The organism is Halomonas sp. H33-56 (assembly GCF_040147035.1).
Classification (GTDB): domain Bacteria; phylum Pseudomonadota; class Gammaproteobacteria; order Pseudomonadales; family Halomonadaceae; genus Halomonas; species Halomonas litopenaei.
Window position 1 is genome coordinate 565789 of the sequence record NZ_JAMSHP010000001.1, and the last position, 55205, is coordinate 620993.

A 55205-nucleotide genomic window follows, 5' to 3' on the forward strand; every position below is an offset into this window, starting at 1 on the left:
CGCCCAGGGCACCGCCTTCATCGGACAGGGGCTGACCTTCGTTGCGCTGTCGTTTCTCTACCAGCAGCAGATGGGCTACTCGGCGCTGCATACCGCCTGGTTGTTTACCCCCTGGCCGCTGACCATCATGGTGGTCGGGCCGCTGTCCGGTCGTCTGGCCGATCGTTTCAACCCGAGCGTAGTGGCGAGCGTCGGCCTGGTCATGCTGTTGCTGGGGCTGGTCAGCCTGGCAGCGCTGCCGCAGGACGCCAGCGCGATCGACAGCCTGTGGCGTACCGCCCTGTGTGGCGCAGGCTTCGGCCTGTTCCAGCCGCCCAACAACCGTGAACTGATGACCAGCGTACCCAAGGCCCGCAGCGCCAACGCCTCGGGGGTGATGAGTACCACCCGCACGGTGGGGCAGTCGCTGGGGGTGGCCCTGGTCGGGCTGTGCCTGGCCGCCGGCGCCGGCGTTCAGCAGGCGTTGTGGGTTGGCGCTGCCACCACCTTGCTGGCGCTGGTGATCAGCCTGGTGCGTATCCCCCGGGCCCATCGTGCGTATCGTGCGGCGCGGGAGCAGAAGAAGGCCGCGCGCGCCGGCTACTCCGAACGAGTGGGCGAGGACTCCCCGAACCGGGTCGCGGATCGGGCTTAGTCAGCGGCTGGGCGAGGGCGTACAATGGCACAGTATGTACAAAATTAACCGTCACAGACGCGAGTACCCATCATGAGTATTCAGGCGACCATCGAACACAAGCTAAAGGCCCTGGAGCCCACCGAACTGGTGGTCGAGAACGAGAGCCACATGCACAGCGTGCCGCCGAACTCGGAAACCCACTTCAAGGTGACCCTGGTCTCCGAGCGCTTTTCCGGGCTGATGCCGGTCAAGCGCCACCAGCAGATCTACTCGCTGCTGGCCGATGAACTGTCCGGCCCGGTCCACGCCCTGGCGCTGCACCTTTACACCCCCGGTGAATGGGATAGCCGCAGCGCACCGCGTCCGGACTCGCCCAGCTGCATGGGCGGCTCACGCTCGTGACGCCGGAGCCGACACGGCTCGCCTATCTGGATGCCATGGGGCTGACCGCCTGGGTGGCCCGCTATCAGCTGCCCAACGCCCGCGAGACCGAAGCCTGCGACTGGCCCGAGCCGGTACCCGAGGAGCGGCCCCAGCCCGGTGCCAAGGGCTTGCATGCGCTGCTCGATGACATGCCCGCTTCGGCCGGCGGCGGCGACACTTCCCCCGGGGCGACCGAGCAGGCCGCTGTCGCTGATTCGTCCTCTGCCGTCCAGGCTCCTGCACCCCAGGCGCCGGCCGGGCCGCGCAAGGCCAGGGCGCTGCTCGGTGATATCGTGCCCGATGCAGACGACGGTGCAGCGACGGCCCCCACGGCCATGCCGGCAGAGGATGAGGCGGAGGAAGGCGCCGAGCCGCTGCGCTTCGGCTGCCAGGTGGCCTGTCTCGACGGTCGCTGGCTTTTGCTGGTCGCCCGTGACGAACCGCTGGGGCCCCTGCACCAGCGGCTTCTGCTCAATATCCTGACCGGCGCCGGGGTCAGGCCGTCGCAGCGACCGGTGTTCGACTCCCTTGCCTGGCCGCTGGAAGAAGGCTTGCCGGTCAGGCGGCCGTTGGACGAGGCGCGTCAGGGGCTGAAGGCCTTTGTGGCCGGTCGCGCACGTCGTGGCTGGGCTCCGGAGCGAGTGCTGGTATTCGGCCGCCAGGAGGCGCTGATGCAAGCACTGGACCCGTCTGACACCACCGACAACAGCGCGCAGCCTCCGCGCAGCCAGACCCTGGCGCTGCCGTTGTGGCAGGGCCCGGGGCTCGACGAACTGCTCGCCGGTGACGGCGTCGGTGCCGAGGCCAAGCGCCGGCTGTGGTCGCAGATCGGCGAGTGGCAGGCACAGTGGAGCGACGGCACTCGAGGTGATGGTGCTGGAGGCGATGGTGCCAGAGACGACAGCGATGGCGCTTGAGGCGACAGCGGGCCAGCAGAGCTGTCCGCATAGCGGCGGCTACGGTCCTGTCCGTGTCCTCGGCGCCGCCGATCTTGACGCCCTCCTGCGACTGGAAGCGATGGCGTCAGCGCCGTTGTCCAGCCATCAGGCGTTGGCCCAGGCACTGGAAGATGACCAGCGCCTGCTGCTGGGGATCGATCGGCTGGGTCCGGCGGGTGATGTCGGCGTTGAAGGCGGCCTTGATGCGGGCATGACGGGGCAGAGGGCTATTCACGCCTACGCCTTGCTGGCACGCCAGCCCTTCGAGGCCGAGCTGGAAGCGATCCTGGTGGCCCCGCAAGCTCGCCGCCAAGGGCTCGCCGCACGGCTGCTGACAAGCCTGATTGCGGTAGCGCGCCAGTGGGGCTCGGAGCGACTGCTGCTGGAGGTGCGTGCCGACAACGGCGCGGCGATCGCCTGCTACCGAGCCGCCGGCTTCGCCGAGGACGGTGTGCGTCGCGGCTACTATCCGCCGCTGGCCGATGGCGGCGAGCGCGTCGATGCCTTGCTGATGTCGCTGGCGCTTGGCTGAAACAGCCTGAAGCGCTCGGCTTCCGTGCATTCATCGTACGCGCAATGCAAAAGGGCTCCCCATGGGGAGCCCTTTTCATTCGTGTCGGTCGTTCGTATCAGCCGTTCGAGTCGACACTGCCGGCACACAAGGCAGGTCAGAGGCTATGGGCGGGCGCCTGTTCGGTATTGCCCGTTTCGCCTTCCACTTCATCGAGCTGGCCCAGGATGGCGGTCAGGCGACGTTCCCACTCTTCGCGATCCTGCTTCAGGCGAGCGTTTTCCTCGCGCAACTCCTCGGCTTCCAGTTTCAGCAATTCCAGAGCCTCAAGGGCGCTGGAGACCTTCTTTTCGAGTTGGTTGAAGAGTTCCGTGCTCATCCTCGTCTCCTGACATGACGTGGGGTGAAGGCGCGACGCGCGCCCCGATGGAACGAGCGTAACGCCGCCGCCGCCGGCGAACAAGCGTCGCCGGGCGGCGACGGGGCTGCTTTGCTGATTCGGCTCAGGAATTACGACGGTCGCGTGCTTGGGGTACTGCTGGCTCAGCTCTCAGGCGCAGCGTCCTTGAGCGAGTCGGCGTCGCTTTCGCTGCGGCGATACAGCCGCCCCATGCTGTCTCCGGCGCGGACCTCTCGGTGTAGCTGCCAGGTGGGGGGCACGGCGGGAGTCAGACCGCTTTCGACCTCCACGTAGATCCAGGCCTCATCCGCCAGCCAGCCGGCTTCCAGGGCCTGGCAGCAGGGCTCGGCAAGGCCCTGGCGAAAGGGCGGGTCGAGAAACACCAGGTCGAAGGGGCTGGCGGTATCGTCTTTCAGCAGCGCGGCGGCGTCGGCGCGGCGTACCTGGGCGCGATCGATCGCCAGCGTCGCCAGGTTATCGCTGATCGCCTGGGCCACCTGGGCATCGCGCTCGACGAACAGGGCCTCGCTGGCGCCGCGCGATAGCGCCTCCAGGCCCAGAGCTCCGGTGCCGGCAAACAGATCGAGCACGCGAACGCGGTACAGCTCGCCCCCGAGCCAGTTGAATAGGGTCTCGCGCACTCGGTCCGGGGTCGGGCGCAGGCCGGGCTTGTCGAGCACCGGTAGCTGGCGGCGGCGGTGTTCGCCACCGATGATGCGCAGCTTGCCAGGCGGCCGACCGCTCGAGGGACTCTTGCCCGAGCGGGGTTTTCCGGCGCCGCCGCGCGGACGGTTTCTTGAAGGACGTTGTCGACTCATGGGCGGCGATTCTACCCCCATGGCAGGGTGCCGTCATGCCTTCGCCATCGCTTCTGTGGCAGGCTGTGGGCAGCGTCGCGTCGCCGCCTCGGGGCTGTCCTGTGTCCACAGCGAGCGGGCAGGGTGGTAGGATGTGGCGGTTCGTTCACCGGCTGAGGCGTCAGGTCATCCATGTTCGGTATTTTCAAGCGCAAGAAGAAGCACACGGGCGAAGAACCCGCCAAGGGCCAGGAAGTCGTCGATCAGTCGTCTGCAGATGAGGCGGAAGGCGCGGCTGACAGGGAGGCTGAACAGCCCCTCGGCGACGAGCTGTCGCAAGGCTCACCGTCGGATGCCGAGCCGCCCCAGCAGGGCCGGGAATCTGGCCCCGAGCCGACCGAGACCGCCGAGGCGGTGGTGCCGGAGCCTGTCGAGCCGGCAGCGCCAGCGCCTGCCGAGCCGTCCACCCCTGCCGAGCAGGCGCCCGTTGAACCTGAGCCCGACAAGCAAGAGCCCGTCAAGCAAGAGCCTGTCGAGCAGAAGTCCGGCGAGTCGCAAGCCGACCAGGCGCCGCCTGCCGCCCCCCAGCCGGCTGGCGAGCCCGCCGAAGATGAATCGCCGGCCTCGGCGCACAAGTTGGCCGAGGCGGAGGTGCCCGAGCCTGCAAGTCCGCCAGCTCCCGACGCTGGCACCGGCCAGCGCGAGCACGCCGAGGTGATCGAGCCCAGCCGTCCCACCGGCCCGGCCCTGCAGGAAAAGCCCAGAGCGCCGGTGCAGGGTGGCAAGGGTGGCGAGAAGAAGGGCTGGTTTGCGCGCATGCGCGAGGGCCTTGGCAAGACTCGGGCCAACCTGAGCGACGGCCTGGCCGACCTGTTCATGGGTGCCAAGCAGATCGATGACGAGCTGATCGAGGACATCGAGACCCAGCTGCTGATGGCCGACGTCGGTATCGAGGCCACCAGCGAAATCATCGAGGCGCTGACCGATCGCGTCTCGCGCAAGGAGCTGAAGGACCCGGAGGCGCTGTATCGTGCGCTGCAGCAGGAGCTGGCCGCCATGCTCGGCGAGGTCAGCCAGCCCCTGAGCCTCGAGACCGCCGACGGTGGGCCCTTCGTCATCCTGGTGGTGGGCGTCAACGGCGTCGGCAAGACCACCACCATCGGCAAGCTGACCCAGCGCTTCCAGCGCGAGGGCAAGAGCGTGATGCTGGCGGCGGGGGATACCTTCCGCGCGGCTGCGGTAGAGCAGCTCAAGGTGTGGGGCGAGCGCAACAGCGTGCCGGTGGTGGCTCAGCACACCGGCGCCGACAGCGCCTCGGTGATCTATGACGCCGTGGCGGCGGCCCGTGCCCGTGGCGTCGACGTCTTGATCGCCGATACCGCTGGTCGCCTGCACAACAAGAGTCACCTGATGGAAGAGCTCAAGAAGGTCCATCGGGTGATGGGCAAGCTCGATGCGCAGGCGCCTCACGAGGTGATGCTGGTGCTCGACGCCGGTACCGGCCAGAACGCCTTGTCCCAGGCGGCCACCTTCAACGAGGCGGTTCCGGTCAGCGGGATCACCCTGACCAAGCTCGACGGTACCGCCAAGGGGGGCGTGATCTTCGCCCTGGCCAAGCAGCTGAAGACGCCGATCCGCTTTATCGGGGTGGGTGAGAGTCTGGATGACCTGCGGCCGTTCAAGGCCGAGGACTTCGTCGACGCCCTGTTCGATCGTCGCCCGAGTGACGCCGACGAATGATCGCCTTCGAGCACGTCGGCAAGCGCTATGGAGGGCGCTTCGAGGCGCTCTCCAATATCGATTTTCGCGTCTCGCGGGGCGAGATGGTGTTTCTCACCGGCCATTCCGGTGCCGGCAAGAGTTCGCTGCTTCGGCTGATCATGCGCCTGGAGCGACCCAGTCGCGGACGGGTGATGGTCGCCGGTCACGATATCGACAAGCTGCATCCCAGCCAGTTGCCGTTCTACCGGCGTCAGATCGGGGTGGTCTTCCAGGACCACCAGCTGCTGTTCGACCGCTCGATCTATCACAATGTGGCGTTGCCGCTGGAGATCCGCGGCCTGGCGCCGCGGGATATCGCGCGGCGGGTCCGCGCCGCACTCGACAAGGTCGGCCTGCTGCACCGCGAAAAGGCGCTTCCCATCGAACTTTCCGGCGGCGAGCAGCAGCGCGTGGGCATCGCCCGGGCGGTGGTCAACAAGCCCGCCCTGCTGCTGGCCGATGAGCCTACCGGTAATCTCGACCCTCAGTTGTCCGCCGATATCATGGGGCTGTTCGAGGACTTTCATCGCATCGGCACCACGGTGATGATCGCCAGTCACGATCTGGCGTTGATCGCCAGGCTGCGTCACCGCACCCTGCGCCTGAGCGAGGGGCGCCTGGTGGCCGACGAGGAGGCCGCATGAGCGCTCGCCATTCGCGCAAGGGCGCGGCGACGCCCAGGGGCGCCTCGGCCGCCGCACGTACGGGCGGCCGCCAGGAGGCCTCGACGTCACCTCGCGGTGCGCGTCAGCAGACGGTGCGCGCACAGGGGCAGTGGCAAGCCTGGCTGCGCCACCATCGCGCCATGTGTGTGGACAGCCTGCGCCGGCTGGTGCGCCAGCCGGTGGGTAGCCTCTTGACCATGCTCGCCATCGCCATCGCCCTGGTGCTGCCCAGCGCCCTGTGGCTGTCACTGGACAGCGCCAAGCTGGTGGACGCCGAGCTGGACGCCAGCGCCACCCTGACGGCCTACCTCGACAAGGGGGTGAGCGAGTCCGAGACCGGTCGCATCCTGGAAGCGCTGGAGGCTCAGTCGGAGGTCGCCGCCACCGAATTGATCACCGCCGAGCAGGGCATGGCGGAATTCCAGCAATCCCTGGGGCTCGATGATGCCCTGGCGCGGCTCGACGAGAATCCGCTGCCCGCCGCGGTGGTGATCTCGCCGACGACGCCGTCCCCGGAGGCCATGGCGGCGCTGTCCGAGCGCCTGTCGGCGATGTCCGGGGTGGCCGAGGTGCGCCTCGACCTGGCCTGGATCGAGCGTTTGCGGCAACTGGCTGAGCTGGGTCGTCGCCTGACCCTGGCACTGGGAGTGCTGTTTGGTCTGGGCGTGCTGCTGGTGGTGGGCAACACCATCCGCCTGGCGGTGGAGAACCGGCGCAAGGAGATCGAGGTGGTGACCCTGATCGGCGCCACCCATGCCTTTGTACGCCGACCCTTTCTGTACAGCGGCGCCTGGTATGGCCTGGGCGGCGGACTGCTGGCGTGGGGGCTTCTGACCCTGGGCAGCGACTGGCTGGCGGCGCCGGTGGCATCGCTGGCGGCCAGCTACGGCGCGCACTATCAGCTACCGACCTTGGGCCTCGTCGGCTCTACAACATTGCTGACTTGTAGTACACTATTGGGCTGGTTGGGAGCCTGGATCGCCGTCAGCCGCCATCTGGCGGGCATCAAGCCACGCTAGCGGCAACAGGTAATCACCCGTTTCTTGTACGGTTTCGTCGGATGTCTACGACCAAAGGGGAACTTCTTCCTATTTTTATCCTCCAAGGTGCATCCGAAATCTTGTTGGTCTTCGAGGAGACAACCTGCACATGAGCAACAGTCTTCTGCCGGTGGGTCATCTTTCACCGGGGCACGACCTAAACGGCTATATTCAGGCCGTCAATCGCATTCCGCTGCTGACGGTGGATGAAGAGCAGGACCTGGCCCATCGCCTTCAGCAGGAAGGCGATCTGGAAGCCGCCCGCCGTCTGGTCATGTCCCATCTGCGTTTTGTCGTGCACATCGCACGCAGCTATTCCGGCTATGGACTTCCCCAGGCTGACCTGATTCAGGAAGGCAACGTCGGCCTGATGAAGGCCGTCAAGCGTTTCGACCCGACCCAGGGTGTACGCCTGGTGTCTTTCGCGGTGCACTGGATCAAGGCCGAGATCCACGAGTTCGTGCTGCGCAACTGGCGCATCGTCAAGATCGCCACCACCAAGGCCCAGCGCAAGCTGTTCTTCAACCTGCGCGGCGCCAAGAAGCGCCTGGCCTGGTTGAACAGCGACGAGGTCGACGCCATCGCCAAGGACCTGGACGTCAAGCCCGAGGTGGTGCGCGAGATGGAAGGTCGTCTGGCCTCCCATGATGCCGGCTTCGATGCTTCACCGTCCGAGGACGAGGATTCGGCCTATCAGGCACCGGTTCACTATCTGGACGACGCCAGCCAGGACCCGGCGACCCAGCTCGAGGACAGCGACTGGGAGCAGGACGCCACCCGCCGCCTCCAGGGCGCGCTGGCCGAGCTCGACGAGCGCTCGCGGGATATCCTGAGCCAGCGCTGGCTCGCCGAAAACAAGGCGACCCTGCATGAACTGGCCGATGTCTATGGTGTGTCCGCCGAGCGCATTCGTCAGCTCGAGAAGAACGCCATGAAGAAGATCCGCGAACGTCTGGGTGATAGCATGGCGGCCTGACCGCCATCGATTGCGCCAGCCGCTGGCAGGACGAAAACGCCCGAACCTCACGGTTCGGGCGTTTTCAGTTGTGGCTGAGCTTGTACCAGGGCGACTGCCACAAGGGCTGTAGGGTGGTTGCCTGAGCCGCTATACCAGCCGCTATACCAGTCGCTACACGCCCTGGTACCAGCGCCTAGCCCTGGGCGCTGGCAGCACCCGTCAGGCCGCCAGCGGCGGCTGCGCGGCGGGCAATGTCGCCCAGCGCCTCGTCACCGGCGCTGAGATCGCGAAAGGCGCCCATGGCGCCGAGCAGGGCCGAGCTCTCGTAGGGCACGAACACACGCTCTCCCTGCTTGGCCATCTCCGGCAGCATCGAGATATAGGACTGGCCGAGCAGATAGCCGATGACCGCCCTGGTGCTCTTCTCGCCTTCGCCCATGGCACCCAGTACCAGCTCGATGGAGCGACTTTCGCCCTGGGCACGCAGAATGGCGGATTCCTTGTCGCCCTGGGCGTTGAGGATCGCTGACTCCTTCTGGCCCTGGGCCTTGGCGATGGCCGCGGCCTTTTCGCCCTCGGCCTCGGTGACGGTGGCTCGACGGCGACGTTCGGCGGACATCTGCAGGTGCATGGCCTCCTTGACCTCCGTCGGCATCTCGATGTCCTGCACCTCGATGCGATTGATCGCCACCCCCCACTTGGAGGCAGGTTCCTCCATCTGTTCCTTGATCTTGGCGTTGACCTCGGCGCGGGACTCGAAGATCTTGTCCAGCTCCATCTGGCCGACCACCGAGCGCAGCGTCGTCTTGGCCAGTACCTCCACCGCCTGACTCATGTTCTCGATCTTGTAGACGGCGTTGGCCGGATCGATGATCTGAAAGTAGATGGCGCCGTCGATGCGCACCGTCACGTTGTCGGTGGTGACCACCGGCTGGGACGGGAAGTCCATGACCGACTCGCGCAGGTCGATGCGGGTCTCCTGACTCAGCACCGGGGTGAACTCCTGGCCCTTGCGCAGGTAGCGCACCATCTTGATTGGTCTTGGCTTGTCGAAGAACGGAACGATGAAGTTGATGCCCTTCTGCAGCGTGCGGTGGTAGGCGCCGAGGCGCTCGATCACCATCACCTCGGACTCCTGAACGATCACCAGTCCCTTGATCACCATGATTACGGCGATGACGACCACCACCAGGGCAATCAATAGCCCCGGGTTTATGGCATACGGCAACATGCAGGTACCTCCTTGGTATCGAGAGTGTCGCCCAGGGCGACCGACGGCATCCCGCCGCCGAAAGCCAGCTTAGGCAATGGGCGGGCGAGTGGCGATAGCGTCTGGCGGCCGCTGCCCGAACGAGCGCATGACCGGGATCAAGAACCTTCGCCGGCGGGACGGACCACCGCCTGGGTGCCCTCGAAGCGGACCAGCGTTACCTCGTCACCCGGACGAAGGGCAGGACCACTCCCTGCTTCGTCCGCCAGGCTGGCACGGTAGAGATCACCGTCGAGCTTGATGCAGGGTGCGTCATCGAAGTCGCGGCTGACCAGCACGAAGCGTTGACCGCGGCCTCCACCGCTGCCAGCCACGCCGAAGCCTTTTTTCGCGCCTCGGCCGCGTCGTCTGAGCTGTCGAATCGCCAGCGGCACCAGCACGGCACAGGCGAGCGCCAGGACGATCAGTTGCAGGGTGAAAGTGGCGCCCAGCCAGGCGGCCAGGGCGGTGAGGGCGAGTGCCGCCGCCAGGGCCAGCAGCACGTAGGAACCGGTCAGCAGCTCGACCAGCAGAGCCGCGAGTCCGGCCAGCAGCCACCACAGCGCGGGAGATAGAAAATCCATGAGGGGCCTCTTGGAAGCAGCGAAATGACGTCCTGTCCTGTCCGATTCTGCGCCGCCGGCCGTGACCCGGCAAGCCGGCGAGACCCGCAGACGACAGCGCCACCGCGATTGCGGTGGCGCGTGGTCCAATATCACGAGGCCTGGAAGTCTGTCGTGTTACGGGGCTTACCAGTACCCCAGCACCTTCCACCGTAGAGAGTCTGCGACACCGACCCAGACGGTCAGATTGACCAGGCTCCTACTCTGATCAAGAGCGGACCCGCCTTCCGGGCGTCTTACCAGTACCCCAGCACCTTCCACCGTAGAGAGTCTGCGACACCGACCCAGACGGTCAGGTTGACCAGGCTCCTGCCCTGATCAAGAGCGGACCCGCCTTCCGGGCGTCTTGCCAGTACCCCAGCACCTTCCACCGTAGAGAGTCTGCGACACCGACCCAGACGGTCAGGTTGACCAGACTCCTGCCATGATCAAGAGCGGACCCGCCTTCCGGGCGTCTTACCAGTACCCCAGCACCTTCCACCACAGGCTGCCGACACCGACCCAGACGGTCAGGTTGACCAGGCTCATCACCAGTCCGGCCTTCCACCAGGTGCCGAGTTCCACATAGCCGGAGCCGAAGATGATCGGGGCGGTGCCGGTGGCGTAGTGGGTCAGCGACATCATCAGCGAGGAGGCGCCGGCCAGCAGCAGGGCGATGTACAGGGTAGGGATGCCGAGGGCGATACCGGCGGCCAGGAAGGCGGCGTACATGGCGGTGATATGGGCGGTGGTGCTGGCGAAGAAGTAGTGCGCGTAGAAGTAGACGCCGGTCAGTGCCAGGGCCATGCCGAACCAGCCCATATTGAAGCTGCTGATGCCCTCCTCGATGACCCCGGAGAACCAGCCGATCAGTCCGAGCTTGCCCAGGAAGCTTGCCATCATTACCAGAGCGGCGAACCACACGATGGTGTCCCAGGCGGACTTCTCGCCGAGAATGTCATCCCAGGTCAGCACATTGGTGACCAGCAGGATGGACAGTCCCAGCAGCGCCACCGCGGTGGAGTTTACCTTGAACTCGGGGCCGAACAGCATCGCCGGGATACCGGCCCACAGGATCAACAGCAGGCCGAACACGCCGATCATGATCTTCTCGGCGCGGTCGAGCGGGCCCATGGCGGTGAGCTGCTCGCGGGCGAAGGAGGTGGCGTCCGGGGTGCGCTTGAGCTCCGGCGGATACAGCACGTACAGCACCGCCGGCATCAAGGCGATGGCGACCAGGCCGGGCAACAGCGCGGCCAGCGCCCACTGGGTCCAGGTGATCGAGATGGCGGAGTCGGTGGCCTTGGCGATCAGGTCGACGATCAAGGGGTTGGGGGCCGTTGCGGTGATGAACATGGCCGAGGTGATGGGGTTGGCGTGATAGTTCACCAGCGCCAGGTACTCGCCGATCTTCTTGCTGGTGCCGGACTCGGGGGAGGAGCCGAAGCTGTCGGCGATGGAGCGCATGATCGGGTGCATGATGCCGCCACCCCGGGCGGTGTTGCTGGGAGTGATCGGGGCGATGGTCAGCTCCGCCAGGGACAGGGCGTAGCCGATGCCGAGGGTGCGCTTGCCGAAGGCGGCGATAAAGGCGTAGCCGATGCGGTTGCCCAGCCCCGTCTTCGACAGCCCGCGGGAGATCATGATGGCCAGGCCGATCAGCCAGATCAGCGGGTTGGAAAAGCCAGAGAGGGCGTCGGAGACCGCGCCCTTGGAACTGTCCGGGTTGGTGACGCCGGTCAGCGCGACCACGGTGATGGCAATGATCGCCAGGGCGCCGATGCGCATGGTCTTGCCGATGATGGCGGCGATGGTAGCGACGAAGATCGCCAGCAGGTGCCAGGCCTCGGGATTGACCCCGTCAGGTACGGGGACCACGAACCAGAGCGCCAGCCCCAGGGTCACCGAGACCAGGGCGGGAAGCGGTTTGAATGCGAGCATAAGCGAGCTCCTTTGGGGAAGATCGAGTGATCACCTCTCCACAGAGAGAATCCGAAGGTGTTGTGCTTATTTACGCATAGACGAAGCGACGTCCGAATGACGGATATCAAGCAGAAGTACGACTTTCGTCGAAATGGTCATGTCGAGTGCAACTTGCGCTGAGGAGGTCGCAGCGCCAAGGCAGGAGATAACGGTGCAGGAGTTGGGTGAGGGCTGCGGCCGACGCCATGCCGGGAACTGCCCGGCATGGCGCGAGAGGAGGTGAACGGTCCCTAGTCGGGCTTGATCGCGGTGCGGCCGCTGCCCAGGAACATCATCGCCAGGGCGCCGAACAGGAACATGCCCTGCAGCTCCAGCGCCCAGCCGCCGCTGCTGGTCAGGCTGAACAGCTCACCCATATGCGCCAGATAGATGGCCACCACCATGTTGCCGGCGATCAGCAGACCGGCGATGCGAGTGTTCCAGCCGAGGATCGCCATGACAGGTGCGACGACTTCGCCCAGCAGGACGCCATAGGCCAGCACAGTGGGCAGGCCATGGGAGGCCAGGGTTTCACCGATCCAGGACAGGCTGCCGGGATTGATCAGCTTGCTGACGCCGTGCAGCAGGATCATCACGCCAAGGGCCAGGCGCAGGATCAGCTTTCCCAGGTCGTCGTTGTCGAGGGCGTTGAGCATGGTGACTTCCTTTTCACTAGGGGCTTTTTTGACTCGAGAGCCTTTCACTTCTGGCGTTGGGCAGAAAACAGTCGCGCCGAGTTATCCGTGGCTTCGCAGCATGATCGCGATGACGTCGGCATGGTGCCTTCGGTCGCAACACCAGAATCACCGAAACGGTCGGACCACGCAGGCAATTCTGGCATATTAGGCTTTATCCAGATGACTCAGCTGCAAGGAAGATAGCATGGTTCCGTCACGACTTCGCCGCACCGCCGCTTTCGCTCTTTTCACCCTGGCGCTCAGTGCCTGCTCCAGCCAGCCTGGGCCCACGGTGGGTGGGGGCGACACGGCGGCCCCGGGCAGCGTCTCGAGCCCGCTGGTCGGCAAGCGCTGGAACCTGTTGCTGGTGGGCACCAGCGATCGCCTGTCGATGCCGCAGAAGCCGTACTTCGAGGTGGCTTCCGATGGCAGTGTCAGCGGTAGCGACGGCTGCAATCGCTTCACCGGCACGGTGAGCTTCGGTGACAGCCAGCGTATCGACTTCAGCGAACTGACCGCCACCCGCATGGCCTGTGCCAATCCCCAGGGGGCCCAGCAGGTCCGCGAGATGCTCGACAACGCCTATCGCTACCTGATCGACCATGACCGACTGGTGTTCTTCGGCCCTAACTCGCTGGTGCTGGGCGGTTTTCGCGACGCTAGCTGACCGGGCCAGTGTTCATCGGGGCGATCAGCGACTCCGGTTGTCCCTCCTGAGCGCGGTACTCGAGATGTCGGCTGCAGCGCGGCTTGCATGATGCAGGCAGGATCGCAGGCTGTGCTTTCGCTGTTGGAAGCGATCGAGCCACCGGGGATGGATCGCCACCACGCGCACCGGAACGGAAGCTAGTCCCAGCAATTGCACGATGGCCAGGCGGTGTGAACCGCCGTAGCCGAGCACGACCTCGCCATCCCGGGTAATCAATACCTGCATTTCGTCATCGGGGTGGCGACTGTCGTCGGGGTGTTGGCGAGCCAGTTCTTGCTGGGTCTTGTAGCCGTGTCGGCGAATGCCGTGGTAGGCACGAGACAGCGTCTCGAAGTAGCGAGCGATATCCTCCTCGCTGCGACACCAGTAGGCGCCTTGCTGTGCCGGGTCGGTGCACTCGCCGGAACGATAGCGAGCCACCGCTTGATGCATCTGGGCGTACTGGGCGGTCTCGCGGAAGTGCCTGTCGTGGGCGAAGATGTCCTCGACTGCAGCGGTCTCGTTCAGGCGTGCCTGGCAAAGTGGTGCAACATGGCTGATGTCCCAGTCGCCTTCACTGATCAACTCACGGCTCAAGCCAGAGCGCGTGACGCAGCGCGCGATGCGCCTTGGGTCGATGTCGACCAGCGGCAGGTCGTTGGCATTCAGCCAGCGACGTTGAAGGTCGACACGGCCACACAGCTCGGCCAGGTACAGCAGGGCACGCCGTGTTCGGCGGCGAAGGCGTGGCAGGGTGGCGAGCCCGGCAGTGCCAGGGAACGCCAGGGGGGAAAGGCCCGAGTGCGTCATGTTGTAAATGTCTATTGTTGTTGTACGCGTTGGTATGGCCGTTGTTCGGTCTGCTGTCGTATCTGCGGCCGAATCGGCGATTGGCCTGAAGGAGCGGCTGTGCTGACAGCTTCACTGTGCCGCAAAAAGCTTTAATAGAAGAAACTGAATTTTGTAGTCATACCGTCATCTCTGTGTCGTATCCGATCAGGCTGAGGCGACGCAGACGGTTGCCTTAGGCGAGGGGCAGGCACGAATCAAGAGCGATGTTATGACAGGGGGGGCTGGATGGCCTTCAGCAACGAAGAGAGAGCGGCATTGCTGGCGCTTCACGGGGTAGGGCCGACCGTCATCAGTCGCTTCGAGCAGCTTGGTATCGACTCCTTCGAGCATCTGGCGACGTTCGAGGCCCGGGAGATCGCCGAGCAGGTGGCATCAATGCTCAACACCAGCTGCTGGAAGAATTCGCCACGCGCTCTGGCGGCGGTGGAGGCGGCCATCGTGCGTGCCAGGCAAGGTCTACAGGAATAGGGGGCCGTCTTATGGCATTCAATGATCTGGAGAGAAAGCGAGTGGAGAAGGCGGCAGTGGCTTTTGTCGAGAAGCATCGTCCACCGCCTCAATTGAGATCAAAGCTTGATCTCGCCTTTCGTATCGATGGGCAGAGCCTGGAGATCTTCGAAGTCAGTCCTCGCTATGACAAACCTGACGAGAAACTGGAGATACCCGTCGCCAAGGCGAAGTACGTGCGTAGTCAGGATGTCTGGAAGGTCTACTGGCAGCGAGCGGACCTGAAGTGGCACGGTTATACGCCCTGTCCCCAGGTGGGGACGGTGGAAGCCTTTCTCGAACTGGTGGGTCGCGACGAGATGGCCTGTTTCTTCGGTTAGCCGAGCGTGCTGGGAGCCGATAGATTCTCTGTTGCTATCACGTCTGAATAAAGTCGACCCCGCCAGTGGCGGGGTCGACTCGGCTGGTGCTCAGGCCGGTTGAGCCGGTTTAGGCCCAGACTATAGGGCCGCGATCTTGTCGCGCTGTTCGACCAGCACCCGGCGGGCGGCCTGGTACTCCTCGAGCTTGCCGCGCTCCTTGTCGATGACGGCGGCCGGGGCCTTGGCCACGAAGCCTTCGTTGGCGAGCTTCTTCTCGACGCCGCCGATCAACTTGTCCTGCTTGTCGATCTCCTTGCTCAGGCGGGCGAGCTCGGCGTCCTTGTCGATCAGGTCTGCCATCGGCACCAGCACTTCCATGTCGCCGACCAGCTGGGTGGCGGACAGCGGCGCCGTGCTGGCGTCATCGAGCCACTCGATGGACGACAGCTTGGCCAGCTTGGACAGGAACAGGCGGTTGGCGCTCAGGCGCGCCTGGTCGGCCTCGCTGCCCTTGGTCAGCAGGGCGTCGAGCGGCTTGCCCGGGGCGATGTTCATCTCGGCGCGGATATTGCGCACCGCCACGATCACCCCCTTGAGCCATTCGATGTCACGGATGGCGTCCTGGTCGATCAACGCCTCGTCCGCCAGCGGCCAGGCCTTGGCCATCAGCGAGTCGTTGTCCCCCTCCAGGGTGCCGGCGAGCGGCGCCACGCGCTGCCAGATCTCCTCGGAGATGTACGGCATCATCGGATGGGCCAGGCGCAGGTTGGCTTCCAGCACCCGCACCAGGGTGCGCCGGGTGCCGCGTTTGGCGGCCTCGCTGGCGCCTTCGTCCCACAGTACCGGCTTGGACAGCTCCAGATACCAGTCGCAGTACTCGTTCCAGACGAAGTCGTAAAGCGCCTGGGAGGCGTGGTCGAAGCGGAACTCCTCCATCGCCCGGGTGACCTGATCCACCGTCTGCTGCAGGCGGGCCTCGATCCAGCGGTCGGCCAGCGACAGCTCGACCTCGCCGCCTTCGCGGCCGCAGTCCTCGTTCTCGGCGTTCATCAAGACGTAGCGAGAGGCGTTCCACAGCTTGTTGCAGAAGTTGCGGTAGCCGTCCAGCCGGCCCATGTCGAACTTGATGTCGCGACCGGTGGTGGCCTGGGACAGGAAGGTATAGCGCAGGGCGTCGGTGCCGTGGGCCTCGATGCCGTCGGGGAACTCCGAACGGGTCGCCTTGGCGATGGCCTTGGCCTTCTGCGGCTGCATCATGTTGCCGGTGCGCTTGTCGACCAGCGCCTCCAGATCGATGCCGTCGATCAGGTCGATGGGGTCGAGTACGTTGCCCTTGGACTTGGACATCTTCTGGCCCTGGCCGTCACGCACCAGGCCGTGGACGTAGACCGTCTTGAACGGCACCTCGTCGGTGAACTTGAGGGTCAGCATGATCATCCGCGCGACCCAGAAGAAGATGATGTCAAAGCCGGTCACCAGCACGCTGCTGGGATGGAAGGTCTTGAGCTCTTCGGTCTGCTCGGGCCAGCCGAGGGTGCCGAAGGTCCACAGCCCGGAGCTGAACCAGGTGTCGAGTACGTCCTCGTCCTGGGTCAGGGCGACGTCGCCTGCGATGCCGTGCTTTTCGCGGGCCTCGGCTTCGGTGCGCGCCACATAGACGTTGCCCTCCTGGTCATACCAGGCAGGGATACGGTGGCCCCACCACAGCTGGCGCGAGATGCACCAGTCCTGCAGATCACGCATCCACGAGAAGTACATGTTCTCGTAGTTTTTGGGCACGAACTGGATGTCGCCGTTTTCCACCGCCTCGATGGCCGGCTTGGCCAGGGTTTCCACCGCCACGAACCATTGATCGGTCAGCAGCGGCTCGATCACGTCACCGGAACGATCGCCGTAGGGCAGGGTGTTGTTGACCGTTTCGGTCTTCTCGAGCAGGCCCTTGGCCTCCATGTCGGCGACGATGGCCTTGCGAGCGGCAAAGCGGTCGAGGCCGGCGTATGCCGCAGGCAGGCTAGTGTCGATGTCGGTCAGCGGACGGCCCTGGATGTCGAAGGCCTCGGCGGCTTCGAGGATATGGGCGGTCTTCGAGAAGACATTGATCAGCGGAAGACCAGCGCGCTTGCCGACTTCATAGTCGTTGAAGTCGTGGGCCGGGGTGATCTTCACGCAGCCCGAGCCCTTGTCCATGTCGGCGTGCTCATCGGCGACGATGGGGATGCGACGGCCGACCAGCGGCAGCTCGACGAACTTGCCGACCAGCGAGGCGTAGCGCTCGTCGTCGGGATTGACCGCCACGGCGCTGTCGCCGAGCAGGGTCTCGGGGCGGGTGGTGGCGACCACCAGATGGTCGAGGCCGGCGTCGGTGGTGACACCGTCGGCCAACGGATAGCGGAAGTGCCAGAACTGACCCTGCTGGTCGCGATTCTCGACCTCGAGATCGGAGATGGCGGTGTTCAGCGTCGGGTCCCAGTTGACCAGGCGCTTGCCGCGATACACCAGATCCTCTTCGTACAGGCGGACGAAGACCTCCTGCACCGCCTTGTAGAAGCCCTCATCCATGGTGAAGCGCTCGCGGCTCCAGTCGAGGCTTGCGCCCATTCGACGGAGCTGGCGGGTGATATGGCCGCCGGACTCATGCTTCCATTCCCACACCTTGTCGATGAAGGCCTCGCGCCCCAGGTCGTGGCGCGTCTTGCCTTCCTCGGCGGCGACCTTGCGCTCCACCAGCATCTGGGTGGCGATGCCGGCGTGGTCGGTGCCCACCTGCCACAGAGTGTTCCGACCCTGCATCCGCCGCCAGCGGATCAGGGTGTCCATGATGGTGTCCTGGAAGGCGTGACCCATGTGCAGGCTGCCGGTGACGTTGGGTGGCGGAATCATGATGGCGAAGGGGTCGCCCTTGCCCGAGGGCGCGAACCGTCCGTCTTTTTCCCAGCGCTCGTACCAGCGGGCTTCGATGCTTTCGGGTTGGTAGGTCTTGTCCATGGGGTACTCTTGCTAGCGGAGCCCGGGGCATGCCAGGCACGAGACAGAGGCTCGCGCATGGCGCTGGGCTTGGAGTTCGACAGCCGGCGCTCGGGCTCGAAAGCTTCCCGCCGAAGAGCGGTTGCGCGAGTGAGGCCTGCGAAAAATGGGCTCGATTATACCCTGATCCGAGGCGGGGCGTCAGGGGGCGCCAGGGACGATTCTGAAGGTTGGTGGCTGGCTCAGGGCTAATGCTCGGATAGCTCGTTTTCGATGGTCACGAGGTGTGTCAGCAAGGCGGGAATATCGTCTGTCACGATACTCCAGATGGTATCGGGATCGATGCCAAGGTAGGCGTGAATCAAACGGTTCCGAGTTGCGATAATCATGCGCCAGGGAATGTCGGAATAGTGAACTCGTACCTCTGCGGGTATGTGCGTGGCAGCTTCACCGATCAGTTCAAGGTTTCTCAGTGTGGCATCGAAGACGAGCTCTTGAGCGGTGAAGGTGGCTTTATCGAAGCCCTGGGTCTACTTCGGGACCTTCTCCGGGAACCCGCGCATATCGCTCAGATAGAAGCGCCATTCTCGATGCGGGGTGCGGTCAGACACTGAGGGCCTCGCGTTCGACAACAGGGCGCAATTCCGAGCGCAGGGCCTTGTCAGTGACGAGGTCGACGGGCTTGCCGGTCAGGTCCTCCAGATAGAACTGCAGACCGAAATAACGCGCTGAGGTGGCCGGGCCGTCGAACCGAACCAGGAGGTCGATATCGCTGTGCTCGTCTTCCTGGCCACGCGCGACTGAGCCAAAGATGGCCAGTTCCTCGACGCCGAAAGTCTTGGCAAGGGTTGGCATATGGGCTCTGAGGAGCCTCAGCAGCGCTTGCTTGTCCACTGCGCGCCTCCTGGGACAGGGCAGCATGTCAGCCGACTTGTCCTGTGCAGAGTTTCGAACGACACCTGATCGATACCGAGCCGGGCAGTCCTGTCTGTAGGGTATCAGATTGTACGAAAATCCACCGGCGTGGCGAGCGTGGGGCTTGTCTGAAAATTGCCTGCGCTCGTCGAGGTTTCGGGCTAGGCCCAGGCCCGGCTCTGCGTGCCTACCCCTGACCCTTGAGGTGGTGCGGTGTGACCGGGTAGCCGCGCTGCTTGTAGGTCTTCCAGCACTCGCGCTTGACCGTCAGTACGTCCTGGTGCTGGTTGATAATCTCGGCCACTCGCTCGAAGCGAGAAAACCACTCGGGGATTTCCGGCGACAGGTTGAGCATCGCCTGGGGCGGCGGGTCGAGGCTTTGCGGCGGGCCCTGCCAGCCGATGGTGACGGGTACCGGCCTTGCGTTCTCGATACCGGCCTCTTGCGACCCGTCGCCGGTCTCTTGCATACCGGCCCCGCCCCCGGCCGCTCTTGCATCGGCCCCGCCCCCGGCCTCGAGCGCATGGGGGACGAAGGCGTCGGGACGAAAGTCCCACAGACGCTGGTCGAGCTCCCGGGCCATGGCTTCGTCTTCGGCGTACAGGTAGAGCCGGTAGCCCTTGCGGGCGATGGTCTCGGTCAGCCGACAGGCGAAGGCGAGGCGGGCCTCGAGGGTGGTGTCCGGCAGGATGTAGAAGTCGATCTTGGTCATGCGCTCTGACTTGATGGCTGAACGAAGGCCGCCCGGGGGCGGCCTTTTAGTAGGGAAGGAGCCGGATCAGGCAAGACGGGTCAGCCAGCCATGGGTGTCTTCGACACGGCCGTACTGGATGTCGAGCAGACGCTTGCGCAGTCGACTGGCCAGCTCGTTGCCCTCGGGGTGCTCGATCACGCCGTCCTCGCTGACCAGTCGCCCGATGGGGGTGATGACCGCGGCGGTACCGCAGGCAAAGACCTCGGTGATCTCGCCGGAGGCCACGCCATCGCGCCACTCGTCGATGCTAATGGGGCGCTCTTCCGGGGTCAGGCCTTCATCCTTGGCCAATTCGAGCATGGAATCCCGGGTCACCCCCTCGAGGATGGTGCCGGTCAGGCGCGGGGTGACCAGACGGCCGTCACGGGTGACGAAGAACAGGTTCATGCCGCCGAGTTCCTCGATCCAGGTGTTTTCCACGGCGTCGAGGAAGGCCACCTGGTCGCAGCCGTGGTCGGCGGCTTCCTTCTGGGCCAGCAGCGAGGCGGCGTAGTTGCCGCCGCACTTGGCGTAGCCGGTGCCGCCGGGGGCGGCGCGGTTGTAGTTCGACGACAGCCAGATCGATACCGGCTTGACCCCACCCTTGAAGTAGGCCGCCACCGGCGAGGCGATGACGTAGAAGTCCACCTCCTTGGACGGGCGCACGCCAAGGAAGGCCTCGGAGGCGATCATGAAGGGGCGCAGGTAGAGACTGGATTCCTCGGCTGCGCTTGCCGGCGTCGGCACCCAGTCGATGTCCTGGGCGACCAGCGCCTTGACCGCGCCGATGAAGTCCTCGTCGGACAGTTCCGGCAGGGCCAGGCGACGGGCGCTGGCGCGAAAGCGCGCGGCGTTCTTTTCCGGGCGGAAGGTCCAGACGCTGCCGTCGGCGTGGCGGTAGGCCTTCATGCCCTCGAAGATTTCCTGGGCGTAGTGCAGCACCGAGGCGGCCGGGTCCAGTGACAGCGGGCCGTAGGGACGTACCTGATGGCCGTGGAAGCCGGCGTCCTCGGTCCAGCGGATGTGGGCCATGTGGTCGGTGAAGTGACGACCGAAGCCCGGGTTCTCGAGAATGGTGTTACGGATGCTCGCGTCGGTGGCGTTGGCGTTGGGCTCGAGCGAGAAGCCTTGGATGGACACGGGTCGTTCTCCAGAATCGTATCGCGCCGCAAGGGCTCTGCGGCGACAGCGGATCGAGGTCGAGTCAGGGGGCTCGACCGGGATGGGGTGGGCAGGCATCGCGCCTGCCGATGGAATCAGAATGACACAGGCTCGCCCTTTCGGGAAAGCCTGTGGGTCGGGAAAGCCTGTAGGACGGGGAAGCCCGCCGGGGCGGGTGCCGACGTCTGTCGGCGCCCGCGTGGACGGCGGACTTGCCGGGTCAGTCCTGGTCGGTGTTGACCACCTCTGCCTCGCGGTCGAGCAGGTAGCGGGTCAGCAGGCCCACCGGGCGGCCTGTGGCACCCTTGGCGCTGCCGCTGTTCCAGGCGGTACCGGCCACGTCCAGGTGCGCCCAGGGGAAGTCGGTGGCGAAGCGCGACAGGAAACAGCCGGCGGTGATGGTGCCCGCCGGGCGCCCGCCGATGTTGGCCAGGTCGGCGAAGTTGGAGTCCAGCTGCTCCTGGTACTCGTCCCACAGCGGCAGATGCCAGGCGCGATCCCAGGCGGTTTCGCCGGCGTCGAGAAGGTCCAGCGCCAGGTCGTCGTCGTTGGACATCAGGCCGGTGGCGTGGTGGCCAAGCGCAATGATGGCGGCACCGGTGAGGGTGGCGATGTCGACGACGCTGGCCGGCTCGAAGCGCTCGGCGTAGGTCAGGGCATCACACAGCACCAGGCGGCCCTCGGCGTCGGTGTTGAGCACCTCCACCGACAGCCCCTTCAGCGTCTTGATGATGTCGCCAGGCTTGGTCGCGCGACCGCTGGGCATGTTCTCGGCGGCGGCGACGATGGCGACCAGGTTGATCTTCGGCTTGATCGCCAGGATCGAGGCAACCGCGCCGAACACGCTGGCGGCGCCGCACATGTCGAACTTCATCTCGTCCATGCCGGCACCGGGCTTGAGCGAGATGCCGCCGGTGTCGAAGGTGATGCCCTTGCCGACGAGCACGTGGGGCGACTCGTTTTCGTCGTCCGCGCCTTGATAGCGCATCACGATCAGTCGCGACGGCTCGTCGCTGCCATGACCGACCGACAACAGCGAGTGCGCGCCGAGCTCCTCGAGGGCTGCCTCGTCGAGGATCTCGGTGGTCAGGGCGCCATCGGATTCGCTGGCCAGGCGCTCGGCCTCGCTGGCGAGGTAGCGCGGCGTGCAGACGTTGCCCGGCAGGTTGCCGAGCTGGCGGGCCAGGTTGATGCCCTGGCCCACGGCGGCACCCTGGCGGGCGCCTTCGCTGGCCGCGTTCTGGTCTTCGCCCTCACTGAGCAGGATCGACACCGTCTTGAGGCTGGGAGCCGGGCCACTGTCTTGCTTGAAGTCGGTGAAGCGGTAGCTGGCGCGCAGCGCGCTCTCGGCGATCTTGTGGGCCTTCCAGCCGGCGTCACGATCCTCGACGGGCACGTCGGTGAGGGCTACCGAGACTTCGTCCACGGTCAGCTGACCGAGGCTCGCGAAGGCGGCGTCCACGGCCTTGCAGAAGGCGCCTTCGTGGCACTTGTCGCGCTCGCCGAAGCCGACCAGCAGCAGGCGGTCGGCGCACAGCCCAGGCGCAAAGGGCACCAGCTGGACGTTGCCGAGCTTGGCGTTGAAATCGCCACGCTCGATCAACTGTCCGATCAGACGCTCGCTGGCGTCGTCGAGCTTGGCGGCGGCAGGAGTAAGTTCACCGTCCTTGAACACCGGGATGACCAGGCAAGCGGTCTCGATCTTGACCGGGTTGGCCGTCTTTACAGGGAATTCCATGCTGACTCCACAAGACAAGTGTGGGGGGATTCTGGATAATGCCGGCACGATGCCGAGTCCATCCAGTGTACCCAAGGCCCCCGGGGTTTGCATGATCACCGTGGCCGCAGCGATCGATCGGGTAGAGACGTCGATCAAGGACCTATACTGGATCAGGGACGACCGGTGAGGACGACCGAGAGCAGGAGCGCGCATTGATCATATTCCGTTACCTCACCCGCGAGATTCTGCTGACCATGTCGGCGGTGGCCGGGGTGCTGCTGCTGGTGATCATGGGCAGTCGGTTTATCCGCTATTTTGCCAACGCCGCCGAAGGCGAGATCCCGGCGAACATCCTCGGTTCGCTGATGCTCTATCACATGCCGGGCTTTCTCGAGCTGATCCTGCCGCTGGCGTTCTTTCTCGGAATTCTGCTGGCCTACGGCCAGCTCTACCTCAACAGCGAGATCACCGTGCTGGTGGCCTGCGGCACCAGCCCCAACCGCTTGCTGACGGTCAGCCTGGTGCCCGCCGCCCTGGTGGCACTGCTGGTCGGGATATTCAGCCTGTGGCTGACCCCCGCCGGTGCCTTGCACAACGAGCTGGTGCTGGAAGAACAGCGCAGCAAGCTCGACTTCTCGGCGCTGGCGCCTGGGCGTTTCCAGGAGTTCGGCAGTGGGCGTATCGCTTATGCAAGCGATGTGTCCGAGGACGGCGAGCGCATGCAGGAGGTGTTCATCAGCGAACGCCAGAAGCGCAGTGATGGCTCGCCCGAGAGCGTGGTGACCCGGGCGACCCAGGGCTACCAGTCGGTGGATCCGGACACCGGCAGTCGCTATCTGGTGCTGGAAGACGGTGAACGCTATAGCGCAGAGGCCGGTCGCGCCGACGCCGAGCGGCTCGAGTTCGGTACCTACGCCGTGCGTCTGGCGCGGGCGGTGGAGGCGGTCGAGACCGACTCGGCGGAGTTTGCCACCACCACGACCCTGCTGAATGACGCTTCGCCCGAGGCCAGGGCCCAGTTGCAGTGGCGACTCGGCGCTCCCCTGATGGTGTTCGTGCTGACCCTGCTGGCCCAGCCGCTGTCCCGGGTCAATCCACGCCAGGGCCGCTTTGCCAAGCTGCTGCCGGCGATCTTTCTGTACGTGGCCTACCTGAGTCTGCTGCTGGCGGCCATGGACGCCATCGGCAGCGGCAGCCTGCCTGCCGTCATCGGCATGTGGCCGATCCACGCAGGCTTCCTGATCCTCGGCCTGGGACTGGCCTTCAATGCCCAACGCAAGGGAATGAGCGGATGATTCTCGATCGCCTGGACGGCTACATCGCCCGCAACGTCCTCGCTGCCATTCTGGTAGTGCAGGTGGTGCTGCTGGGCCTGGACCTGATCATCACCTATATCGATGACCTCGGAGACATCGAAGGCGGCTATGGTGCCTTCGAGGTCTTCCTGTTTCTGTGCATGCGCCTGCCCTGGCGCTTTTATCAGTATGCCCCGGTAGGCGTGCTGATCGGCGCCCTGATCGGACTCGGCAGCATGGCTTCCAACAACGAGCTGACGGTGATGCGGGCGGCGGGACGGTCGCTGGCGCGCATCGTCTGGGGGGTGATGAAGCCGATCATCCTGGTGGTGGTGATCGTGCTGACGGTGGCAGAGTTCGTCAGCCCCAGAACCGAGCAGTTCGCCCACGCCTGGAAGGTGCAGCAGATGCAGGGCGAGGGCGCGGTGGTCACCGAACGCGGTGGCTGGCAGCGCGAGGGCGACGACTTCTATCGCTTTGGTGCGATTCGCGCCGACGACACCGTGCTGGATCTGACCCGCTACGAATTCGACGGCCACCGGCTGGATTCGGTAACCACTGCCAGGCGTGCGGTGTGGCAGGGCGACTTCTGGGAGTTGCAGCAGGTCGAGACGACCCGCTTTGCCGATGACCGCACCGAGGTCGACAAGGTGGCTAGCCTGCGCTGGGACACCAGCCTGTCGCCGACTCAGCTGTCGCGTCTGCTGCGCGACGTGGAGACCCAGGCACCGAGCGAGCTGTGGGCCTACGCCGACTATCTGGACGAGCAGGGCCTGGAGGCCACCCAGCCGCTTCTGTACTTCTGGCAGAAGATGCTGATGCCCCTGACCATGGCCTCGCTGGTGCTGGTGGCGGCGTCCTTCGTGTTCGGCCCGCTGCGCACCGTGGCCGCCGGGACGAGGGTATTCTACGGGGTCATCACCGGGCTGGTGTTCAAGTACCTGCAGGATCTGCTGGCACCGGCCTCCACGGTATTCGGCTTTTCGCCGGCTTGGGCGGTGCTGGCCCCCACACTCGTGTGCGCCCTGCTGGGACTTCACCTATTGAGGCGGTCGGGGTGAAGGACTGCGTGGGCACTCTCGATCGACCCGGCCCCAACGTTAGTGTGCGCCTTGCTGGGACTTCATCTATCGAGGCGGTCGGGGTGAAGGGCGGCATGCCTGGCGCCGGCTTGGGCACTCTCGATAGTCCCGGCGCCAACGTTAGCGTGCGTCCTGCCGAGACTTCACCTGCTGAGCAAACCCGATGACACGACGTTTTCCCCATCTCGATGATGTCTGGCCCGCAGGGCTGGGCCGGCGTCTGGGCGCCATGTTCTACGACAGCTTTCTGTTGCTGGCCATCTGGATCGCGATCACCACCCTGCACGTGCTGGTGGTGCGCAAGCTGCTGGGCCTGGCCCCGGAAGAGGTGGGGGCAGGCGTTTGGCAGGTGCTCAGCCTGCGACTGCTGCTGGTGGTCGCGGCCTTTGCCTTTTTTGCCTTCTTCTGGCGCCGCGGGGGCATGACCCTGGGGATGCAGGCATGGCGCCTGCGCGTCCAGACCCTCGACGGCGGGCCCATCAGCCTGCGTCAGACCATGCTGCGCTTCGCCGTGGGAGCGTTTTCCTTCGTGCCGCTGGGGCTGGGCCACTGGTGGGTGCTGTTCGACGCAGAACGGCGCAGCTGGGCGGATCTGGCGTCTGGCACTCAGGTGGTAGTGCTGCCGAAGGCGGCGAAGCGATAACCCTGCAACGAGCGCTTACGCAAGACTCCTGAACAGGGCAGCTTACCCCTCAGCCCGACTCGAGCGTCTGCCATCGACCCTTCACCCTCTGCAGCGCCCGGCCGACGTTCTCACTGAGATGCTGCTCGGCCCCTCCCCATCCAGCCTGCACGAGTCGCACCCCTCTGTTTCGTTCCTGGTTTTCTGGATGCTGTCGATTGCCTGTCGATTGGCTGTCGGCAGGGGCAGCGCTTGAGCTGAGTCATGTAAATTCAAATCTTTAGCTAAAGTAAATACGAATTACTCTTGAAAAGGTTGCGTGTCGCTATGGGAATCATTTACATTGGCTATAGTGATTCAGGAGAGATGGCGATGTACGTATGCCTGTGCAAAGGGGTCAGTGACCGACAGATTCGTCAGAGCGTCGATGACGGCGCGCGTAGCTGGCGTCAGGTTCAGCGTGAGACCGGTTGTGGCACCCAGTGCGGCAAATGCGCCTGTGTGGGCAAGCAGATCACCCGCGACGCCATCCAGGAAGCGTCGAGTCTGGAAGTCGAAGCGCTGGCCTATGCGGTATAGCCTTGGTCGTCGGTACGCTCTTGCGCTACTTCCTTTGCGGTAGTCTTTTGAATTAGCAATCGATATCGTTGTAGTTGCGGTTTTCAAGATTCTGATTTTATTGAGTTTTTTCATGTATGCCCTATACTGCTTCTTGACGGGAGCTGGTAGGGCATTGCTTGTCGTGCCAGTGTGTCTGTAGCCCCGCGTCTGTTGCCCTGTGAAGGCGGGCGAGGCCAAGGAGAGACGTCGCCTCTGCGGCGTCCGATGCAAGACGGTTCGATCAACGACGACTGGCCACGGCCGGTCGGCAATCACCGGCAAGCACATGACCGGCAAGCACAAGTCCGGCAAGCACTGAGGAGTTTTCCATGAAAGGCGATCCCAAGGTCATCGAGCATCTCAACAAGGTGCTGGGCAACGAGTTGGTGGCCATCAATCAGTACTTCCTGCACGCCAAGATGTACAAGGACTGGGGCCTGGCCCGGCTGGCCAAGTGGGAGTACGACGAGTCCATCGAAGAGATGAAGCACGCCGACATTCTGATCGAGCGCATCCTCTTTCTCGAAGGCATCCCCAACCTGCAGGACCTCGGCAAGCTGCATATCGGCGAGGACACCCGCGAGATGCTCGAGGCCGACCTGGCCGCGGAGCATACCGGGCGTGACGACCTGATCGAAGCCATCACCTACTGCGAGCAGGTGCGGGACTACGTCAGCCGTGACCTGTTCCAGAAGATCCTCGACGACGAGGAAGAGCACATCGACATCATCGAGACTGAGCTGGGTCTGATGGACAAGGTCGGCTTGCAGGCGTATCTGCAGACGCAAATGCAAAAGGCTGGCGGCGAAGAGTGATTTAGCGCTGGCGCATTGCATCGACAGCGCCCAGGCAAGCAAAAAGGGGAGGCCAGCGGCTTCCCCTTTTTGCGTCTGCGTGTTCCGTTGCCTGCGCGCTGGCCAGGGCGTATGGACTCGCCTCGCCGGGCTGGCGCAGTTGGACCAGCGTTATCGAACTGGCAGCGTCGGACCGACGACATGGATCCGGGCGCCGTCAGGGTCTGCTAGGCGCTGTCGGAAAAGTCGACGAGCGATGGTTAGACAAGGCAAAAATCGGTGAGAAAGCGCAGTTTACGGGGTGTAAATGAGCATTTTGACCGGGCTGGCGCACCAGCCGATTTTTAACGCCGTATTACCGAGCGCAGGCAGTTTTCAGACAAGCCCTAGAACGCCTTCTCGAGGGCAAAGCGTGGAGTGGTGACACCTTCGACGTCGACGCTCTCGCAGAACATCTCAAGCGGGCGCACCCACAGGCCGTAGTCGCCGTAGAGCGCGCGGTACACCACCAGGGCCTCTTCGCTCTCGCTGTGGTGGGCGACGCCGGTCACCTCGTAGAGCGGGCCCTTGTAGTGGCGATAGATGCCGGGCACCGGAAGGGGGGATTGCGGGGTTGTCATGGTCGTTTCCTTGTCTGGCTCATTTTACCCGGGTCAGTCTGGCCAGCGCCCGCGAGGCGGCGACAAAGCCGAAGCTGCCGGTGACAAAGGTGGCGGCGCCGAAGCCGCTCTCGCAGTCCAGGCGCGTGGACTCGCCGGCACCAGGCTTGGTGTGGCAGACCTCACCGTCCTGGCCGGGGTAGACCAGCTGCTCGTCGGAGTAGACGCACTCGACGCTGAAGCGGCGCTTGGGGTTGCGCGAAAAGCCGTGGTCGCGGCGCAGGCGCGAGCGCACCTTGGCAAGCAGGGGGTCATGCTCCGTGCGGGTCAGGTCGGCCACCTTGATCCGGGTGGGGTCGGTCTGGCCGCCGGCGGCACCGGTGACTGTCAGCGGCAGCTTGCGGCGCTTGCACCAGGCGATCAGTGCGGCCTTGGCCACCACGCTGTCGATGGCGTCGATCAGATGATCGGCGTCCTCGGGAATGCGTTCGGCGAGATTGGTCGGGGTGGCGAAGGCGACATCGGCGACGACCTCGATGCCGGGGTGGATGGCCCGGCAGCGCTCGGCCAGCACTTCCACCTTGGGCCGCCCGATGGTGCCGTCGAGGGCGTGAAGCTGACGATTGACGTTGGATACGCAGACGTCGTCGAGGTCGATCAGGGTCAGCTTGCCGACGCCGCTTCTGGCGAGCGCCTCCACCGCCCAGCTGCCGACACCGCCGACCCCGACCACCACCACGTGGGCTTGCGCCAGACGGGCGCTGGCGGTGGTGCCGTAGAGACGGCGAATACCACCAAAGCGCAGGTCATAGTCGTTGTCGCTGGGGTCAGTGCTCATCAGGAATCTCGCTGGGTCGTTGCGGTCACGTTGGCGTTGGTGGTGCTGACTGGCCGGGGCAGGTGGGCGCGCCAGCCGAAACGGTCGAACAGCCGCGTCATGCAGGCGTCCAGCGGGCAGCACAGCGCCATCGGGGTGCGATGGCGAGGGTGCTCGAACTCGAGCGAGGTCGCCGCCAGCAGCAGCCGATCGCAGTCCAGGCTGTCGCGAAAGAAGCGGTTGTGATTGCCCTTGCCGTGCTTGGCGTCGCCGATGATCGGGTAGCCGATGCCGGACAGATGACGGCGTATCTGGTGGCGCCGGCCGGTCAGCGGGCGGGCTTCCATCAGCGAGTAGCGAACCTGGGGGTAGCGGTCGATACGTACCGGCAGCTCCACGCTGTCGAGTCGGCGCACCTCGGTGATCGCGGGCATCGCCGGCATCTCGGCCTTGGGCCGGCTACCGTCTTCCTCGCGCAGTGCCCGGTCGATGCGCTCGGTCTCGGGGCCGATGCCGCGCACCACCGCCAGGTAACGCTTGGTCACCTGGCGCTCGGTGAAGGCCTCGGCCAGCCGCCGGGCCATGTCCGAGGACAGCGCGAACACCATGACGCCCGAGGTAGGCCGGTCGAGCCGATGCACCGGGTAGACCCGCTGGCCCAACTGGTCGCGCAGGCGCTGCAGCAGGAATTCGCGCTCGCCACGGGCCAGCGCGCTGCGATGCACCAGCAGCCCTGACGGCTTGTGCACCGCCACCAGATCGTCGTCCTGGTAGAGAATGGGCAAGGGCAGGGACATCGCGGCGATACCTATGGCGTGAATGCGGGCTCGAGGCGCGCTATTGTCGCCATGTTGCGGCGATCTGTCATCCGGATTGCGACGACTCCGTGAGTCGAGGGGCATCTCTGGCTACGGCTTTGGTCTATGATGAGCGCCGACAATCGGTGAGAGAGCAGGCTATGACCCGAGGGATAGGGATGCTGCGCTGGTGCAGGGACTGGGCACCGGTCCTCAAGGTACTGTCGGTACTTTGGCTGGTGCTGGCGCTGTTCATGCTGCTGCCCTGGGGGGTGCTGGTATGGGAAGGCGACGCCGACGCGCCGGCCTTCGCTCGTTCCCTGCTGGTGGTGCTGGCCACGGTGCTGATGTGCTGGTGGCTGACCTGGCGGATACCGGTGGCGCTCAAGACCCAGCAGATGTTCGTGCTGACCACCCTGAGCTGGGTCAGTATCAGCGGTTTCGCCAGCCTGCCGCTGGTGCTTGGCGCGCCCCATCTGTCGCTGACCAATGCGGTGTTCGAGTCGGTCTCGGCGATCACCACCACCGGCTCCACCATCCTCACCGATATCGACCAGCTGTCCGATGGTCTCAAGCTGTGGCGGGGTTTGATGCAGTGGCTCGGCGGCATCGGCATCATCGTCATGGGCATCGCCATCCTGCCGTTTCTCAAGGTCGGCGGCATGCGCCTTTTTCAGACCGAATCCTCGGACTGGTCGGACAAGGTGATGCCGCGCACCGGCGGCATCGCCAAGGCCACGCTCGGCATCTACGCCCTGGGCACCCTGGTGGCGATTCTGGCCTACGGTATCGGCGGCATGGCACCGGTAGACGCGGTGGTGCACGCCATGAGCTCGGTATCCACCGGCGGCTTCGCCAACTCTGATGCCTCCTTCGGGGCCTACGCCGACCAGCCGCATCTGTTGTGGATGGGCACCTTCTTCATGCTGCTTGGCGCCTTGCCCTTCGTGCTCTACATCCGCTTTCTGCGCGGCTCGCCGCTGGCCTTGTGGCGCGACGAGCAGGTCCGTGGGCTGGTGTGGCTACTGGTGGTGGTGACGCTGATCCTCAGCCTCTATCGGGTATGGCGAGGCGAGGCGATGTTCGATGCCCTGACTCACACCGCCTTCAACGTGGTCTCGGTGGTGACCACCACCGGCTACGCCAGCGACGACTACAGCCAGTGGGGCCCGTTCGCCGCCATGGCGTTCTTCTATCTGACCTTTGTCGGTGGCTGCAGTGGTTCGACCAGCGGAGGGATGAAGATCTTTCGCTTCCAGGTGGCGATCAAGATGCTGCTCAGCCAGCTGCGCTTCTTGATCCACACCCATGGGGTCTTCGTCTCTCGCTACAACGGTGCGCCGCTGTCCGATGAGATCAGCCGGGGCGTGGTGGCCTTCTCCTTCTTCTTCTTTCTGACCATCGCCGGCCTCGCCCTGGCCCTCGCCATGCTGGGCCTCGATCTGGTCACGGCACTGACCGGGGCGGCCACGGCGGTGGCCAACGTCGGGCCAGGACTTGGCGATATCATCGGCCCAGCCGGCAACTTTTCCACCCTGCCCGACGCCGCCAAGTGGCTGTTGTGTGTGGGCATGCTGATGGGCCGCCTGGAAATCCTGACCGTGCTGGTACTGTTGACCCCGATGTTCTGGCGCAAATAGGTCTTTGGCGGCGGTGGGGGAGGTGATCGATGGCGTAGTGTGCCGGGTTGGACAGACGGCTTGGCGGCTGCCATGTTGCACGGCAACATGACAGTCGACATTGGTCGTCTCGCCGAAGGTGGCGGCGGCGGTCATTCTGAGCTGACGCCCGTCGGGAGCCCCGTGATGAAACTGTCCCCTGCCTATCGCATCGCCGCCACCATCCTGCATGGATTCGACGAGTACCGCTCGCGCTTCAAGCAGATCACCCTGGACGCCAATCGACGCTTTCGCGACGCCGCCTGGCGCGAGGCCCAGCAGGCCTCGGCGGAGCGGATCAACCTCTATCAGGAAAAGGTCGACGAGACCCTGGGGCGCCTGCAGCGCACCTTTGACGAGGACATCCTGACCCACTGCGAGTGCTGGCGTGAGGCCAAGGGGCACTATGTCGAGCTGATCGGTCAGCGACTCGACTACGAGCTGGCCGAGACCTACTTCAATTCACTGTTCTGCTCGATCTTTCATCACCGCCACATCCGCGATGACTGGATGTTCGTCAACTCCTCCAGGGACGCCGCGTCACACCACTCGGGCATCGAGCTGTGCCGACACATCGCGGTGGAGGGGGACTGGTCAAGGGCCATCGCCGAGGCGCTGGAGGGGGCCGAACTGGGCATGGAGTTCATCGACCTGGGCCACTGCGGGCATCTGGCGCGTGACTTTCTGGTCGAGCACCTGCCGCAAGGGCTGGCGGACGGCACGGACACCGAAATCGAACTGCTGAAGAGCGTCTTCTACCGCAACAAGGGCGCCTACCTGGTCGGCCGCATTCACCGCGATGGCGAGCAGGTGCCGCTGGTGCTGCCGGTGCTCCACGAGGAGGGCAAGGGGCTGCACCTGGATACGGTGCTGATCGAGCCCGACGAGGTGTCGATCATCTTCTCCTTCACCCGGGTCTACTTCCAGGTCGATGCCACCGTGCCCCGTGAGTTCGTGGCCTACCTGCACATGCTGATGCCGGACAAGCCGATCAGCGAACTCTACGCTGCCATCGGCTTCTTCAAGCACGGCAAGACCGAGTTCTTCCGCGCCCTGAACCAGCAGATCGCGCGGCGCGAGGACAAGTTCATCATCGCCCCCGGGGTACGCGGCATGGTGATGGCGGTGTTCGTGCTGCCCTCACACCGCACCGTGTTCAAGATCATCAAGGACCGCTTCGACCCGTCCAAGGCGATGAGTCGCGACAACGTGCGCGAGAAGTACGGCCTGGTCAAGCGCCATGACCGGGTCGGCCGGATGGCCGATACCCAGGAGTTTTCCTACCTGGTGTCGCGCAAGGACCACTTCGATCCCGAATGCCTGGAGCACCTGCTTGAGGTGGCGCCGAGCAACGTCTACCTGAAGGACGACAAGGTCATCATCAAGCACTGCTACACCGAGCGCATGATGACCCCGCTGAATCTGTATCTGGAACAGTGCGACGAGACCGAGACCCGTGCGGTGCTCAAGGACTACGGCAACGCCATCAAGCAGATGGCGGCGGCCAACATCTTCCCCGGCGACATGCTGCTGAAGAACTTCGGGGTGACCCGCCACGGGCGGGTGATCTTCTACGACTACGACGAGGTGAGTTATCTCACCGAGTGCAACTTCCGGCATATCCCGGAGCCCCTCTACCCCGAGCAGGAGCTGGCCGACGAACCCTGGTACTCGGTGGGGCCCAATGATATTTTCCCCGAGGAATTCGGGCCCTTCCTGTTCGCCAATGTGCAGTTGCGCAAGCTGTTCTTCGAACTGCATCCGGAGCTTTTCGATGCCGACTACTGGAAGAGCCTGCAGGCGGCGATCACCGACGGTCAGGTGATCGACGTCTACCCTTATCGCAACAAGCAGCGCTTCGCCTCGGACCCCGGGGGCCTGACCTACTGAGTCCGTGGCGGCGCTGATTCAGACTCTCAAAGCTGTGGAGCGAGTTCATGTCCAAGGCCCCCCACCTGGTGGTGCTGACCGGCGCCGGCATCAGCGCCGAGAGCGGAATCCAGACCTTCCGTGCCGCCGATGGCCTGTGGGCGGATCATCCCATCGAGGACGTCGCCACCCCCGAGGGCTGGGCACGAGACCCGCAGCGCGTGCTGAGCTTCTATGACGCCCGTCGGGACCAGGTACGTGGCGCGCGTCCCAACGCCGCCCACCGGGCGTTGGCTAACCTCGAGGCGCGTGGCTTCGAGGTCAGCATCGTCACCCAGAACATCGACGATCTGCACGAGCGAGCGGGCTCCCGTCGGGTGCTGCACCTGCATGGCGAGATCATGATGGCGCGCTCCTCGGTAGACGAACGCATGCGCTATCCGCTGGGGCGTCGCAATATCGCCATGGGCGACGTCTGTGACCGTGGCAGCCAGCTGCGCCCGGACGTGGTCTGGTTTGGCGAGGCGGTGCCGGCCTATCAGGACGCCTGCGAGATCGTCGCCGAGGCGGACCTGTTGCTGGTGGTCGGCACTTCGCTGGCGGTGATGCCGGCGGCGGCCCTGATCAACGAACTGCCCTTCGATGCCGACTGCGTGCTGGTGGACCCCGACGAATCGCTCAGGGTGCCTGCTGGCGTTGCCCGGCTGGTGATGCCGGCAGGTGAGGGCGTGCCCGCCCTGACCCGTCACTGGCAGCGTGAAGGTCGACTGTTCATGCCGCAATTGGGCTAGGCCCGGGCGAAGGTGGCGCCGTCGAGCGGGTTTTCTAGAGAGCCGTCGGTACGGCGACCTGAGCCGCTGCCAGGAGCGCCAACCTTTCGCGTGGCTTGCCTGACGCAGGCAATGGGGCGTGGTAGATTGGGCGCCCTTTGCCGCAGCCTGCATCCCGCCCATGTGTGACTCTCGTTTCGCCGATTCCGCCCCCTCCCAGCAAGACGCCCGCTCCGAAGATTCCGGCTCGACTCACGAAGCTTCAACTACCGAGGAGGCGTCCGCCGAGCGCCATCCGGGTGAGCCGAGCGCTGTCGGGGATCCGCACCTCGGCGAGAGCCGGAGCCTTGACCGGGACCCTGCCACCGGTCATCCGCGTCCCCCGCGACGAGAGTTCAAGGCGCGCGGCAGTTTCGTCACCCGTTGCGCTGGCTGCAATCTGCCCGAACTCAACTGCCTGTGTCCCTATCAGGCCAAGGCCGACTCTCGGGTACAGGTGTGGCTGATCACCCATCCGCTGGAGCACCACAAGCCGACCAACACCGGCCGTCTGATCGCCGACGTGCTGGCGCCCACCCGTGTCTTCACCTGGTATCGCACCACGCCCGATGAAAAGCTGCTGGCGCTCCTGGCCGACGAGCGTTACGCCCCCTTCGTGGTATTCCCCGACGACCAGCCCGACTACGCCGACCGCGTGGTCGAGGTGGAGGCGGTCCGGCGAGTCCCCCGGGAGCGTATCCCGGTGCTGATCCTGCTCGACGGCACATGGCGTCAGGCGCGGCGGATCTTTCGCAAGAGCCCCTACCTGGAACGCCTGCCGGTACTGCCGTTGAGAACCGATCGACTGACGCGTTATCGGTTGCGCAAGCCCGCTTCCCAGGCGCATCTGTGCACCGCCGAGGTGGCCGCCGAGCTATTGCGTCAGAGCGGCGAGGAAGACGCCGCTTCGGTGCTCGACGATTACTTCGACGTCTTCAACGACAGCTACGCCGCCAGTCGGCGCTACCACAAGATCGAGACGCCAAGCCCGGCCATGCGCAGGCTGGCCGCCCGGCGAGGGTGAGAGGGCGTACTCAGGCATCGAGGCGACGACAACGCCAGGATCGGTGTCGGTATACGCATAACTATGCCGTATTGAGCGGATTTTTTCGGACCTGTCGGTATAAAACTACATTCCCTATCCACGACCGCTGGCTTGTGGTGTCGCCAATATCCTAGTTCGCCCGGGCTTTTTCTGGGAGACGCTCTTCTTTTGACACAGTTTCGTCAATCTGTGCGGCTTGGCGCACGAGGAGCGTTATGGATTTTCGTAGGCGTTTTCACCCCTGCCGACCTCTCCCGGGAGATCGCTGTCCATCGCTGGCGGTGGATGGTGATGCCGCATTTTCCGTGGCGACGCTGGAGCGTCGCTTGGAAAAGGACCGTACCCGGGTCGTCCACAGTGCCAGCCTGCGTCGATTGCAGCTGCTGCCCCAGCAGGGCGCGGTGCTGGCCCACGCAAGCCAGAGGCGCCTGCTGTCGGCCTCGCTGGAGCGACAGCAGATGGGGCGCCGGATCGTGCAGATGGTCTATCGCAAGCTGGGCAAGCGGGCGGGTGACTGTGGCCTCGATGGTCTGGAAGACGCCTTCATCTGTCTGGTCGAGGTGGGCAGCCTGCTGCGTGATATCGGTCGACCTCCCTTCGGTCAGGCCGGAGAACTTGCGCTCTGCGGTTGGTTCGACAGCCATATGTCGGCCCTGGGAGGCCGCCAGCTGCCGCTGGCCAAGGACGATATCCAGGGCGCGGCCCTGCTCAACGAGCTGTGTCGGTTCGACGCCCAGGCCCAGGCGCTCCGCACCATCAGCAAGCAGGAGGGGATCTCGCTGACCCATGTCCAGGGCGCGGTGCTGCTGGGGGAGCAGGCGGTGTGGCGCGAAGTGGGCGACGATGGCCGTGGCCGCCAGGGCTACTGCTATCGTGCCGAGAGCGACCAGGAGACGGCCATGCGTGGTGTCCTGGGGCTGGGCCAGGATCATCGCCATCCGGCCAGCTACGTGGTGGATGCCGCCGAGGTCATTGCACGGACCCTGTCTCGTCTGGAGGCGGTGGTGGAGCGGGGGTTGATCGACCCGACATCCCTGGTGGCATCGCTCAAACAGGCCTACGTGGAGGGGCTGGCCCGCCAGGGAGAGCCCTGGGCGAGTCTGGAGGAGCGGCGCTTCTCGCGCCACGGAGTAGTACGCCGCTGGAGCCTCGGTGGCATGCTGGACTGGGCGCTGCGCCGCTATGAGCGGGACAACGTCGAGGAACTGGGGCGCTTCTTTCACTACCTGCGACTGGCGCTGGGGCGCACCCTGGTCAATCACGCCGCCGATGCCTTCGTGGCCCACCTGGAGAACATCCGGGAGGGACAGCCTCAGTTGAGGCTGCTGAGCGCGGAGGTCGGCTGTCGCGCTCTGCTCGAGGCCTTCGACAGCCTGGCCACCCGGGTCGAATATCGGGATCCGGAGCTGGAACGGCTGGAGCTCGAGGGCTACCGCACCTTATGTGGACTGCTCGATGCCGCCCTGCCGGCGTTGCGCCTGCCGGAAGCGGCCTTCGTGCGACTGCTGGACGAGGGCCATGGCGCCTCGCCGCGGCTGACGTTGTGGGTGAAGCGGTTGCCGCCCGGCGTGCTCAGGGTGTACCGCCAGGCCATGGCGCAGCCCTGGGAAGGGGCGAGCCGCGAGGTCTGGGAGGCCTACCATCGTGGACGCCTCGTGCATGACTGGATCTGCAGCATGACCGAATCATCGGCGCTGGAAGAGTACAGTCGCCTGCGTGTAGCCGGTCGTTCGCTGGCCTGACGGTCTGAAACTGTGGCGTCACCACCGGCCCGCCCAGCGTTGAAACGATGGGCCAGGGATGGCGTAGAGTTTCTGTCGACGATTCTGCACAGGCGAAGTCCCATGAGGCTGGCGACGGGTGGTCGGCGAAGCATCTCGTTGATGGCGGTGCTGGCACTGTTGCTGGTACTGATGTCGCTGGTTTCTGGCTGCGTGCCGGTGATCAGTGAGCGCTGGGCGCGCCAGCCATTGCAGGGGCAGGTCATCGACGCCCGTACCGGGGCCCCACTGGCGGGGGCCAGGGTCTCGGCCGAGGGCTTTGCCGAGGCCGCCGATGTGACCGACAGCAACGGGCGGTTCGGCATTCCGGGGAATTCGTATATCGGTGGGCAGTTGTTGATGGCTGCAAGCGGGCTCCGTCCTCAGTGCTGGAAGATCGAGCGCGACGGCTACCGGACGCTGTGGATCGAGGTGATGGAGATGGTCCCGGATACGCTGCGCCAGCCGATCACGGTGAACCTGCCCATGTTGGCGTTCGATGCCGAGGCGCCCGCTGGACGCTCTGCCGAGACGATGGTCAAGGAAAAGAGCCCCGGGGATCAGGTCGGCAATCACGTCGCCAAAGAGGCGATTTCCCGCGCGATACAACGTGACAATTACCGTTGGCGCCTGGCGGAAGGCAGCGACTGTGGCGAAGCGCCGCCGTCCAGCTAACGATCGATGAGATCGCCGTTCGCTGCTAGCGCGCGTGCATCCACTTCCCTGATACTCGAACAGCCACACATGGCGAGGCTCTGGTCCAGCTCTCGGCGCAGGATCGCCAGGCAGCGCTCGACGCCGGCTTCGCCCGCGTCGGCCAGTCCGTACAGATAGGGACGGCCGATATGCACGGCGTCGGCGCCCAGGGCCAGCGCCCGAAGGATGTCCAGGCCGCTGCGAATCCCTCCATCCAGATGCACCTCGAGACGCTCGCCCACCGCCGCCACCACCTCGGGAAGCGCCGCGATGGTGGCCCTGGCGGCGTCCAGTTGGCGCCCCCCGTGATTCGACACCACCACGGCGTCGGCCCCCTGCTCGGCGGCCTGGCGCGCCGAGTCCGCGTCCAGTACACCCTTGACGACCAAGGAGCCTGGCCAGCGGGCGCGGACCCAGCCCAGATCACTCCACCCCAGTGACGGATCGAGCTGGTCGCCGAGCCAACTGGCGAGTGAGGCGATGCCGTCCGGGGCCGAGAGCGGTCCGTCCAGATTGCCCAGGGCGAAACGACGGCTGCGCAGGTGGCGCCACCACCAGCCGGGGTGACGGCCCAGCCCCCAGGCGAGCTTGAGGGCGGTGGCCGGATCGGGCCTGACGTCGTGGCCGAGTCCCCGGTGGTGATCGGCCAGCAGCGGCATATCGATGGTCAGCACCAGCACGCGGCAGCCGACGTTCAGGGCATCGTCCATCAGTCGCTCGCTGAGGGCGCGATCCTTGAACACGAACAGCTGAAACCAGGGTGGGCGCGGGCAGTCCCGAGCGATATGCGCAAGGGGGGCGTTTGACAGGGTGGCGGCGGTGTAGGGGACCCCGGCTCGCGCAGCGGCGCGTGCGGCCAGGCGTTCCCCGTCGGCCCAGGCCAGGCCGCCCAGGGCCACCGGCGAGAGCACCAGCGGCAGCGCGATCTCTTCGCCCAGAATGCGAGTACCGAGGGTGCGCCGGCTGACGTCGGCCAGGCGCGGTGCCAGCGCCACTCGTGACATGGCCTGGAGGTTGGCGGTCAGCGCCTGCTCGGCGCCGGAGCCTCCTTCGATATAGTCGAAGACCAGCCGTGGGAGTCGCCGTCTCGCGCCTTGGCGAAGCGCCTCGATGGTGCTGCGGGTCATGGGGCCGACTCCGTTCAGCAGGCTGTTCCTTTGAGCATAGTCTAAGCGGGCTTCGGAGCCGGTTTCGATGGCGGGCTGGCGTGGACCCGGAGCGGGTTCGCGTTGATGGTAGGGGGCGTCGAAACGACACCGCCGCCCGAGCGGGCGGCGGCGCGAGGGTGCCGAACGAGGTGGCCGGGCTAGCCGAACAGGCTGTCGGCGATACGAAAGCCGGCGATCCAGGTGCCGGCGGCGGAGCCCAGGGTCGCCGTCAGAAACACCAGCAGGGTGCGCGAGACACGGTTCTTCCACCAGCCCTTCACCTGGGTAACGTCGTGACGCAGGGTGGAGAAGTCGCGCACCTTGGGCTTGCGCATGGCCAGTTCCACCCCGGCGGCGACGAAGCCCGCCCCGATGGTCGGATTGAGCGAGGTCAACGGGGCGGCGAACACCGTGGCGATCACCGTGACCGGGTGGGCCAGGGCCAACAGGGTAGCGCCCCCTGACAGCACGCCGTTGATCACGAACCATTCCGCCACCAGCTGCCAGCCGAGCTCGGTGTTACGCGAAAAGCCGATGGCGAAGCCGGTCAGTACCAGGGCAGTGATCAGCCAGGGCAGCATCTTCCACACCTTCGACGGCGGCCGGGTGGCCTCCAGCGCGGCGATTTCCTCGGCCGGGTCCTCGGCAGGCGGGCCTTCCAGGTGCTCGGCCATGCCCTTGAGGTGGCCGGCGCCGATCACCACCAGCACCCGCTTGAACTTGCCAGGTGGGCACTGCTGGGCCAGGCGCATCACCATGTAGCGATCGCGCTCGCTGATCAAGGGGGTGAACAGCGACTGCGACTCGGCGGCGAATTCGCTGAAGGTGGACTCCAGCACGTCGCCCTGCTTGAGCCGCTCGACCTCCTCGGCGGAGACTTCCTGGCGCGACAGCACGCTGCCGAGCAGGCCCGACAGCAGGCTAAAGCGCTGCCACCAGGGCACGTTCTGGTAGATCCGCTTGAGCGTCAGGCCCACGTCCCGGTCGATCAGCAGCAGCGGAAGCTCGTGGCGCTGACTGGCCTCCAGGGCGGCGCGCATCTCGGCACCGGGCTCGATGCCGGACTGCTCGGCGATGCGCTGCTGGAAGGCGCCGAGGGCCAGGTTGGCGGCGACCATGCCGGCCTTGCCCTGACGAAAGATCTGGAACAGGTCCTGGTCACCCAGGGCGTCGGGGTTGGCCAGGTTGCTGTGGCGGGCGTCGCACAGCTCGATGGCGACGGCGTCGAAGTCGCCGGAATCGATCAGGTCGCGCACCTCGTCGGCGCTCTCGGCGCTGACGTGGGCGGTGCCCAGCAGGGTAAAGGTGGTGTCGCCGACGCGGAGGTCTCGTCGGGGGCCGCCTCGGGTCTCGGGCCGCTCGGCCAGCGCAATGTCGTCGATCTCGCTCATGGGGCTCGGGGCCTTGAGAATGTGAAGGATCGATTATCCATGAACGAGGAGGGCAGGCCAAACCCTGGCCTGCCCTAGAGCTGACATTGTCCGGCGTTCAGTCCTGATAGGCGCCAGCGGAATAGGTCAGTTCGTAGCTGTGCGAGTAGATCTCGAGGATGTTGCCGAACGGATCTTCCATGTAGATCATCCGGTAGGGCTTCTCGCCGGGATAGTACTCGCGCACCTTGGGCATGCGCTTCTTGCCGCCGGCGGCGACGATGCGCTCGGCCAGGCCCTCGACGTCGGGATCCTGGACGCAGAAGTGGAATACGCCGGTCTTCCAGTACTCGAAGTTGTTCTCCGGGTCCTCGTGGTTGGCGAACTCGAACAGCTCCACGCCTACCCGGTCACCGGTGGACAGGTGGGCGATACGGAAACTGCCCCAGCCAGGGCCGAAGACGTCGGTGCACATCTCGCCGATGGCGGAGTCGTCTTCCTCGATGGTGGTCGGCGCCATGATCTGGTACCAGCCCAGCACCTGGGTGTAGAACGCCACCGCGGCCTCCACGTCCGGCACCGAGATGCCGATATGGGAGAAGCTGCGGGGATAACTGTTGGGAGCGTTGCTTGAAGAGTTGGCGGGAGCGTCGTGGTTGGCGTTTGCCAAGGCGTCTTGCTGGCTCATGGAGTGTCACCTCTTGATGCAGGAATGATGAGCACAGTCTGGGCCGGGATCGCTATAATGAAAATCGACGCGACGTTATGGTGATGATAATAGATGCTTATGGCAAATCCGCTCTGGCTACGCTCGTTTCAGGCGTTGGTGGAGCAGGGCAACTTTACCCGCGCCGCCGAGCGCCTTGATCTGACCCAGGCGGCGGTCAGCCAGCATATCCAGCGCCTGGAGGCCGAGCTGGGACTGTTGTTCATTCGCCGGCCTCGGCGGCTCGAGCTGACCCCGGCCGGCCACGCCCTGCTGGACTATCTGAACGAACGTGAACGGGTCGATCAGCGCCTCACCCAGCGCCTGGCCGGCGACCTGGACGATCATGGTGAGATCAGCCTGATGACGCCAGGGAGCATCGGGCTTGCGATCTACCCGCGTCTGCTGGCGTTGCAGAAGCGCGCGCCGGGGCTGGCGATTCGCCATCGCTTCGGTCCGACGCGGGAGATCGTCGAGGCCGTCATCGACGGCAAGGTGGAGATGGGGCTGGTGGGCGAGCGTCCCGACGACGCCAGTCTGACGGTCAGCGAGTTTGCCACCGAGGCGCTGGAACTGGTGGTGCCGGCCAACACCCGTGTCGAGACATTCGATGAGCTGATGGCGCTGGGCTTTATCGACCATCCGGATGGCAAGGCTCTGGCCACCCGTCTGCTCAGTCGGCGCTTTCCGGGCTCGCCGGGCTACGCTCGCTGGCCGCGCAGCGGCTTTACCAATCAGATTGGCCTGATCCTGGCGCCGGTGGCCCAGGGGCTGGGCTTCAGCGTGTTGCCACGCTTTGCCCGGGAGGCCTTCGAGGACCAGCACGCCATCCGTGTGGTCGAGGGTGTCCCCGAGGTCAGCGACACCCTCTACCTGATCCAGCGCGCCGAGTGGCCACTGTCGGCCCGGGCACAGCGGGCGCTTTCGGTGATGCGAGAGGCGGTGGCGGGTGCCGACACCGCCCTCTAGCGAAGGGCTACGACAAAGGAAAGGGCGCCAGGATCGGTCCTATTTGCGCCAGAAGGCCGGGGTAAACAACACCAGAACGGTAAAGATCTCCAGGCGGCCCATCAGCATCGCCATCACCAGGATCCACTTGGCCATGGTCGGCATGTCACCGTAGTGCAGACTGGCCTCGCCCAGCGCCGGCCCCAGATTGTTGAGCGCCGAGCCCACCGTGGACCAGGCGGTGACCTGGTCGACCCCGGTGGCCATCACCCCCACCAGCATCAGGAAGAACAGCAGCACATAGGCCGAGAAGAAGCCCCACACCGCCTGGGCGATGCCATCGGGTACGCTGACCTTGCCGATCTTGACCGCGATCACCGCATTGGGGTGGATCAGGCGCATGATCTCGCGCATGCCCTGCTTGATGATCAGGATGATGCGGATGACCTTCATGCCGCCGCCGGTGGAGCCGGAGCTGGCGCCGACGAAGGCGGCGATGAACAGCAAAAGCGGCAGGGCGCCGGGCCAGGCGGAGAAGTCGGCCACCGAAAAGCCGGCGGTGGTGGCTACCGAGACCACCTCGAAGATGCCGTGGCGAAGTCCCACGGTGGTCTCTTCGGTGCCGGTCAACCACAGCACCACCACGGTGATACTGGCCAGCCCCGTCAGGTACAGCAATAGAAAGCGCGCCTCGGAGTCTTCCCAGTAGTGGCCGATACGGCGTTCGCGCCAGGCCAGGAAGTGCAGGCTGAAACTGAGCGCGGAGATCAGCATGAAGACGATGCAGATGGCCTCGATCACCGCGCTGTCGAAGTAGCCGATGCTGGCGTCGTGGGTCGAGAAACCGCCGATGGCCACGGTGGAGAAGCTGTGGCCCAGGGCGTCGAACCAGTCCATCCCGGCGGCCATGTAGGCCAGCATGCACACCACCGTCAGGGTGGCGTAGATGTACCACAGGGCCTTGGCGGTCTCGGTGATCCGCGGGGTCAGCTTGGAATCCTTGAGCGGCCCCGGGATCTCGGTGCGGTACAGCGCCATGCCGCCGACCCCCAGGGTCGGCAGGATCGCCACCGCCAGCACCACGATGCCCATGCCACCGAGCCACTGCAGCTGCTGACGGTAGTAGAGGATCGCCTCGGGCAGGAAGTCGATGCCGGTGATCACCGTGGCGCCGGTGGTGGTCAGCCCCGAAAACGACTCGAACACCGCGTCGGTGAACGACAGTGCGGTGCTGCCGGTGAGCATCAGCGGCAGCGAACCGAACAGCCCCAGCACCGTCCAGAACATGGCCGCGATCAAAAAGCCGTCGCGGGTGCGCAACTCCCGCCGGGCGCGACGATTGGGCAGGAACATCAGCGCGCCGGTCAGCACGGTGATGGCGATGGCGATCAGAAAGGCGTCCCAGGTGCCGTCGCCGAACAACAGCGAGATGGCGATGGGCGGCACCATGGTCAGGCTGAACATCATCAGCAGCAGCCCGAGAATGCGCAGGATCATCCTCAGGCTCATGGCGTCCTGCCTCCTGGCTGACAGCAACAGGCGGGGGACATGTCGGGACGGGTCGTCGTCTCAAGCCCGGTCGGCATCGGACTCATGCGGCGGCTCTCCTTGGTATGGCGGCAGGGGCGAGGGGCGCGCCCATCAGAAAAAGGTCAATCCGACCTGGAACAGGCGTTCGACGTCACGAATCTTGCGCTTGTCGACCACGAACAGGATGACGTGGTCACCGCTCTCCACCACCACGTCGTCGTGGGCGATCAGCACTTCCTTGCCGCGCACCACCGCGCCAATGGTGGAGCCACCGGGCAGGTCGATGTCGCCGATGGCACGACCGACCACCCGGGAGGACTGGCTGTCGCCGTGGGCGATGGCCTCGATGGCCTCGGCGGCGCCGCGGCGCAGCGAGTGGACGTTGACGATGTCACCGCGGCGCACATGGGTCAGCAGGCTGCCGATGGTGGCCTGCTGGGGCGAGATGGCGATGTCGATCTCGCCGCCCTGGACCAGATCCACGTAGGCGGCGTTGTTGATCAGGGTGAGCACCTTCTTGGCCCCCATGCGCTTGGCCAGCATCGACGACATGATGTTGACCTCGTCGTCGTTGGTCAGCGCACAGAAGATGTCGCAGTCCTCGATGTTCTCCTCTTCCAGCAGGCGCTTGCTGGTCGCGCTGCCGTGCAGTACCACGGTGCGGTCGAGGCGTTCGGAGAGCTGGGTGCAGCGCTCGAGGCTGTGCTCGATCATCTTGACCTGGTGGCTGTGCTCGAGGTGCTCGGCCAGGCGCTCGCCGATGTTGCCGCCGCCGGCGATCACCACCCGGCGGAAGTCGCGATCCAGTCGCCTCAGCTCGCTCATCACCGCGCGGATATCGCGCCGGGCGGCGATGAAGAAGACCTCGTCGTCGGCCTCGATCACGGTGTCGCCACGCGGAATGATCGGACGGTTGCGCCGGTAGATGGCGGCCACCCGGGTGTCGACGCTGGGCATGTGACGGCGCAGGAAGCCGAGCTCCTGGCCGACCAGCGGACCGCCGTAGAAGGCCTTGACCGCCACCAGCTGGACCAGTCCACCGGCGAATTCCAGCACCTGCAGGGCGCCGGGGTGCTCGATCAACCGGCGAATATGGTCGGTGACCACCTGCTCGGGGCTGATCAGCACGTCGATGGGCACCGCCTCGTGGGCGAACAGTCCCTTGCGCGCCAGGTAGGCGGTGGCGCGCACTCGGGCAATCTTGGTCGGGGTACGAAACAGGGTATGGGCGACCTGACAGGCGATCATGTTGACCTCGTCGGAGTTGGTCACCGCGATCAGCATGTCGGCGTCTTCGCAGCCGGCCTGGCGTAGCACCATGGGGTAGGAGGCCGCCCCGGAGACGGTGCGGATGTCGAGCCGGGTATGCAGCTCGCGCAGGCGCTCACCGTCGGTGTCCACCACCGTGATGTCGTTCTCCTCGCGGGCCAGGTGCTCCGCCAGGGTGCCGCCAACCTGGCCGGCGCCGAGAATGATGATCTTCATCGTCGTCGTGTCCGAAGAGGGGTTCAGAGCCTATGGTGCGTTGCAGCATTGAGCCAGCATACCCGAGCTCTGAACAGTACAACAGGGCGGGAGAGTCCCGCCCTGTGCTGAAAGGAAACACCGCAGGACTTGCGCAATGCAAGTCCCGTGGGTCTCCGGGTCGAATCAGCCTCGCAGGTCAGTCGAGGGTGAAGCCGACCTTGACCGTGACCTGCCAGTGGGCCACCCGGCCATTCTCGATATGGCCGCGGGTATCGGTCACCTCGAACCAGCGCAGGTCATGCACGGTTTCCGAGGCCTTGGTGATGGCCCGCTGCACCGCATCTTCGATGCTGGTTTCCGAGGAACCGGTCAACTCGATCTGCTTGTAGACGTGTTGGCTCATACAGACTCCCTGTTGGAGAAGCATAGGTCACGGGCGGCCAGGCCGACGTCCTGGTCGGACTAGCGGCCCGCCTTCACCAGTCTGGCATAGAAGAAGCCGTCATGGCTGTCGACCTTCGGTAACAGTTGGCGTCCGGCCCCGGAAACCTGGCCCCAGGCGATGCCGTCGGGCATCTGCTCGCTGGCGTCCGGGGTGCGCGCGAGAAAGTCGCGGATCTGGTCGCGATTCTCTTCCGGAAGCACCGAGCAGGTGGCGTAGAGCAAGGTGCCGCCGGGCTTTAGCAGCGGCCACAGATTGTCGAGCAGCGCGCGCTGCAACTGCGCCAGCTGGGCGATGTCGCTGGGCCGACGCAGGCGCTTGATGTCGGGATGACGGCGGATGACGCCACTGCCGGAGCAGGGGGCGTCGAGCAGGATGGCGTCGAACGGGGTGCCGTCCCACCAGTCACGCTCGGTGGCGTCGCCCTGTGCCAGGGTCGCCGACAGGCCCAGACGAGTCAGGGTGTCTTCCACCCGTGCCAGACGCGCGGCATCGGAGTCGATGGCGTGCAGATCGACGTCGAACAGCTCGAGCAGGTGAGCGGTCTTGCCACCTGGAGCGCAGCAGGCGTCGAGCACCCGTGCACCCGGCCGCGGTGCCACCACCGGGCCAAGCAGCACCGCAGCCAGTTGGGCGGCCTCGTCCTGGACACTGACGTGGCCCTGAGCGAAGCCGGGCAGCGCCTCCACGTCGCGGGCGGTTTCCAGCACCAGCCCGTCCGGGGCGTGGGCGCAGAGCCTGGCGGAGATGCCGGCACCGTCGAGGATATCCAGGTACTGCTCGCGGTCGTTGTGGCGACGATTGACCCTCAGGGTCATCGGTCCGGGCTGGTTGTTGGCCGCGCAGATCGCCTGCCAGTCATCGGGCCAGGCCTGGCGCAGCGACTTGAGCCACCAGCGTGGGTGCAACAGCGCCACCGCCGGGTCACGGTCGACTTCGGCTTCCAGCGTCGACGACTCGCGCTGCAGCCGGCGCAGACAGCCGTTGAGCACCCGGGTGGCCCAGGCCTTGCCGAGCAGTCGCGCGGCACCGGCGGTCTCGCCTACCGCCGCGTGGGCCGGGATGCGCAGGTACAGGAGTTGATAGGCGCCCAGCAGCAGCAGCGCCTGGATGTCGGCGTCGCGACTCTTGAACGGTTTCTCGAGCAGCTGGGCGGCCAGTGCCTCGAGCCGTGGCAGGGTGCGGCAGACGCCGAAGCACATGGCCTTGAACAGGGCACGGTCGCGGGCCACCACCTGATGGTCGTCCAGGGTGGCCAGTGAGCCCTTGCCGGTGATCACCGGCACCAGCGCCTTGGCTGCGGCGGCGCGGACACAGTCACCCATGTCGCGCCGTGCGTTGGCGTGACGGCGGCCATGGTGGGGCGGCTTGCGATCGCGTGGGGGTTGAGAATCGCTCATGCGGAGGTCTCCGGGAAAGGACGTCCCAGCAGCGTGCCCTGGGGAAAGCGTTCGGCCCTGGCGCGCAACAGCTCGGATACCGCCAGTGCCTTGCCGCCGGGCAGCTGGGCCCGGGTGATGCGAAGGCGCTGGCGGCCCTCGTCGCCACAGGCCACCAGCAACTCGGTGTCGGCGCGGGTGATGGTGCCGGGCGACTCTGGTGCGCCGTCGTCGGTCGGCTCGGCCAGGTGGATACGCAGGCGCTCATCGCCCAGCGCGCACCAGGTCACCGGCCAGGGATTGAAGGCGCGCACACGGGCGGCCAGGGTCGCGGCGGGCTGGGCGAAGTCCAGCTCGGCCTCGGCCTTGCTGAGCTTGGAGGCGTAGGTGACGCCCTGTTCGGGCTGCGGCGTGGCGGCAAGCTCACCGTCGGCGAGTCGGTCGAGGGCCTCGACCATGGCCTTGCCACCGATCTCGGCCAGGCGATCGTGCAATTCGCCGCCGGTGGTGGTGGGCAGGATCTCGGTGCGCCGGATGATCAGCATGTCGCCGGTATCGAGTCCCTCGTCCATCTGCATGATGGTGACGCCGCTCTCGTCATCGCCGGCCTCGATCGCCCGCTGAATCGGTGCTGCACCGCGCCAGCGCGGCAGCAGCGAGGCGTGGACGTTGAGGCAGCCCAGGCGCGGTGCCTCGAGTACCGGCAGCGGCAGGATCAGGCCGTAGGCCACCACCACCATGACGTCGGCGTCCAGCGCCGCCAGGGCGCGCTGTTCGGCTTCGTCCCTGAGCCGCTCGGGCTGGTACACCGGCAGGCCGTGCTCCAGCGCCAGCGACTTGACCGGGCTTGGCGTCAGCTTGCGGCCGCGTCCGGCGGGGCGATCGGGTTGGGTATAGACGGCAATCACCTGGTGGTGACTGGCCAGCAGCGCCGAGAGACTCTCGGCGGCGAAGTCGGGCGTGCCAGCGAAGATCACGCGCAGCGATCGGGTCATGTTCAGGGCCTTGGCCGAAGAATGCGGGGACAATAGTAACGGAGACGGGCGAAACGACGAAGACCGACAACGTGATTCACGTTGTCGGTCTTCGTCGTAGGCGGTTGCGGGGCCGGGGCAATGGCTATTTCTGGGCCGAGATGGCGGCGGCCTGAGGGCTGCGCAGCGGCTCAGGCGCCCTGCATCTGGCGATGACGCTTCTGCATCTTCTTCATCACCCGGTCACGCTTGAGCGGTGACAGGTAGTCGACGAACAGTACGCCCTCGAGGTGGTCGAGCTCATGCTGGATACAGTGGGCCAGCAGTCCGTCGGCTTCGAGCTCGTAGGGCTCGCCGTCGCGTCCCTGAGCCTTCAGGTGTACCCGCAGCGCACGCGGCACCTCGGCGTAGTACTCGGGGATCGACAGGCAGCCTTCCTGCATCGGTTCCCGTTCGTCTCCCAGCGGGGTGACCTCGGGGTTGATCAGCACCAACGGGGTGGACTGATCTTCGCTGACGTCGATCACGATGACTCGGCGATGCACGTCCACCTGGGTGGCGGCGAGGCCGATACCCGGTGCGGCGTACATTGTCTCCAGCATGTCATCGACCAGCTGGCGGACCTCGTCATCGACGTTTTCGACGGGCACTGCCTTGTTGCGCAGCCGCTCGTCGGGAAACTCGAGAATAGGGAGTCTGGCCATGCTGTGGTACCACCGTTATTCGTTCGGTTCGTGTTGCCCATTCTAGGACGACGCCGGGGGTGACCCTAGTCGTTGGCGCCAATGAGCGTGATAGGTCGCTACTATAACATGCCAGAATCGCCGTCGCGCACCGCCTGGAGCCGAGACGGCGAAGACCGCCAAGGCGTGTCGCGCCTGCCTGCCTATACTGCCGGCACTCGGCCAGGGAGGGCTCTGTCATGGAACTTGGCTTCGCACGCTGGATGGCGTTGAACGCACTGCCTCAGGTGGGCCCACGACGGTTGGCTCGCCTGCGCCAGTTAAACCCTGACTGGCCCGGTGGCTGGCTGGCCCGGCTGCCACCCGGGGCCGCGGCGGAACTGCGCTTGTGGCTGGATCATCCCAGGCGCAGCCCGCTGACGGCGTTGATCGAGCAGGCCGAGGCGTGGCTGGCCGGCGAGGCCGGGGAGCTTCACGCCAGCCAAGCCAGCCAAGGCTCACAAGCCGCCCAAGACGGCAGCAAAGAGCGCAGCGCTGCCAATGGATGTCGCCTCCATGAGCGGGCCGAGGCGCGCCACCTGCTGCATCCCGATCATCCGCGCTGGCCGGCCCTGCTCGACCAGATCCCGGACCCGCCGGTGCTGCTGTGGGCGCTTGGCGATCTCGATGCCCTGGTACCGCCGAGGCTTGCCCTGGTGGGGTCGCGGCGGCCCACCCGCGAAGGCTTGGTCAATGCGCGCAGTTTTGCGGTGGCGCTGGCGGAGGCCGGCTGGTGTCTGGTCAGCGGCATGGCGCTCGGCATCGACGGTGCCGCCCAGGCGGCGGCGCTGGATCTCGGGGGGCGCAGTATCGCGGTGCTGGCCGGCGGCGTCGACGTGGTCTATCCCGGCCAGCACGGCGCCCTGTATCGGCGCCTGCGCGACGACGGTGGCCTGCTGCTGGCGGAGTCTCCCCCTGGCGTGCGGCCACGCTCGGGGGATTTTCCCCGACGCAACCGCATCGTCACCGGGCTGTCCTGCGGTGTGCTGGTGGTGGAGGCCGCCGAACACAGCGGTTCGCTGGTCAGTGCCCGCCTGGCCGGCGAGCAGGGCCGCGAGGTATTGGCGCTACCCGGCTCCATCCACTCGCCCCAGGCCAGGGGCTGCCTGCGGCTGATCCGCGAGGGCGCCGCCCTGGTCAGACACCCCGACGACCTGTTCGAGGAACTGGCGTGCTGGGGGCCGCGACGCGCGACCCCGCAGAGCATTGCGGCTGGTGCCGCCGATGGTCATGTAGATGGTCCTGTAGATAGCCCTGGCGATCATCCTGTCGATAGTCCTCTAGACAGCGCCTCCGAGCGCACCGGGGCAAGGCCCGCGCCTTCCCCCGGTCGCCGGCTGCTCGATCTGCTGAGCGCCACCCCGTTGGCGGTGGACGATCTGATGGGGCTGGCGGGATGCGATGTGGCCGCCTGCCAGCGTGAACTGACGCTGCTCGAGATCGCAGGACAGGCCGGGCTGGTGGCCGGCGGCTGGGTGCGCCTGGATGGGGGCAAGGGCTAGCCGCCCGATGACGAGGCCCGGCCGAACAGGGTGCCAATGGCCGTGGGGGAATGGGCGGATCGCCTACGTCGGCGGCGACAGCGGCGTGCGACGCAAGTCCCGACGCCGTGCTAGCATGGCGCAACGATACTCCCTACCCTGATCTTTCGATTCGGTACCGATTCAGATAACGACCCCATGAGTGATTCCGATTCCTCCCTCGTGCCCGTCGTCGACGCCCTGCGTCGTGGCGGTGTCATTGCCTATCCCACCGAGGCCGTCTGGGGCCTGGGCTGCGATCCCGACAACGAAGAGGCGCTGACCCGGCTGTTACGCCTGAAGCGCCGTGACCCGGCCAAGGGGGTGATCCTGATCGCCGCCACCATCGAGCAGTTTGCTCCCTGGCTCGAAGGATTGCCCGCCGACCTTCATGCGCCTCTTGTCGCCAGCTGGCCGGGCCCCAACACCTGGCTGGTGCCGGACAATGGTCGCACCCCGTCGCTGGTACGAGGCTGCCACGACAAGGTGGCGCTGAGGGTCAGCGATCATCCCGGTGTACAGGCGCTGTGTCGTGCCTTCGGCGGGCCGCTGGTGTCCACCTCGGCCAACCGGGCAGGAGAAGCGCCGGCCATGAGCGAAGCGGACATTCGGCGCATCTTCGGCAACGAGCTGGACGCGGTCGTGCCGGGAGCGTTGGGCGGCAATCCTCGCCCCAGCACCATCCGTGACCTGCTAAGCCGCGAGACCCTGCGCCACTGACATGGCTCTCGGCCTGGCCCTGGGCGCACCTTTTTACGCATCGCTTTTACTCATCGCTTTTTAGTCAACAACAGGAGCAGACGTGTCCGAGCCCAATCTCGAAGAGGTCAAACGCTACCTGCTGGAATTGCAGGATCGCCTGTGCGAGGCCCTGGCCGAGGCCGACGGCGAAGGGCGCTTCCATCAAGACGACTGGGTGCGTGAGGAAGGCGGTGGTGGCCGTTCCCGGGTCATCGAGGAAGGCGCGCTGTTCGAAAAGGGCGGGGTCAATTTCTCCCACGTTCACGGCGCGACCCTGCCCCCGGCGGCCACCGCAGCACGCCCGGAACTCGCCGGGCGCGGCTTTCAGGCGGTGGGGGTGTCCTGGGTGCTGCATCCGCGTAATCCCCACGTACCCACCAGCCACGGCAATGTGCGCTTCTTCATCGCCAGTGCCGAGGGCGAGGCGCCGGTATGGTGGTTTGGCGGCGGCTTTGACCTGACGCCCTACTACCCCCAGTTTGAAGACGCCTGTCACTGGCACCGGGTGGCCCATGAGCTGTGCCAGCCGTTCGGTGACGACGTCTACGACCGCTACAAGCGCTGGTGCGACGACTACTTTTTCCTCAAGCACCGAGGCGAGACCCGTGGTGTCGGTGGTCTGTTCTTCGATGACCTCAACGAGGGGGGCTTCGACCGCTGCTTCGCGTTTCAGCGCGCGGTAGGGGATGGCTTCCTGAACGCCTATCTGCCCATCGTGGAACGTCGTCGCGATACCCCCTGGGGCGAGCGCGAACGTGAATTCCAGCTGTATCGGCGAGGTCGCTACGTGGAATTCAACCTGGTCTGGGACCGTGGCACCCTGTTTGGCCTGCAGAGCGGCGGTCGCACCGAGTCCATCCTGATGTCGATGCCGCCGCTGGCGCGCTGGCAGTACGACTACCAGCCGCAGCCCGGCTCTCCCGAGGCGGCGCTGGATGCCTATCTGGTGCCCCGGGACTGGCTTGGTGAAGAGGCCTCGAGCCAAGCGCGATGACCGTCAGCGGTCACAATGCGGCATACGACAACGTCAAGAGCGAGGTTAACCGTCCGATGAACGATCGTTACTGTGTGTTCGGCAATCCGGTGGGGCATTCGAAATCGCCGGTGATCCACAGCACCTTTGCCGAGCAGACCGGTGAATCGCTGGAATACACCGCCATCGAGGCGCCACTGGAGGACTTCGGCGGAGCCTGGCGCGCCTTTGTTGCCGAAGGCGGGCGCGGCGCCAATGTGACGGTGCCGTTCAAGGAAGACGCCTACCGGCTGTGCGACAGCCTGAGCGAACAGGCGCAGCGGGCCGGGGCGGTCAACACCCTGACGCTCAAGGCCGATGGCAGCGTCGAGGGCCACAATACCGATGGTATTGGCCTGGTGGCGGACCTGGAGCGCCAGCAGGTAAGGCTTGAGGGTGCACGTATCCTGGTGCTGGGTGCCGGAGGCGCGGTGCGCGGCGCGCTGGAAACGTTGCTGTCGCGACGTCCCGCCTCGCTGCGGCTGGCCAACCGCACCGCCGCCAAGGCCGAGGCGCTGGCGCGGGATTTCGCCGACCTGGGCCCCGTGTTGGGCGGCGGCTACGACGCCGTCGACGAGCGCTATGACCTGGTCATCAACGGCACCAGCGCAAGCCTTGCCGGGGACCTGCCGCCGCTGCCGGAGGATCTCTTCAACGAGGGGGCTGTCGCCTACGACATGATGTACGGCGCCGAGCCGACGGTGTTTCTGGCCTGGTCGGCCGAGCGAGGGGCGAGCACCAGCGATGGTCTCGGCATGCTGGTGGAACAGGCGGCGGCGGCCTTTGAACGCTGGCGTGGCGTCACGCCGGATACCGGCCCACTGCATCGAAAGCTGCGAGCAGAGCTCGACGCCGGCTGAAGCCACTTTCGCGGACACATCGGCAGCAACGACAACGGCGCCCCTGGCTCATTGCCATGGGGCGCCGTTGTCGTTGGGCGTCGTTGTCGTCGGTCAGGAGCCGTCAGCCCCTGGTCGTCAGCCAGCAGCCGCGCGCCGCGTTTCAGCCGCGTCGACGGTAGAGCCCCAGCATGCACAGCCCCAGCCCGACCACCGACACCAGCAGGCCGCCGTTGACCAGCCAGGGGCTGCGGACGATCCAGGGAACGAAGGGCGACGGCGTGTCGCCACAGTGGCCGGCCAGGTAGTTCCAGTGGCCCTGGTCGACCAGTTCGCACTGGCGGATATCGCCGAGTTCCACAAAAAACAGGGTCAACAGCACCACAATGGGCACGACGAGCAGGATCAGGCCGAGCCTGGTGGAGGTGAGTTTCATGGCACCAACGAAGCGTGGAAGTGACAGGAGCCGAGGCCTCCAGGAATAGAGGCCTCCAGGAATAGAGGCCTCGGCGATAGATGCCCCCTTGTCAGCGGCCTGGTGACAGGCTGCAGGGCAGGGGCTGTTCTGGTTCAGGATGCCTTGCAGCTGGGCGTCAGGCCACGGGCCTGGGCTTGCTCGTAGCGGGCCATGGCGTCGTTCATGCCCGCCTCGAGCCCGGCGATACGGTTGCCGTGTGCCGGGTGGGTGGACATCCACTCCGGCGGCTGGCCGCCGCCGGCGGCGCTCATGTTCTGCCACAGCTGGACGCTGGCGCGGGGATCGAAGCCGGCGTCGGCCATCAGCTGCAGGCCGATGGTGTCGGCCTCACTCTCGTGACTGCGCGAGAACGGCAGCAGGATGCCGTACTGGGCGCCCATGCCCATGGCCGCCATCAACTGATCGCTGCCGGTGACCCCCTGGGAGCCGAGGGCCGTACCGACCACCGACATGCCAAGCTGGGTCGCGCTTTCGGTGGAGGCGCGCTCGTTGGCGTGATGGGCCAGCACGTGGGCGATCTCGTGGCCGATGACGGTGGCCAGCTGGTCCTGGTTGGTGGCGACGTCGAGCAGACCGGTGTTGACCCCCACGTAGCCGCCCGGCAGGGCAAAGGCGTTGGCGTCCTCGGACTCGAACACCTTGACCTGCCAGTTCTGGTTGCGCTGGTCTTGCGGCAGCGCCTGGACCACGTTGCGGGTCACGCACTGCACGTACTCGAGCTGGCGCCCGTCCACGGTGGGCAGCTGCTGCTGGTACTGGTCGAAGGCCTGGGCCCCCATCTGGCTGAGCTGCTGTTCGTCCAGCAACAGCATCTGGGAGCGACCAGTGGGTGAGGTGGAACAGGCAGCAACGGTAACCATCAGGGCGCAGGCGCCCACGGCCTTCATCCAGCGCATGGGGGGTCTCCTTGTCATGATCCGCCGGGGTCGAGCCCGAGCGTGTAGAATCGGTGCCAGTCAGTCCCCGCGCTGCAAGGGCCGGGGGGCGCTGTATAAATACTGCGAGCGATGATAGGCAGGTTGCCGCCGGAGAGGAGGGGCCGGAGTTGACTGGCCGTCAATGAGGACCCCGAGCACCGCCGGCGGCCTGGATATCGAGCGCAGCAATTTATACAGTGTTGCCCAAGATACCCGGACTGCTGGAAGGGTCAACAGCAAAGGTAGTGCACGGCCGGTCGCTATCCAGCGACAGACCCTGACCGGCGGCCATCATTCGTTACAAGGACACCTGCCCCGATGGACACTCAACTCGCCCAGCGCCTGCTGGCCCTTCTCGATCGCGTCGAACCCTGGCTGCCCGAGCCCCGCCCTGCGGTGGACTGGCGTCGTGACGTCGCTGCGCTGTGGCAGCGCCACGCCCTCGGCGGGCAACTGGTGCCGGTGCCGCCTCGGGATGCCCTGAGCCTGGACGACCTGGTCGGGGTGGAGCGCCAGAAGCGCGAGCTGCTGGCCAATACGCGGGCCTTTCTGCGTGGCCTGCCGGCCAATCACGCGCTGCTGTGGGGCTCTCGTGGCAGTGGCAAGTCGTCGATGGTGCGCGCGCTGCTCAACACCTTGGCTGACGAAGGTCTGCGGCTGATCCAGGTGGACCGCCACGACCTGGCCGGACTGCCGCTGCTGGTGGAGCAGTTGCGTCACGAACCGGCGCGCTTCGTGGTGTACTGCGATGATCTGTCCTTCGAAGGATCCGACGACGCCTACAAGGCGCTCAAGAGTGTCCTCGACGGCACCCTGACCGGCCCCCCGGAAAACGTGCTGATCTACGCCACCTCCAACCGGCGCCACCTGATGCCGGAGCATATGAGCGACAACCAGCAGAGCCACCTGACGCCGGACGGCGAGGAGCTGCACCACGGCGATGCGGTGGAGGAGAAGATCTCGCTGTCCGACCGCTTCGGGTTGTGGCTGGCGTTTCATCCGTTCAACCGGGAGACCTATCTCGATACCTGTCGCCACTGGGTCGAGCGCCTGGGCCAGCCGCAGGACTGGGATGACGAAGCGCCGGTGGCGGCCACCCGCTTTGCCACCATGAGAGGCGGACGCAGCGGCCGCTGTGCCTACCAGTTTGCGCTGGACTGGGTAGGGGCTCGTCGCCTGGCAGAGCAAGCCTGAGGCGCTGCCGCAGGCTTGCAGGCCAGGCTCAGCAGCGAGCGAGGCATGGTCTCGACATCCGGCAGCATGCGTGCACGAAAACGCCCGGTTCCTCTGGCGAGGGACCGGGCGTTTCGTTGTCGTTCAACACCAGGGGCGAAAGAGCGGCGAGTGACGCCGGTGACGCTTAGCGGCGGCTCTTGCGCGCCTCCTTGGTGCGCCCCAGTTCGCGCTTCTTGGCCTTTTCCTTGTCGGAGGCTTCGGCCAGACGGTCGTAGGGGTTCTTGCCGGAGCGGAACTCGAAGCGCATCGGCGTGCCACGGACCTTGAGCACCTTGCGGAAGGTGTTGGTCAGGTAGCGCTTGTAGGCTTCGGGCAGCTTGTCGGTCTGGTTGCCGTGGACCACGATGATCGGCGGATTGCTGCCGCCCTGGTGGGCCATGCGCAGCTTGATCCGGCGGCCGTGGACCATCGGCGGCTGGTGCTGCTCGACGGCGTCCTGCAGCAGCGTGGTCAGACGGTTGGTCGACCAGTGGCTGTTGGCGGAGGCGAAGGCGCGCTCCAGCGACGGGTACAGGTCGCCCACGGCGGTGCCGTGCAAGGCCGAGATGAAGTGCAGCTCGGCGTAGTCGGCGAAGCCCAGACGGCGCTTGATCTCGGCGCGCATCTTGTCCTTGGCCTCGCTTTCCAGGCCGTCCCACTTGTTGACCGCCAGTACCAGCGCGCGGCCCGAGGTCAGCACATAGTCGAGCAGGTGCAGATCCTGCTCCACCAGGCCGGTGCGGGCATCGAGCACCATGATCGCGACGTGGCACTCCTTGATCGCGTCCAGGGTCTTGATGATCGAGAACTTCTCGGCCACCTCGGTGACGTTCTTGCGCCGCCGGACGCCGGCGGTATCGACCAGTACGTAGGGCTTGCCGCGACGCTCGAAGGGGATCTCGATGGCGTCGCG

General features: G+C 65.7%; 55 protein-coding genes and 1 pseudogene (2 of these 56 only partly in view). 28 read left to right on the plus strand and 28 right to left on the minus strand.

Annotation, left to right across the window (positions count from 1 at the left end; translation table 11 throughout):
- The 4 genes from NFH98_RS02570 to NFH98_RS02585 all read left to right on the plus strand — a co-directional run.
- On the plus strand, positions 1-634 hold the end of the coding sequence (locus NFH98_RS02570; RefSeq protein ID WP_108131212.1) for an MFS transporter. 833 nt of this gene lie to the left of the window's left edge; the window shows 634 of its 1467 coding nt (coding positions 834-1467); its start codon lies beyond the left edge, outside the window; its stop codon occupies positions 632-634.
- A gap of 72 nt (positions 635-706) precedes the next feature.
- Positions 707-1018: a BolA family protein gene (locus tag NFH98_RS02575; RefSeq protein ID WP_349622173.1), complete on the plus strand. Its 312-nt coding sequence runs from the start codon at positions 707-709 to the stop codon at positions 1016-1018.
- A complete protein-coding gene (locus tag NFH98_RS02580; RefSeq protein ID WP_349622174.1) occupies positions 1015-1956 on the plus strand; it encodes a hypothetical protein in 942 nt (313 codons plus the stop codon). The genes NFH98_RS02575 and NFH98_RS02580 overlap by 4 nt, the downstream gene beginning before the upstream one ends.
- Positions 1928-2509, plus strand: coding sequence for a GNAT family N-acetyltransferase (locus NFH98_RS02585; protein WP_349622175.1), 582 nt, complete (start codon positions 1928-1930; stop codon positions 2507-2509). Before NFH98_RS02580 ends, NFH98_RS02585 begins: the two co-directional genes overlap by 29 nt.
- Positions 2510-2645: 136 nt before the next feature.
- On the opposite strand, the gene zapB is transcribed toward NFH98_RS02585, so the two are convergent.
- Together zapB and rsmD are read right to left on the minus strand one after the other, a co-directional pair.
- Entirely contained in the window at positions 2646-2867 is a 222-nt protein-coding gene (gene zapB, locus NFH98_RS02590) for a cell division protein ZapB (RefSeq protein ID WP_045991307.1), read from the minus strand.
- A gap of 164 nt (positions 2868-3031) precedes the next feature.
- A complete protein-coding gene (gene rsmD / locus NFH98_RS02595; RefSeq protein WP_108131214.1) occupies positions 3032-3706 on the minus strand; it encodes a 16S rRNA (guanine(966)-N(2))-methyltransferase RsmD in 675 nt (224 codons plus the stop codon).
- Positions 3707-3877: 171 nt separating this feature from the next.
- Here rsmD and ftsY point away from each other — a divergent pair, with 171 nt between their 5' ends.
- The 4 genes from ftsY (at position 3878) to rpoH (ending at position 8127) form a co-directional block, all read left to right on the plus strand.
- Positions 3878-5425 (plus strand): signal recognition particle-docking protein FtsY, encoded by a 1548-nt coding sequence (gene ftsY / locus NFH98_RS02600; protein ID WP_349622176.1) that lies wholly within the window; start codon positions 3878-3880, stop codon positions 5423-5425.
- Positions 5422-6090 carry a cell division ATP-binding protein FtsE gene (gene ftsE, locus NFH98_RS02605; protein WP_045991304.1) on the plus strand — a complete coding sequence of 223 codons (669 nt, stop codon included), beginning with the start codon at positions 5422-5424 and terminating at the stop codon, positions 6088-6090. The genes ftsY and ftsE overlap by 4 nt, the downstream gene beginning before the upstream one ends.
- Positions 6087-7130: a permease-like cell division protein FtsX gene (ftsX, locus tag NFH98_RS02610; RefSeq protein ID WP_045991303.1), complete on the plus strand. Its 1044-nt coding sequence runs from the start codon at positions 6087-6089 to the stop codon at positions 7128-7130. Before ftsE ends, ftsX begins: the two co-directional genes overlap by 4 nt.
- 130 nt (positions 7131-7260) lie before the next feature.
- Complete coding sequence (rpoH, locus tag NFH98_RS02615; protein ID WP_045991302.1) at positions 7261-8127, plus strand: RNA polymerase sigma factor RpoH; 867 nt, start codon at positions 7261-7263, stop codon at positions 8125-8127.
- A 175-nt stretch (positions 8128-8302) separates the two neighbouring features.
- Here the strand turns inward: rpoH and NFH98_RS02620 are convergent, their stop codons facing one another.
- From NFH98_RS02620 to NFH98_RS02635, 4 genes are all read right to left on the minus strand, one after another.
- Positions 8303-9340, minus strand: a complete 1038-nt coding sequence (locus tag NFH98_RS02620; protein WP_045991301.1) for an SPFH domain-containing protein — start codon at positions 9338-9340, stop codon at positions 8303-8305.
- 137 nt (positions 9341-9477) lie between these two features.
- Positions 9478-9942 carry an NfeD family protein gene (locus NFH98_RS02625; RefSeq protein ID WP_108131216.1) on the minus strand — a complete coding sequence of 155 codons (465 nt, stop codon included), beginning with the start codon at positions 9940-9942 and terminating at the stop codon, positions 9478-9480.
- Between the two features lie 495 nt (positions 9943-10437).
- Positions 10438-11901, minus strand: a complete 1464-nt coding sequence (locus tag NFH98_RS02630) for a DASS family sodium-coupled anion symporter (RefSeq protein ID WP_108131217.1) — start codon at positions 11899-11901, stop codon at positions 10438-10440.
- A 272-nt stretch (positions 11902-12173) separates the two neighbouring features.
- Entirely contained in the window at positions 12174-12578 is a 405-nt protein-coding gene (locus tag NFH98_RS02635; RefSeq protein WP_045991298.1) for a DoxX family protein, read from the minus strand.
- A gap of 226 nt (positions 12579-12804) precedes the next feature.
- Here NFH98_RS02635 and NFH98_RS02640 point away from each other — a divergent pair, with 226 nt between their 5' ends.
- Positions 12805-13266, plus strand: a complete 462-nt coding sequence (locus NFH98_RS02640) for an META domain-containing protein (RefSeq protein WP_124804938.1) — start codon at positions 12805-12807, stop codon at positions 13264-13266.
- Between the two features lie 24 nt (positions 13267-13290).
- Here NFH98_RS02640 and NFH98_RS02645 read toward each other — a convergent pair whose 3' ends face one another.
- Complete coding sequence (locus NFH98_RS02645) at positions 13291-14097, minus strand: hypothetical protein (RefSeq protein WP_349622177.1); 807 nt, start codon at positions 14095-14097, stop codon at positions 13291-13293.
- 267 nt (positions 14098-14364) lie between these two features.
- Between NFH98_RS02645 and NFH98_RS02650 the strand changes: the two genes are divergently transcribed.
- Together NFH98_RS02650 and NFH98_RS02655 are read left to right on the plus strand one after the other, a co-directional pair.
- On the plus strand, positions 14365-14607 hold the full coding sequence (locus NFH98_RS02650) for a hypothetical protein (protein ID WP_108448502.1): 243 nt from the start codon (positions 14365-14367) through the stop codon (positions 14605-14607).
- Between the two features lie 11 nt (positions 14608-14618).
- A complete protein-coding gene (locus NFH98_RS02655; RefSeq protein WP_108448503.1) occupies positions 14619-14966 on the plus strand; it encodes a DUF3024 domain-containing protein in 348 nt (115 codons plus the stop codon).
- A 120-nt stretch (positions 14967-15086) separates the two neighbouring features.
- Here the strand turns inward: NFH98_RS02655 and NFH98_RS02660 are convergent, their stop codons facing one another.
- From NFH98_RS02660 to NFH98_RS02685, 6 genes and pseudogenes are all read right to left on the minus strand, one after another.
- Positions 15087-17933 carry a valine--tRNA ligase gene (locus tag NFH98_RS02660; protein WP_349622178.1) on the minus strand — a complete coding sequence of 949 codons (2847 nt, stop codon included), beginning with the start codon at positions 17931-17933 and terminating at the stop codon, positions 15087-15089.
- A 227-nt stretch (positions 17934-18160) separates the two neighbouring features.
- Positions 18161-18427 (minus strand): annotated as a pseudogene (locus NFH98_RS02665) (HepT-like ribonuclease domain-containing protein); the annotation flags it as partial.
- Positions 18428-18515: 88 nt separating this feature from the next.
- The gene (locus tag NFH98_RS02670; RefSeq protein ID WP_349590292.1) at positions 18516-18806 is read right to left on the minus strand and encodes a nucleotidyltransferase family protein; all 291 of its coding nucleotides are present in this window, start codon (positions 18804-18806) and stop codon (positions 18516-18518) included.
- Positions 18807-19014: 208 nt separating this feature from the next.
- Positions 19015-19539, minus strand: coding sequence for a DNA polymerase III subunit chi (locus NFH98_RS02675; RefSeq protein ID WP_287163277.1), 525 nt, complete (start codon positions 19537-19539; stop codon positions 19015-19017).
- Positions 19540-19605: 66 nt separating this feature from the next.
- A complete protein-coding gene (locus NFH98_RS02680; protein ID WP_287163275.1) occupies positions 19606-20700 on the minus strand; it encodes a branched-chain amino acid aminotransferase in 1095 nt (364 codons plus the stop codon).
- A 241-nt stretch (positions 20701-20941) separates the two neighbouring features.
- Positions 20942-22459, minus strand: a complete 1518-nt coding sequence (locus tag NFH98_RS02685) for a leucyl aminopeptidase (RefSeq protein WP_222515693.1) — start codon at positions 22457-22459, stop codon at positions 20942-20944.
- A gap of 194 nt (positions 22460-22653) precedes the next feature.
- On the opposite strand from NFH98_RS02685, the gene lptF reads away from it, so the two are divergent.
- From lptF to bfr, 5 genes are all read left to right on the plus strand, one after another.
- The gene (gene lptF, locus NFH98_RS02690; protein WP_222568259.1) at positions 22654-23736 is read left to right on the plus strand and encodes an LPS export ABC transporter permease LptF; all 1083 of its coding nucleotides are present in this window, start codon (positions 22654-22656) and stop codon (positions 23734-23736) included.
- Entirely contained in the window at positions 23733-24797 is a 1065-nt protein-coding gene (gene lptG, locus NFH98_RS02695; protein WP_222515692.1) for an LPS export ABC transporter permease LptG, read from the plus strand. Before lptF ends, lptG begins: the two co-directional genes overlap by 4 nt.
- A gap of 184 nt (positions 24798-24981) precedes the next feature.
- Entirely contained in the window at positions 24982-25461 is a 480-nt protein-coding gene (locus tag NFH98_RS02700; RefSeq protein WP_045994718.1) for an RDD family protein, read from the plus strand.
- A gap of 351 nt (positions 25462-25812) precedes the next feature.
- The gene (locus NFH98_RS02705) at positions 25813-26019 is read left to right on the plus strand and encodes a (2Fe-2S)-binding protein (RefSeq protein WP_045994717.1); all 207 of its coding nucleotides are present in this window, start codon (positions 25813-25815) and stop codon (positions 26017-26019) included.
- A 350-nt stretch (positions 26020-26369) separates the two neighbouring features.
- Positions 26370-26855 carry a bacterioferritin gene (gene bfr / locus NFH98_RS02710; protein ID WP_045994716.1) on the plus strand — a complete coding sequence of 162 codons (486 nt, stop codon included), beginning with the start codon at positions 26370-26372 and terminating at the stop codon, positions 26853-26855.
- Positions 26856-27220: 365 nt separating this feature from the next.
- Here the strand turns inward: bfr and NFH98_RS02715 are convergent, their stop codons facing one another.
- The 3 genes from NFH98_RS02715 to NFH98_RS02725 are packed head-to-tail and all read right to left on the minus strand — an operon-like array spanning position 27221 to position 29047.
- Positions 27221-27454, minus strand: a complete 234-nt coding sequence (locus tag NFH98_RS02715; RefSeq protein ID WP_045993070.1) for a DUF1653 domain-containing protein — start codon at positions 27452-27454, stop codon at positions 27221-27223.
- Between the two features lie 19 nt (positions 27455-27473).
- Positions 27474-28271: a tRNA cyclic N6-threonylcarbamoyladenosine(37) synthase TcdA gene (tcdA, locus tag NFH98_RS02720; protein WP_045993071.1), complete on the minus strand. Its 798-nt coding sequence runs from the start codon at positions 28269-28271 to the stop codon at positions 27474-27476.
- A complete protein-coding gene (locus NFH98_RS02725; RefSeq protein ID WP_045993072.1) occupies positions 28271-29047 on the minus strand; it encodes a pseudouridine synthase in 777 nt (258 codons plus the stop codon). The genes tcdA and NFH98_RS02725 overlap by 1 nt, the downstream gene beginning before the upstream one ends.
- Before the next feature lie 161 nt (positions 29048-29208).
- On the opposite strand from NFH98_RS02725, the gene NFH98_RS02730 reads away from it, so the two are divergent.
- The 6 genes from NFH98_RS02730 (at position 29209) to NFH98_RS02755 (ending at position 36863) form a co-directional block, all read left to right on the plus strand.
- Positions 29209-30687 carry a TrkH family potassium uptake protein gene (locus NFH98_RS02730; RefSeq protein WP_124804928.1) on the plus strand — a complete coding sequence of 493 codons (1479 nt, stop codon included), beginning with the start codon at positions 29209-29211 and terminating at the stop codon, positions 30685-30687.
- A gap of 165 nt (positions 30688-30852) precedes the next feature.
- Complete coding sequence (aceK, locus tag NFH98_RS02735) at positions 30853-32595, plus strand: bifunctional isocitrate dehydrogenase kinase/phosphatase (RefSeq protein WP_108131228.1); 1743 nt, start codon at positions 30853-30855, stop codon at positions 32593-32595.
- A 47-nt stretch (positions 32596-32642) separates the two neighbouring features.
- Positions 32643-33365 (plus strand): SIR2 family NAD-dependent protein deacylase, encoded by a 723-nt coding sequence (locus NFH98_RS02740; protein WP_045993075.1) that lies wholly within the window; start codon positions 32643-32645, stop codon positions 33363-33365.
- Positions 33366-33525: 160 nt separating this feature from the next.
- Positions 33526-34407, plus strand: a complete 882-nt coding sequence (locus NFH98_RS02745) for a tRNA-uridine aminocarboxypropyltransferase (RefSeq protein ID WP_349622179.1) — start codon at positions 33526-33528, stop codon at positions 34405-34407.
- Between the two features lie 236 nt (positions 34408-34643).
- Positions 34644-36170, plus strand: a complete 1527-nt coding sequence (locus NFH98_RS02750) for a hypothetical protein (RefSeq protein ID WP_146164622.1) — start codon at positions 34644-34646, stop codon at positions 36168-36170.
- A gap of 102 nt (positions 36171-36272) precedes the next feature.
- Positions 36273-36863, plus strand: coding sequence for a peptidase associated/transthyretin-like domain-containing protein (locus NFH98_RS02755; RefSeq protein ID WP_349622180.1), 591 nt, complete (start codon positions 36273-36275; stop codon positions 36861-36863).
- Here NFH98_RS02755 and NFH98_RS02760 read toward each other — a convergent pair.
- The 3 genes from NFH98_RS02760 to NFH98_RS02770 form a co-directional block, all read right to left on the minus strand.
- Complete coding sequence (locus NFH98_RS02760) at positions 36860-38011, minus strand: alpha-hydroxy acid oxidase (RefSeq protein WP_349622181.1); 1152 nt, start codon at positions 38009-38011, stop codon at positions 36860-36862. The two genes, NFH98_RS02755 and NFH98_RS02760, sit on opposite strands and share 4 nt — an antisense overlap.
- A 179-nt stretch (positions 38012-38190) precedes the next feature.
- Positions 38191-39423 (minus strand): TraB/GumN family protein, encoded by a 1233-nt coding sequence (locus NFH98_RS02765; RefSeq protein ID WP_045995236.1) that lies wholly within the window; start codon positions 39421-39423, stop codon positions 38191-38193.
- Between the two features lie 97 nt (positions 39424-39520).
- Positions 39521-40090, minus strand: a complete 570-nt coding sequence (locus NFH98_RS02770; protein WP_108131235.1) for a lactoylglutathione lyase family protein — start codon at positions 40088-40090, stop codon at positions 39521-39523.
- A 99-nt stretch (positions 40091-40189) separates the two neighbouring features.
- On the opposite strand from NFH98_RS02770, the gene NFH98_RS02775 reads away from it, so the two are divergent.
- Positions 40190-41077, plus strand: a complete 888-nt coding sequence (locus tag NFH98_RS02775; protein WP_349622182.1) for a LysR family transcriptional regulator — start codon at positions 40190-40192, stop codon at positions 41075-41077.
- Between the two features lie 39 nt (positions 41078-41116).
- Here the strand turns inward: NFH98_RS02775 and NFH98_RS02780 are convergent, their stop codons facing one another.
- The 6 genes from NFH98_RS02780 to def all read right to left on the minus strand — a co-directional run bounded on the left by NFH98_RS02780 (position 41117) and on the right by def (position 47552).
- Positions 41117-42565, minus strand: coding sequence for a TrkH family potassium uptake protein (locus NFH98_RS02780; RefSeq protein WP_108448511.1), 1449 nt, complete (start codon positions 42563-42565; stop codon positions 41117-41119).
- Positions 42566-42697: 132 nt separating this feature from the next.
- Entirely contained in the window at positions 42698-44071 is a 1374-nt protein-coding gene (gene trkA / locus NFH98_RS02785; protein ID WP_045995220.1) for a Trk system potassium transporter TrkA, read from the minus strand.
- Positions 44072-44249: 178 nt separating this feature from the next.
- Complete coding sequence (locus tag NFH98_RS02790) at positions 44250-44456, minus strand: dodecin (RefSeq protein WP_045995219.1); 207 nt, start codon at positions 44454-44456, stop codon at positions 44250-44252.
- A gap of 59 nt (positions 44457-44515) precedes the next feature.
- A complete protein-coding gene (gene rsmB, locus NFH98_RS02795) occupies positions 44516-45820 on the minus strand; it encodes a 16S rRNA (cytosine(967)-C(5))-methyltransferase RsmB (RefSeq protein WP_349623102.1) in 1305 nt (434 codons plus the stop codon).
- A gap of 71 nt (positions 45821-45891) precedes the next feature.
- Positions 45892-46869, minus strand: coding sequence for a methionyl-tRNA formyltransferase (gene fmt / locus NFH98_RS02800; RefSeq protein WP_349622183.1), 978 nt, complete (start codon positions 46867-46869; stop codon positions 45892-45894).
- A gap of 170 nt (positions 46870-47039) precedes the next feature.
- On the minus strand, positions 47040-47552 hold the full coding sequence (gene def / locus NFH98_RS02805; protein ID WP_349622184.1) for a peptide deformylase: 513 nt from the start codon (positions 47550-47552) through the stop codon (positions 47040-47042).
- A 218-nt stretch (positions 47553-47770) separates the two neighbouring features.
- Here def and dprA point away from each other — a divergent pair, with 218 nt between their 5' ends.
- The 4 genes from dprA (at position 47771) to aroE (ending at position 51703) form a co-directional block, all read left to right on the plus strand.
- Complete coding sequence (dprA, locus tag NFH98_RS02810) at positions 47771-49072, plus strand: DNA-processing protein DprA (protein WP_349622185.1); 1302 nt, start codon at positions 47771-47773, stop codon at positions 49070-49072.
- Positions 49073-49249: 177 nt separating this feature from the next.
- Entirely contained in the window at positions 49250-49810 is a 561-nt protein-coding gene (tsaC, locus tag NFH98_RS02815; RefSeq protein WP_045992737.1) for an L-threonylcarbamoyladenylate synthase type 1 TsaC, read from the plus strand.
- An 82-nt stretch (positions 49811-49892) separates the two neighbouring features.
- The gene (hemF, locus tag NFH98_RS02820) at positions 49893-50825 is read left to right on the plus strand and encodes an oxygen-dependent coproporphyrinogen oxidase (protein ID WP_124804919.1); all 933 of its coding nucleotides are present in this window, start codon (positions 49893-49895) and stop codon (positions 50823-50825) included.
- A 56-nt stretch (positions 50826-50881) separates the two neighbouring features.
- A complete protein-coding gene (aroE, locus tag NFH98_RS02825; protein WP_045992778.1) occupies positions 50882-51703 on the plus strand; it encodes a shikimate dehydrogenase in 822 nt (273 codons plus the stop codon).
- Positions 51704-51845: 142 nt separating this feature from the next.
- Here aroE and NFH98_RS02830 read toward each other — a convergent pair whose 3' ends face one another.
- Positions 51846-52118 (minus strand): hypothetical protein, encoded by a 273-nt coding sequence (locus NFH98_RS02830; protein WP_045992739.1) that lies wholly within the window; start codon positions 52116-52118, stop codon positions 51846-51848.
- A gap of 134 nt (positions 52119-52252) precedes the next feature.
- Positions 52253-53056 carry a M48 family metallopeptidase gene (locus NFH98_RS02835; protein WP_349622186.1) on the minus strand — a complete coding sequence of 268 codons (804 nt, stop codon included), beginning with the start codon at positions 53054-53056 and terminating at the stop codon, positions 52253-52255.
- A gap of 339 nt (positions 53057-53395) precedes the next feature.
- Between NFH98_RS02835 and NFH98_RS02840 the strand changes: the two genes are divergently transcribed.
- Positions 53396-54271 (plus strand): ATP-binding protein, encoded by an 876-nt coding sequence (locus NFH98_RS02840; protein WP_045992741.1) that lies wholly within the window; start codon positions 53396-53398, stop codon positions 54269-54271.
- Between the two features lie 166 nt (positions 54272-54437).
- Here the strand turns inward: NFH98_RS02840 and der are convergent, their stop codons facing one another.
- A protein-coding gene (gene der, locus NFH98_RS02845) for a ribosome biogenesis GTPase Der (protein WP_045992742.1) crosses the window boundary here: on the minus strand, positions 54438-55205 show its 3' portion. The gene runs 636 nt beyond the window's last position; only the last 768 of its 1404 coding nucleotides appear in the window; its start codon lies off the right edge, out of view; its stop codon occupies positions 54438-54440.

Excerpts from the sequence above, each read along its gene's own strand:
- lptG (WP_222515692.1), top strand. The coding sequence starts at position 23,733 with ATGATTCTCGATCGCCTGGACGGCTACATCGCCCGCAACGTCCTCGCT.
- NFH98_RS02630 (WP_108131217.1), bottom strand. The coding sequence starts at position 11,901 with ATGCTCGCATTCAAACCGCTTCCCGCCCTGGTCTCGGTGACCCTGGGG.
- NFH98_RS02645 (WP_349622177.1), bottom strand. The coding sequence starts at position 14,097 with ATGACGCACTCGGGCCTTTCCCCCCTGGCGTTCCCTGGCACTGCCGGG.
- dprA (WP_349622185.1), top strand. The coding sequence starts at position 47,771 with ATGGAACTTGGCTTCGCACGCTGGATGGCGTTGAACGCACTGCCTCAG.
- ftsE (WP_045991304.1), top strand. The coding sequence starts at position 5,422 with ATGATCGCCTTCGAGCACGTCGGCAAGCGCTATGGAGGGCGCTTCGAG.
- NFH98_RS02840 (WP_045992741.1), top strand. The coding sequence starts at position 53,396 with ATGGACACTCAACTCGCCCAGCGCCTGCTGGCCCTTCTCGATCGCGTC.
- NFH98_RS02675 (WP_287163277.1), bottom strand. The coding sequence starts at position 19,539 with ATGACCAAGATCGACTTCTACATCCTGCCGGACACCACCCTCGAGGCC.
- NFH98_RS02705 (WP_045994717.1), top strand. The coding sequence starts at position 25,813 with ATGTACGTATGCCTGTGCAAAGGGGTCAGTGACCGACAGATTCGTCAG.
- aceK (WP_108131228.1), top strand. The coding sequence starts at position 30,853 with ATGAAACTGTCCCCTGCCTATCGCATCGCCGCCACCATCCTGCATGGA.
- def (WP_349622184.1), bottom strand. The coding sequence starts at position 47,552 with ATGGCCAGACTCCCTATTCTCGAGTTTCCCGACGAGCGGCTGCGCAAC.
- fmt (WP_349622183.1), bottom strand. The coding sequence starts at position 46,869 with ATGACCCGATCGCTGCGCGTGATCTTCGCTGGCACGCCCGACTTCGCC.
- ftsY (WP_349622176.1), top strand. The coding sequence starts at position 3,878 with ATGTTCGGTATTTTCAAGCGCAAGAAGAAGCACACGGGCGAAGAACCC.
- NFH98_RS02750 (WP_146164622.1), top strand. The coding sequence starts at position 34,644 with ATGGATTTTCGTAGGCGTTTTCACCCCTGCCGACCTCTCCCGGGAGAT.
- NFH98_RS02640 (WP_124804938.1), top strand. The coding sequence starts at position 12,805 with ATGGTTCCGTCACGACTTCGCCGCACCGCCGCTTTCGCTCTTTTCACC.
- NFH98_RS02760 (WP_349622181.1), bottom strand. The coding sequence starts at position 38,011 with ATGACCCGCAGCACCATCGAGGCGCTTCGCCAAGGCGCGAGACGGCGA.
- NFH98_RS02715 (WP_045993070.1), bottom strand. The coding sequence starts at position 27,454 with ATGACAACCCCGCAATCCCCCCTTCCGGTGCCCGGCATCTATCGCCAC.
- zapB (WP_045991307.1), bottom strand. The coding sequence starts at position 2,867 with ATGAGCACGGAACTCTTCAACCAACTCGAAAAGAAGGTCTCCAGCGCC.
- NFH98_RS02725 (WP_045993072.1), bottom strand. The coding sequence starts at position 29,047 with ATGTCCCTGCCCTTGCCCATTCTCTACCAGGACGACGATCTGGTGGCG.
- NFH98_RS02730 (WP_124804928.1), top strand. The coding sequence starts at position 29,209 with ATGACCCGAGGGATAGGGATGCTGCGCTGGTGCAGGGACTGGGCACCG.
- NFH98_RS02625 (WP_108131216.1), bottom strand. The coding sequence starts at position 9,942 with ATGGATTTTCTATCTCCCGCGCTGTGGTGGCTGCTGGCCGGACTCGCG.
- rpoH (WP_045991302.1), top strand. The coding sequence starts at position 7,261 with ATGAGCAACAGTCTTCTGCCGGTGGGTCATCTTTCACCGGGGCACGAC.
- NFH98_RS02685 (WP_222515693.1), bottom strand. The coding sequence starts at position 22,459 with ATGGAATTCCCTGTAAAGACGGCCAACCCGGTCAAGATCGAGACCGCT.
- NFH98_RS02745 (WP_349622179.1), top strand. The coding sequence starts at position 33,526 with ATGTGTGACTCTCGTTTCGCCGATTCCGCCCCCTCCCAGCAAGACGCC.
- NFH98_RS02775 (WP_349622182.1), top strand. The coding sequence starts at position 40,190 with ATGGCAAATCCGCTCTGGCTACGCTCGTTTCAGGCGTTGGTGGAGCAG.
- tsaC (WP_045992737.1), top strand. The coding sequence starts at position 49,250 with ATGAGTGATTCCGATTCCTCCCTCGTGCCCGTCGTCGACGCCCTGCGT.
- NFH98_RS02770 (WP_108131235.1), bottom strand. The coding sequence starts at position 40,090 with ATGAGCCAGCAAGACGCCTTGGCAAACGCCAACCACGACGCTCCCGCC.
- NFH98_RS02620 (WP_045991301.1), bottom strand. The coding sequence starts at position 9,340 with ATGTTGCCGTATGCCATAAACCCGGGGCTATTGATTGCCCTGGTGGTG.
- NFH98_RS02650 (WP_108448502.1), top strand. The coding sequence starts at position 14,365 with ATGGCCTTCAGCAACGAAGAGAGAGCGGCATTGCTGGCGCTTCACGGG.
- NFH98_RS02700 (WP_045994718.1), top strand. The coding sequence starts at position 24,982 with ATGACACGACGTTTTCCCCATCTCGATGATGTCTGGCCCGCAGGGCTG.
- bfr (WP_045994716.1), top strand. The coding sequence starts at position 26,370 with ATGAAAGGCGATCCCAAGGTCATCGAGCATCTCAACAAGGTGCTGGGC.
- rsmD (WP_108131214.1), bottom strand. The coding sequence starts at position 3,706 with ATGAGTCGACAACGTCCTTCAAGAAACCGTCCGCGCGGCGGCGCCGGA.
- NFH98_RS02655 (WP_108448503.1), top strand. The coding sequence starts at position 14,619 with ATGGCATTCAATGATCTGGAGAGAAAGCGAGTGGAGAAGGCGGCAGTG.
- NFH98_RS02830 (WP_045992739.1), bottom strand. The coding sequence starts at position 52,118 with ATGAAACTCACCTCCACCAGGCTCGGCCTGATCCTGCTCGTCGTGCCC.
- NFH98_RS02790 (WP_045995219.1), bottom strand. The coding sequence starts at position 44,456 with ATGAGCCAACACGTCTACAAGCAGATCGAGTTGACCGGTTCCTCGGAA.
- aroE (WP_045992778.1), top strand. The coding sequence starts at position 50,882 with ATGAACGATCGTTACTGTGTGTTCGGCAATCCGGTGGGGCATTCGAAA.
- NFH98_RS02660 (WP_349622178.1), bottom strand. The coding sequence starts at position 17,933 with ATGGACAAGACCTACCAACCCGAAAGCATCGAAGCCCGCTGGTACGAG.
- ftsX (WP_045991303.1), top strand. The coding sequence starts at position 6,087 with ATGAGCGCTCGCCATTCGCGCAAGGGCGCGGCGACGCCCAGGGGCGCC.
- NFH98_RS02740 (WP_045993075.1), top strand. The coding sequence starts at position 32,643 with ATGTCCAAGGCCCCCCACCTGGTGGTGCTGACCGGCGCCGGCATCAGC.
- trkA (WP_045995220.1), bottom strand. The coding sequence starts at position 44,071 with ATGAAGATCATCATTCTCGGCGCCGGCCAGGTTGGCGGCACCCTGGCG.
- NFH98_RS02635 (WP_045991298.1), bottom strand. The coding sequence starts at position 12,578 with ATGCTCAACGCCCTCGACAACGACGACCTGGGAAAGCTGATCCTGCGC.
- NFH98_RS02765 (WP_045995236.1), bottom strand. The coding sequence starts at position 39,423 with ATGAGCGAGATCGACGACATTGCGCTGGCCGAGCGGCCCGAGACCCGA.
- NFH98_RS02780 (WP_108448511.1), bottom strand. The coding sequence starts at position 42,565 with ATGAGCCTGAGGATGATCCTGCGCATTCTCGGGCTGCTGCTGATGATG.
- rsmB (WP_349623102.1), bottom strand. The coding sequence starts at position 45,820 with ATGGGTGACTGTGTCCGCGCCGCCGCAGCCAAGGCGCTGGTGCCGGTG.
- NFH98_RS02575 (WP_349622173.1), top strand. The coding sequence starts at position 707 with ATGAGTATTCAGGCGACCATCGAACACAAGCTAAAGGCCCTGGAGCCC.
- NFH98_RS02835 (WP_349622186.1), bottom strand. The coding sequence starts at position 53,056 with ATGCGCTGGATGAAGGCCGTGGGCGCCTGCGCCCTGATGGTTACCGTT.
- NFH98_RS02755 (WP_349622180.1), top strand. The coding sequence starts at position 36,273 with ATGAGGCTGGCGACGGGTGGTCGGCGAAGCATCTCGTTGATGGCGGTG.
- tcdA (WP_045993071.1), bottom strand. The coding sequence starts at position 28,271 with ATGAGCACTGACCCCAGCGACAACGACTATGACCTGCGCTTTGGTGGT.